Below are 53,841 nucleotides of genomic sequence, written 5' to 3' on the forward strand. Positions count from 1 at the left end.
GCCTATCTCTCGGCCGACTTCGCCAACCCGACCGGCGAGACCGTCGACCGGGCCGGTCGCGAGCGCGTGCTGACGCTCGCCGAAGAGCTCGACATTGCCGTCATCGAAGACGCGGCCTACCAGTCGCTGCGCTATGACGGCGAGCCGGTGCCGCCGATCCTGGCGCTCGAAATCGCCAAAAAGGGCGACATCAACAACACCCGCACGATCTATTGCGGCTCGTTCTCGAAGACGCTCGCTCCCGGCCTTCGCGTCGGCTGGGTCTGCGCCTCGGAAAAGGTGATCCGCAAGCTCGTGCTCTTGAAGCAGGCCGCCGATCTGCATTCCTCGACCATCAACCAGATGGCGATCTGCACCGTTGCCGAGCGCGGCTTCGATGAGCAGGTGGCGAAGATCCACCAGGTCTACAAGCAGCGCCGCAACGCCATGCTCGCAGCGCTTGAAAAGTACATGCCCGAGGGCGTGTCCTGGACGAAGCCGGAAGGCGGGATGTTCGTCTGGGTGACGCTGCCAAAGGGCATGGACGGCGCCGCACTGCTTGCAAAATCGATCGAGACCGCCAAGGTCGCCTTCGTTCCCGGTCGCGCCTTCTTTGCCGATGGCTCGGGCGAAAACACCCTGCGCGTTTCCTTCTCCTGCGCCAACGATCAGATGATCGACGAGGGCATCCGCCGGCTCGGCGACCTCATCCGTGGCGAAGTTGCGGCTCTGGCGGCTTAAGGCTTCGTCAGACCTTCCTCATTTTGAGAAACGCGCTTGCTCCTGCGGGCGCGTTTTTCTTTTGGCTGGTAAAACCTTCGTGTTTTAGTCAAGATGACGCATTGATCGAAGCGGGGCCTTCCGATAGTTGGAACGTGACATGACCGGGCCACCCCCGGCCACGTAAGCGTTAACGTCACTCAACGCGTATGATCGAACGGCCAGAAGCGGCTTCGATCTGCGCGACTGTGTCCTGCGGATCGAGCTTTTCTAGGCCCTCCAAAGGATGCAAATGGACAATTCTCCCAACTATTCCCATCTCCCGACGCCGCGCATCGAGCGTGTTCGCCATGAGCTGAAGCGCCGCTCGCTCGTCGTTTCCGGCATCGAGCGGGTGACGCCGGGCATGCTCCGGATCACGCTTTCCGGTGAGGATCTCGCCGACTTCGTCAGCCTCGGGGCGGATGACCACATCAAGATCTTCGTGCCCGGCGCAAACGGCACCGAAGAGCGCCGGGACTATACGCCACGGCGCTACGACACAGATGCGCGCGTTCTGGCGCTCGATTTCGCGTTGCACGAGGCTGGCCCCGTGACCGCCTGGGCAATGGCGGCCTCCGTGGGGGACAAGCTCGAGATCGGCGGGCCGCGCGGTTCGGCGGTCGTGTCTGGAGATTTCACGCGATGGCTGCTGATCGGCGACGAGACGGCGCTGCCGGCGATCGGGCGGCGGATCGAGGAGACGCCGGCGGGGCATCAGATCACCAGCGTCGCCGCCGTCACCGGGCTGGACGAGCGGCAGAAATTCCGCACCAAGGCGGCGCTCACCACCCATTGGGCCTATCGCCCGCTCGATCAAGCGCACGATCCGTCAGCGCTGCTTGCTGTCGTGCGTCAAGTGGCGCTCGAGCCCGGCACCTTCGTCTGGATCGCGGCCGAAGCCGCAGTCACCCGGGCGATCCGCACCCATCTCGTCGAGGAGCGCGGCTTGCCGCTCAGCTGGCTGAAAGCCTCCGGCTACTGGGTGAAGGGCAAGGCCGACAGCACCGAGAAGTTCGAATAGACATCACGTTTTCCGGTGCCTTTGCTCGGGCATCACGACGGGAACGCTCGGCCGGCGGATCAAAAGATCCGCGCAGGCCCTGCTGCGGTTACCTCAGGCGCGCCTCTCTTGAGGGGCGCTCGCCGCCCTCATGCCGGCGGAACAAGGCCGGGAAAACACGTCGTGGGCTCGGGTGCGCAATTGCCTTGTCGTGGAGAGTCAGGTCATTTCGCATCTTTGGGCGACGTCGATCCGATCACGCGGATCGACTGGTGCCATCAATGGTTCAATTCGAGGGCAGGGCAGGCTTGGACCTCATCGACGATCAAGCGCAATCCGATCAACCGACGCCGCGCATGTATGCCTGGGCGCGCAATTCAGCGGCCTATCGGCTGGCGCGGCAGATGCTGACGGAAAAGCAGCTCTTCGACGCCATCTCGCGCAAGGCGCGGGAGAAGTTCGAGGATATCAGCGTGAACCAGGTGGAGCTGCTGGCGGCTGCGGCCGTGACCTTTGCCTATGACAATGGCGCGCTCAACGACAAAGCTTATGCCGAGATCAAGACCCGCTCGGCCATGCGCGGCGGCAAGTCGAAGCGGGCGATCGCCCAGAAGCTGTCGGAAAAGGGCGTCGCGCGGGACGCCGTCGCTGCGGCGGTGGCGGAAGCCGACGATCTCTATGCGGCCGTCGTCTTGGCGCGAAAGCGCGCCTTCGGGCCGTTCCGCAAGGCGGCGCTCGACGAGAAGCGTACGGCCAAGGAGCTCTCCGCCTTTGCCCGGGGCGGCTTCAGCTTCGAACTGGGCAAGCGGGTCTTTGCGATGTCGGTCGACGAGGCCGAGGAGATTTTGTTTGCAGGCCGCTCGCTCTGACCCAAGGGGGCAGGTCGTGTTGTCTGATTGCTCTTCCTGTTCGCCTGGGTCACGCCTCAGGCGATCGGCAAGGACCTTGCCGCCGCGGGGGCGGGCATGCTGGCGCTCGCCCTGATCTCCGGCATCGTCCAGTACGCGCTTGCCTTCTGGCTCTACCTGATCGGCCTCAAGCGCCTGCCGGCGAGCACGGCTGCGCTGTTCCTGACCCTGACGCCCGTCTTCGGCATCGGGCGTAAAGGCCTCGGCAATTACCCGCGCTTCAGCGCCGGATCGTCCATCGCAGGATTGTAGAACAGCGAAAGCGTCAGGCTGCGGGCGATGCGTTCGGCCGTGGCCATGAACCAGGCCTTGGCCTCGCCGTTCGGGGCGATGTCGTCGAGCGTCGTGGAAAAGAGATCAAGCCATTTCGGAAAGAGATCCGGCGTCATGTTGGCGACGCCGACATGCGCCTGCACCGGCTTGCCGCCATAGGCGCCGTTGCGGAAGGCGACGGCCGACCAGAAGCTCTTCATCTTGTCCATGTGCTCCGGCCAGCGGCCGGAAAGCCTGGCGTCGAAGACGGGGCCGAGATCGGGATGGGCGAGCACGCGGGCGTAGAAGGTCTCGACGAGACGATCGATGAAGGCCGCATCGATGCCGATCGCCTTCATCTCGGCTTCCGCTCGTTCGCGGATTGCTGCGACATGAGCGGCGCGGCCCTGCAAGTCGTTGTCGTCCATCCCGATGTCCCTGTCTCGATGCCCATGTCTCGATGCCCATGTCTCAGGCCCAGGCCCTTATCTTTGGCGTCTTGCATATAGGCATGCGGGGGCGTCGCGCCAGAGGCCGAAGGGGCGATTGCGTCAATCTGTCAGAGGTTACGCTGGGCGAGTTTTGCCAGTGCTGTTCTACCCGGGCTTGCAACGGATTGCCCGCGTCGCGCGTCTCAGTAACGGTTGCGAGCCGGCACGTCGTAACTGTTACGTACTTGGACACCCACCCCCGCACGCGCATCATCCGCCCGGTCCTCGACAGCAGTGCATTTCCGATCGCCTTAACTAGGAGAGTACGATGAGCATGCATGACGATAACAAGGCTGCGCCAGCGATGGCCGAGAATGGGGTAACGGATGTCAGCCGCCGCGACCTCCTTCTCAGTGGAACAATTTTTGCAGCCGCGTCGCTGGTGGCAGGCGCTGCTTCGGTAAGCCCGGCCAAGGCGCAATCCTCTTCTTCCGCGAGCGGCAAGCCGCCAAACATCCTCGTCATCTTCGGCGACGATATCGGCATTCCGCAGATCAGCGCCTACACGATGGGGCTGATGGGCTATCGCACGCCCAACATCGACCGTATCGCCGCCGAAGGCGCGATCTTTACCGACAGCTACGGCCAGAACAGTTGTACGGCGGGCCGCGCCTCCTTCATCCTCGGCCAGGAGCCTTTCCGCACCGGGCTCTTGACGATCGGCATGCCGGGCGACCCGCACGGCATCCAGGACTGGATGCCGACAATCGCCGACGTGTTGAAGACCAAGGGGTATTCGACCGGCCAGTTCGGCAAGAACCACCTCGGCGACCGCGACGAGCATCTGCCGACCGCACACGGCTTCGACGAGTTCTTCGGCAACCTCTACCACCTCAACGCCGAGGAAGAGCCGGAAGGCTATTTCTATCCCAAGGATCCGGAGTTCAAGAAGAAGTTCGGCCCGCGCGGCGTCATCAAGTCGAGCGCCGACGGCAAGATCGAGGACACCGGCGCGCTCAACACCAAGCGCATGGAAACGATCGACGAGGAATTCCTGACGGCTGCCAAGGATTACATCGACCGGCAGGTGAAGGCCGACAAACCGTTCTTCTGCTGGTTCAACTCGACCCGCATGCATGTCTTCACCCACCTGAAGCCGGACTCGCTCGGCAAGACCGGCAAGGGCATCCATGCCGACGGCATGGTGGAGCATGACGGTCACGTCGGCCAGCTCCTGAAACAGCTCGACGATCTCGGCATCGCCGAGAACACCATCGTGCTCTACACCACCGACAACGGCGCGGAACTGGCGCTGTGGCCGGACGGCGCGCAGACGATGTTCCACGGCGAGAAAGGCACGACCTGGGAAGGCGGTTTCCGCATTCCGATGATGGTGCGTTGGCCGGGCGTGGTAAAGCCGGGCACGCAGATCAACGACCCGGTGACGCTGATGGACTGGCTGCCGACCTTTGCGACCGCCGCCGGCATCGCCGACGTCAAGGAAGAGATGAAGAAGGGCTTCAAGGGCACGTCGAAGACCTTCAAGGTGCATCTCGACGGCTACGACCTGACGGGGCTGTTGAAGGGCGAGGCGAAGGAGCCGCCGCGTGACTCGGTCTACTACTTCGATCAGGGCGGCAACCTCAACGCTATCCGCTGGAACGACTGGAAGCTGAGCTTCGCCCAGGCGAGCCACGGCAACATCGCGACGGCCACCCGTGAGGTGCCGAGCTGGGCCGTCATCGCCAACCTGCGCATGGACCCCTACGAGCGCGGCATGGAAGACGGCGGAGGGGCGATCGAGTTCCTCGCCCGCAACATGTGGCTGCTGGTGCCGATCCAGGGCAAGATCAAGGAGTTCTTCGCCGACTTCAACGACTATCCGTACCAGGCCGGCAGCACGCTGAACGCCAGCGGCATCAACTATGGCTGGCTTGCGCAGCAGGCAGCGATGAAGCGGCTGGGCGAACTGGAAAGCCTGGCGCCGCGGTAAAGAGTGGAAAGACTCCGCCGCCGGCGACCGCTGGCGGCGGGACGCAAAGCGCCGGCGGCTTGTAAAAAGGCCGCCACCTCTTGCCGCGGGTCAAGGTCCGGCGGCATCCCTTGCGTAATTCCTTGCGTTCGATCGCAAAAAGGAGCGTGCGATGTGCCTGCGGAATCTGCGTGCCCTTGCCCTACACACGGCGATCCTGGTGGCGTTGCCGACAGTGGCGCCGGCACAATCGGTGCTGACTCAGGCCATACGCACGAGCGAGGCGCAGGAGCCAGCGCTGATCCATGCCGACCAGCAGTCCGCGGCGCAACAGAAGCTCGATACGCTTTATGCCAGGCTGGGCAAGAGGCCGAACATCGTCTGGCTCGTGGTTGATGACATGGGCTATGGCGACCCCGGCGCTTATGGCGGTGGAGCGGCGATCGGCGCTGCGACACCCAACATGGACAGGTTGGCGCGCGAGGGCCTGAGGCTCACCTCGGCCTATTCGCAACCCACCTGCACCCCGACGCGCTCGGCGATCCTGACGGGCCGGTTGCCGGTTCGCACCGGCCTGACGCGACCGATCCTTGCCGGCGACAAGATCACCAAGAACCCTTGGGCCGACGAGATTTCCCTGCCGACGCTGCTTGGTGGGGCAGGGTACAAGACCGTGCTCTCGGGCAAGTGGCATGTGGGCGAAAGCGAAGGCATGCGGCCGCACGAGGTCGGGTTTGATGAATTCTACGGCTTCTACGAGGCCGAGAAGGAAATCACCCAAGGGGTCGACAAGCGGCGTTACCCCGATCTGGTGCTGAACCCCGAGCGGCTGGCGATGCTGAGGAAGACCGGATCGAGCACGGCGCTGGTACAGGCGGTAAAGGGCGGGCCAGTCAGCCAAGTCGAAGAGATCGACAGCATCGAGAAGATGGCCGAAGGCGATCGGATGCTCAAGGAATTCACGGTGAAGAAGATCAAGGAGCTTGCGTCGGGAACGGCGCCGTTCTTCCTCGAACACTGCTTCATGAAAGTGCACGCCGACAATTTCGCCTCCAAGGCCTTCGAGGGCAAGAGCGGAAGCAAGTACCCCTACAAGGACGACGTGGTGGAGGTGGATGCCTATATCGGCGAGATCGTCGACGCGCTCGATCAGGCCGGCGTCCTCGACAATACCTTCATCTTCGTCACCTCCGACAACGGCCCGCAGCTCGATAGCTGGCCGGACAGCGGCTATACGCCGTTTCGCGGCGCCAAGGGATCGGCCTGGGAGGGCGGCATCCGCATCCCGGCGATCGCCTACTGGAAGGGCATGATCAAGCCCGGCCGCGAAAGCGACGAGCTCTTCGACCTGATGGACCTCTTCAACACGTCGCTGAGCCTTGGCGGCATCAGAGACAAGGTGCCGGTCGACCGCTACATCGACGGCATCGACCAGACCTCGTTCCTGCTTGCCGCCGACGGCCGTTCGAACCGCGAGAAGGTGTTCGTCTGGAACGAGCAGAACCTGATGGCGATGCGCATGTACGAGTACAAGATCCACGTGAAGGTGGTGGAAACCAAGGCCCAGTGGCTGAACATCGACATGACGACGGTGAGCGACGTCGGCCTCGCCCCGTGGCTCTTCAATCTCTACATCGATCCGAAGGAGGAATATCCCGTCGGCCACCGGATGAACGCCTTCCTCGCCTCGATGCTGGCCGAGATGAAGGCGCATGCCGCCACCTTCAAAAAATATCCGCCGAAGAACATCGGGCTCGGGCAGTGAGCGATCCGGTCCATAACGGCAGACGTCGTGGATTTTCAGTGGACGCGGCGGGGACTTTCAGGCGCCGCGCCGTCGCAGTGAGGTCCGGTCGCGACTTCGTCTTGCCGCCGTGAGAGGGGCAGTTGAGATAGCGCTTTCGCGATTGCGCCCAGCGACACCACATCCTAGTTTCCCGCCAAATCTGCCGGGAGCTGAACCATGCGAATTCGACCTGCGGTCAAGGACGACCATCCGGCGCTTTGCGCGATCGACAGCGTTGCGGCCGACGATCTGAAGCGACGCGCCGACATTGCCGACTGGATCCAGCAGGGCTGCTGCCATCTGATCGAGATCGAGGGGGAGGCTGCCGCCTATGGCGTGCTGACCCACCACTTCTTTGGCCAGGCCTTCATCGAAATGCTGATGGTGGGGACGTCCTGGCGCCGGCGTGGTCTGGCTGGGACGCTGATCGCCCACTTTCAATCCATGTCGTCGGGCGCGAAACTCTTCAGCTCGACCAACATGTCGAACCGTCCGATGCAGGACCTGTTGGTCAAGGCCGGGTTCCGGCCGAGCGGCTACATCGACAATCTCGACGAGAACGATCCGGAGATCGTGTTCTACAGCCCCCTCAAGCCGAGCGTGACCTGAGGGGGCCGGATAGCGTGGAGCTCAGGCGGCCGCGCCGAGCTCGGCGAGGTGGCCGGCGAGGTCGGTGCCCCGGCCGGCGGCGTTGATCGTGTCGAAATATTCGTGCCAGCCGGATTGGGCGATGCCGGCGACGAGGGCTTCGAGTGCTGTCGCGTCCGGGCAGCGCCAGACGGCGAAGAAGGTCTGCGATGCCGCATGCAGCTTCGACTGGTCGACCTTGCCGAAGGTGATGAGCTCGACGCCGAGCGCCGACAGGCCCGGCATGGCGGAGCCGATCGCGGCCAGGAACTGCTGGCGCCCCTGACGGGGAAGGGCGAGCCACGCCGGCTTGGCGCTGTAAAGTTCGGTCAGGTAGTGAGGCATAGTCTGCTTTCTTGTTGTCAGTCTGAGGTTATGCCATTCCGGGCGCTCTCAAGCGTTTGCGGAACTGGATCTGGTGGGGATGGATCGAAGCGCGCGGCGACAGATGCGCGATGTCGCGGGTCCTGAGCTTTCGGCGGACCAGCGTGCCGCCAGCGCCTGGACCCACTCGGGCCGATCCTTGGCCGCATCGTTCAGCCAGTTGCCGACCGAATCCTGCACGTAAGGCGAGGGATCGGCGTGCAACGGCTCGAGCACGGGCAGCGCGCGTTCGGGTTCTTTCTTGAGCACTGAGAGATGGGCGCACCAGACGCCGCGCGGGCGGATGGATTCCGAGGCGAAACGGCGGATGCGCTCGGATGGATCTGATGTCCACTCTGCCGCCAGCAGGGCGATCGCTTGATCCAGATCGGCCGCGAGATGCGGGCGAACGGCGATCCAGGCCCATTCGCGAACACCGAAATGGCTATCGTCGGCCAGCGGCCGGATCGCGGCCAGCCGCTCGGCGAGGGTCATGTTTACTCTGGCCGCCACCACGAAACAGGCCCAGCCGCGCACCGTGTCCGAGGAATGCTGCTTGAGCGTCTCGAAAGTCGAGGGGCCGAGGCGCTCTCCGATCAGCCGGGCGGCAAGCGGCATGCGCCGGGAGATGCCGGCCGACGCGGCCGATGTCATCTCGGCAAGGGCATCGTCGTCGATGCCGGGCACGATGTTGCCCATCAGCGCTGCGAAGTCGACCGCGAGGCATTCGGTCAAGGTGATGGCTTGCGCTCCGGCGTTCAGCTGCGCCAGGCGCTCGGCGCCAATGCCGCTGGCGCCGCGTTTCTTGGTCTTGCTCTCGCTCACGTCTGTGTTTCCGGCGTGTTCTTGGGCGTGGCGCCGGTCTCCAGATTTTGCCAGATGCGCTTGAGCAGCCGGTGGAACGTCTGGTGTTCATCGGCGCTGAAACCGGCAAACAGCGAGGCGATCCAGGCGCTGTGTTGGCCAAGCAGATCGCGGGCAGTCCTGCGGCCGGTTTCGGTGAGCATTACCGCGATCTTGCGCCGGTCATTAAGGCCAGAGCGGCGCTCGACGAAGCGATCGCGCTCCAGGCCGTCGAGGAGCCCGGTGATGGTGGCGCGCGTCACGCCCGCGCGATCGGCAAGCTCATGCGGCGACAGGCCCTCGGGTTGATCGTTGAGCAGGAAGAGGATAACGAACTTGCCTTCCGACAGCCGGTGGGGCGCCAGCCTTGCAGCGCAATCCCGGTCGATCGCGCCTGACAGCGCCAGCAGTTCGAAGCAGGCGCGCATGTTGCCGGTCTCGGCGACCGCACGACGCTCGGCTTCCTGCAACATGGCCCGGTGTTTTTGTTCCAGCATTGTCATAAGGCGACAGATAATAAGGCGCCTAATTAGAGTCAACGACTTCTTCGTTGTCGGCTGTGGATGGGGCGCAGACTTGCCCTACCGCCCGATCATCCGCTCCTGCATTTCTTCGCCGATGAAGCAATTGTAGCCCTCACCGAACCGGGCTGCGCGCACCGTTTCGGGCGACAGGCGGCTTATCTCCAGGCCGGAGATTTCGATGATCAGCTTGCGCAGGATGGCGCGGGCGAACTCGTCGCTATCCGTCACCTTCACCAGAAAGGCGCCTTCGCCGCCGATCACGCATTGGCGGTAATAGGCGTCGAGATCGGGGATCGCGGCGGAGTCCGAGGCGGCGTGCGTCTTCAGCATGATCGGCAGGCCGTCGATGGTGATGCCGCGGGCAACGGTGGAATTGCGGGCGACAGGGGCGGGGACGCCGGAATTGTTGGGACCGTCGCCCGAGATGTCGATGACGCGGCGGCTGCCCTCAAAGGGGCTGTAGTCGAACAGCCGTCGGGTGAAGGCCAGCGTGTTGGAGATCGAGGTGAAGGCGATCCGCCGGATCGGCTGCCGCCGCAGCAGCTCGGAATATTGCGAGGCCGTGCCGCGGCCGTCGATCAGCGTCCAGGGCGTGACCTGCACCGCCGAGCCGCCCCATTCGACATAGGTGACGGCGATGCGGCCGACGGGACCATTCTCGATCGCCTCGATGAGGGCGGGCTCCAGGAAGGCCACGACATAGCCCTGCCGCTGCAGCCGCTGCTCGTCGAGTTCCATGGAATAGGAAACGTCGACGGCGAGCACCAGCTCGAGATCGACCCGGAGCGGTTCGGCGGAAGCACTCCCGCAGAAAAGGCAGACGTAGGCAAGAAGGATCGATCCGAGCTTCATGGCAGCCGATACCGAAGGCGAGCGGGATATCCATGCTACGCCCAAACCGACCCAGCGCAATGCGGGGTCCGCCGGCGATGGATTGGCCGGCTAGGCCCCCTGCGGTTAGGCAAACCTGCCGGCAGGCTCTGGTCGGGTCAGCGGCGCAGCTTCTGCAAAAGCGGTTCCAGCGCCTCGATCAGCGGTTCGGGCGAAACCGGATCGCCGCCTTCCTCCCAAACATTCTGAAACTCGGCGATTTCAAGCCCGACGACTTCGCTCCCGGCAAGGACCGCACAGGCTGCACGCAGGTCATCGAGCGACAGCCCGTTTTCATGCTGGTAGTCGGTGGGCACGATGCCGGGGTTCAGCACGTCGCAGTCGAGGTGGATATAGACCGGTCGGCCGGCGACGGCTTCGGCAAGCCTTTGCGGGAGATTGGCACCGGGACGAATATGCGGAATGCGCTTCGCCTCGATGAGTTCGGCCTCGAAGGGATCGAGGTCGCGCTGGCCGACGAGCACGATATTTTCGATGGAAAGCCCGCCGCCCAGACCGGACTGCCAGAGGCCGCAGGGCCCGGACAGCGCCAGCCCGCCGAGATAGCCGGTGCTGCTGGCCTCGGGCGTATTGAGGTCGCCATGGGCGTCGAACCAGAAGACGACCGCATTGCCGTGGTGCCTCGCAAGGGCAGGCAGGGTTGCGAGCGAGACGGCACAGCGGCTGGTCGCTGCCAGCGAAAACGATCCCTCGGCGTAGATCACATCGAAGCGATCTCGCATGCGCTTCAGAGCCGGCATCGCGGCTTCGAGCTCGACCGCCCAGTGGCCGTTCAGCGCCGGTTCCGGATCTCCGACCGTGACCGTTTCGAGGCCGAGTTTTCGGGCGAGATGGGCGGCAACGGACTTCGCGCCGGGAATGCCGAGGTCGTTGTGATCGCCGGCGCGACCCTGAAAGCAGGTGAGGGCAATGGGCATCGATGGCGGCTCCAACTCGCGTTTGCAGCGAACGAAGCACAGAGGCCGTCGATTTGGCAAGGCTGGAAGCCGAACGGCGCAATGCGGTTGCGTCCGTTCGGTATTCCTTCATGCCAGCGTCCTTGCTCGGTGTGCCTTCTATCCGAACACCAGCGAGCGGTGCAGTTGCGCGCCGGCCCAGGCGCCGTCGCCGACGGCAAGCGAGACGGAGTGGGGAACGCGGCCGACGTCGCCGCAGGCATAGGCGCCGGGAATGGTGGTTTCCTTGGCGGCCGTCGCCCGGATCTGCAGGCCCATCGGGGTCTCCTCGATCTCGCAGCCGAAGCGCTCGGCGATGTCGCTTGAGGGCGTGGTGCGGGTGGCGACGAAAAGGCCTGCGAAGGGCAGGCGGCGGCCATCCGTCAGCACCACGTCGGCATGGCCTTCGAGCCGCGCGACCGGGGTTTCGTCGATGGTTACGCCGCGCCTGACGAGATCGGCACGGCCTTCGGCGTCGAGGGTGATGGCGCCGTTGGTGAAGAAGGTCACCTTGCCCCATTCCGGAATGAGCTGCGCCTGGTGGATCGACATGGGGCTTGCCGCGATGACGGCGATCTCGCCCTGGTTCAGCTCGTAGCCGTGGCAATAGGGGCAATGGAAGGCGCTCTTGCCCCAGCGCTCGGTCAGCCCCTCGATCTGCGGCAGGCCGTCCTTGACGCCGGTTGCAAAGAGCAGGCGCCGGCCTTCAAAGGAGGCGCCGTCAGCGGTGGTAACGACGAAGGCATCCTGCTTGCCGCTGGCTTTCTCGGCGCGGCCGTCGATCCAGGTGAGCGTGGGGTATTTGGAGAGCTGCGCCCGCGCGGTTGCGGCAATCTCTGACGGGTCGATGCCGTCCTGGCCGAGGAAGCCATGGGAATGGCTGGCAAAACGGTTGCGGCGAATGCCCTCGTCGATGATCGTCACGCGCCGGCGGGCGCGCAGAAGCTGGAGGGCGGCGGCCATGCCGGCATAACTGCCGCCGATGATGATGACGTCCTGTTGCATGGGTCTTCCTTTCGGTTGGGCGCAGGCCAGCCCACCGGTTTCTTGAACCAGTGTCTCGACCCGGGCTTTGGGCAATAGGGTTCCGGCCGGAAACCGCTTATGCGGTCCCGGTGTAATCGGATGTGTCGGGATCGATCACGTCAGGACGGATCGATCGGCTGCTGTCAGTGCGATCGGAGCCGGTGCCGCCGGGCAAAGTCCTCGGCTAGGTCGGCAAGGGTCACGTGGGCGAAGCGGTCGAGCAGCAGCGCCTCGGCCTCCGCAAAGGCGGTATCGAGGGCGGCGTTGACCGCCTGTTCGACGAGGCATTCCGGCATTTCCTGCCGGTTGCCGATGGCAAAGATCGCGGGTTCGCCGAGTGTTTCGTGCAACTGCCTGAGCGTCACGGTCTTGAGATCGGCAGTGATCGCCCAGCCGCCCGCATGGCCGCGGGCGGAGGAAACGATGCCGGCATCGCGCAGGAAACCCATGGTGCGACGAACGACCACCGGATTGGTGCGCATGCACATGGCAAGCTCGTCCGAGGTCAAGGGCTCGCCGCGCTCGGCCATGTGCAGGAGCGCGTGCAGGACGGAGGAAAGGCGGCTGTCTTTTTTCATGTAACTTCAATTATTACGAATCGAAGTACGATGCAAGCGGTACCTCTAGCTCACGCCTAAAAGTGCCAAGCGACAGAGGCTTGCCTGACGAGGTGCCACTCCTGTTGTCAGCGCATTCGGCTAAGATCGCCGGTATGCCCACCACCGCTCTTCGACTGGGGTCTTCGGTCCGCCGGAAGCTTGTACCGTGAAGACAGACGTTATCGTTTCATAGCTGAAATCCGCGACCACCTCAGTTGCAACAACTTCACAACGTTCTCGATCTTCATCGTCAAAAGCTGAGTCTACTAAGAACTCGAGGACGATATTGTCGTTGTTCCAGCCGCACGTTACGGCCGATATCGTCGGCGGGACTGTTCCGAGCAAGGCGCGTTGCACGCTGAGGAGCAGTCGTTTCTCGCGATCTGACGCTGGCATAAGTACCTTGATTGCTGGGGCGGTTCGAATCTATGACGCCAGATGGATGGCCCCAAAGGGATTGTACTTGAACTCGTCCTCGTCATAGGCGTCGACGGGCAGCAATTGGGCGCCGCGGTGCTTCAGCACCGTCTCGACGCCGTCGCTGAAGACTTCGTCGGCAACGGTGTCGATCAACGCGCTCAAGGCCAGTTCGTCGTCGGAGAGGGTTTTCGGCGCGTAGACTTCGGGTATCCCGACCAGATGGAAGCCGATGCTGTAGAGATGTTCGTCGGTGCCGATCGGCCGCTTGGCAAAGGCGAGGCGGCAGGGGCGGGCAAGTGCAGCGCCTGTTTGGCCTTCGGCGTCGCGAGCAAGCTCTTTCCACCTCTCAACGCCGTGGGCGACGCCGGCGCTCTCGCCCTTGGCGGCGACGATGCCGTTATCGAGGGTGTGGGCGACCAGCCGAAGTGCGATGACTGAATGTTTGACCGCATCCTCTGCCGTCATCGGCGGGCCGAGCACATAGATGACCGAGCGATGGTCGCTGACGGCCTCTTCGTCGGCTTCGGTCCAGGCACCCTTCTTGACGCGATCCCGGCAGACCTCGAAGGATATCGGCATGCGGTCATCCGGCGCGTCCTCGGAAAACGTATAGTCGATCTCGAAACCCAGGGCGAAATCGTCGATCGCCGACTGGATCATCTCGCAAAGGTGGGAGAAGGGGCGTTCTCCGCCGAGCAGGCAGAGCACGTGACGTGGTTTGACTTCGGAAAAGCTCATGGTCGCTGTCCCCCGGTGGTTTGGGCGAAGCTGTCGCAGACACCACCACAAGATGCAAGCGGTCAGTGGATGGCTTTCCTAGGCGTGCTCCGGACTTTGCCCCCGGGCCGGCTGCCGTGCCCTCGCGACGATGACGATGCCGATGAGCGAGACGACGAGGCCGGCGGCCATGGCCCAGGAAAGGGGCTCGCCGAACATGATAAAGGCCCAGATCATCGTCACGGGCGGGCTCAAATAGAGGATGGCGGTGACGCGGGCGGGCGAGGATTTTTTCAGCGCCAGATAATAGAGGCTCCAGGCGCCGAAGGTGGCGACGAAAACGAGCCAGAGGATACCGCCGACAAAGCCCGGATCGAGCACCGGCAGAACGCTGCCCTCATGCCAGGCAAAGAGCGCGAAGATCGCTGCCGCCGACAGGCACTGGATCGAGAGGCTTTGATGCACCGGCATGGCGCCCGCCGGGCTGCGCTTCTGCAGCAGGGTCGCCAGCGCCAGCGACAGGGTGCCGAGAACTGGCAGGCCATAGGCCCAGAGCGGAACGTTGCCGATATCGAGCGACCAGCCGGAGGCGATCAAGACACCGGTCAGTCCGATGAAGGAGCCGAGCCATTGGCGGGCGGTCAAGGCCTGGCCGAGGACCGGCCAGGAGAGGATGGCGACGGCAAGCGGCAGCATGTCGGTGATCAGCGCCACGAGGCCAGTGGGCACGCCATAGGAAATCGCCAGCGCAAAGCCCGCGAGATAGCCGGACATGGCAAGCGCGCCGAAGAGCATCTGCGGCACGGCGTCCTGCAACCGGATCTTTGGCCCGACCGTCAGGGCGAAGGGCAGCAGTATGAGACCGGAGACGAGGCTGCGCCAGAAGAGGATCAGGAAGAGCGGCGCGTGATCGATGGCGAAGCGGATGCCGACGAAGCCGGCGCTCCAGGAGATCACCAGCGCGGCCTCGAGCAGGATCAGGATGACGACGGCCCACATCCGGTTTGGCCGGCGGGAAGGCAGCGCAGCGACGTCGCTCATATCAAGGGTTCCGGCTCTAGCGGCTGGGGAGGGCCGCGTCGATGGCGGCGGCGGATCGCGGGCGTTCGGCGCGGCGGCGCCGGGCCGGCATCGGCAGGGTGAGGATGAAGAGCGAGCCGACGATCAGCCCGATGCCCGCCCAGCCCTCGGCCGGCAGGCGCTCGCCGACGATGACGACGGCAAGCACGGCGGCGATGACCGGTTCAAGCAGCGACAGCGTGGTCGCCATGGTGGCCGACACGCGGGCGAGGCCATAGGCGAAGAGCACGTAAGCGACCAGCACCGGCACCAGCGCCATGTAGATACCGACGGCGACATTGGTCGACGACGCTAAAAGCGGCGCGCCGGTGAAGGCGAGCACCGGCAACAGCAGAGTGCCGCCGACACCGAAGATCGAGCCCATGGCGGCACGCGGCGGAATGCCCGCCTGCATCAGCCGCCGCGCCACCCAGGAATAGAGCGCGTAGAGCAGGCCGGAGACCAGGCCGAGCAGGATGCCGTAGAGGACCGCCGTCGCGTCGGCAGCACCGGCGCCGCCGTGGCTTTCCGAAAAGGTGAGAAGCACGGCGCCGCCAAGGCCGGCGGCGGCACCCAGCAACCAGCGAGTGGTGAGCTTCTGACCGTCGAAGATGCGCTCGATCAGCGAAGCGGCGAGTGGCGCCGAGCCGATGGAGATGACGGTGCCGATGGCGACGCCGGCGAGATGCATGGAAGAGTAGAAGGCAAGCGGATAGATCGCGACCGAGAGCGAGCCGAGGATCAGCATCGGCCACTGCGCGGCGATCTTCGCCCTGCTTTTGACGATCGAATGCAGCGCCGTCAGCGCCAAGAGCAGGCCGCCAAGGCCCATGGCGACGGCGCCGATGCCAAGCGGGCTGACCCCTGAAGCAAAGGTGGCGGTGGTGCCGGTCGTGCCCCAGAGCGCGGAGGCGGTGAGCACGCAGGCAAAGCCGACGAGAGAAGCGGAATTTCGGGAGGTCATAGCTGGTCCATGATCGAGATGGCGATCCGGCGCGCGGTCTTCAGCCGTGCGTCATGTCCGTCGAGTCCGGCACGCGACATCGCGCCTTCGAGCAGGAAGGAGAGGTGCTCCGCCGTCTCGTCGATGGCGGCACCCGCGTCGGGCTTCATCTCGGCGAGATATTGCTTGAAGAGCGTTTCCACCTCGTCCTTCTGCGAGGCGACGATGTCGCGGGCGGGATCGCCGACCGAAAGCTCGGCTGCGGCATTCAGGAGCCCGCAGCCGCGGAAACCCCAGGAATAGGCCATTTCAGCGTGGTCGACATAGCTGTCGAAGATCGCCAGCACACGATCTCTCGGCGTTGCCGCATGAGCCAGGCGCTCGCGGTAAAGCTCCTGCCATTCCCGGTGGCGCGCCTCGATATAGGCGTTCACCAGATCGGTCTTGGACGAGAAGTTGTTGTAGAGGCTCATCTTGGCGACGCCCGCATGCGCGGTGATCGCATCGATGCCCGTGGCACCGACCCCATCCCGGTAGAACAGTTCGGCTGCCGCCTTCAAAAGCCGCTCGCGCGCCGGCGCCTTGTCGCTCATCGCTTTCTCCAATCTATTAGGTAGACCGATCTACCTATTTTGGTCCGATGTCAAGTGACGCGGTGTTTTTCAAAGGGGATGAGGATGCGGTGATGCGCCGGCCGATCGCCGCCGTTTGTGTTTGCGGCTGTAACCGTAACGTACTTCCGCGCGTCGCACGCAACGGGTCTACTGCTCGGCATGCATTCGCACTAAATTTCGCATTGGTGGCCCGCAATGGAGTTTGCGAGGCAGCGGCGGTCGAGAGATTTCAAGGCCGCCGGCCGCGGCGTATGAGGGAGATTCGGCATGCTGCGATTTATACTCACAGGCGTGGTGCTTCTGGCCGGCGCGACGAACGTCGCGGCGCAGGATATGTTGCCGGCCGAACTCCGGGACCGCGCGATCGCCCGCCGGGCGACGGAGGCGGTGATCTGGGGCATGCCGGCGGTCAATGCCGACCTGATGCTGCAGACGATGCTTTCGACGACGAAGGCCAAGGTCAACGAAGTCGTCTACTGGTCTCGCCCGGTCAACTGGAAGAACCAGACGCTGACGCCGAACCCGGATTCGATCTATTTCATGTCCTTCTGGAACGTGAAGGACGGGCCCATCGTCATCGAGATCCCACCGGCCGAGGGCGGATCGATTGCCGGCAACATCGTCAACGCCTGGCAGATGCCGCTCGAAGATGCCGGCCCGCATGGCGCCGACGAGGGCAAGGGCGGCAAGTACCTGATCCTGCCGCCGGATTACATGGGCGAGGTGCCGGAGGGCTTCATTCCGCTTCGCTCGGACACCTTCACCGGATTTGCGCTGCTGCGTTCCAACCTGAAGAGCCATGCCGACGCCGATATCGAAAAGTCGGTCGCCTATGGCAAGAAGATCAAGATCTACCCGATGCCGGTGACCGACAAGCCGCCGGAAACGGTCTTTACCGACGCCTATGACGTGCTGTTCGACAGCACCATCCGCTTCGACGCCAGCTTCTTCGACAATCTGAACCGGGTCGTCCAGACCGAGCCGTGGCTCGAGCGCGACCGGGTGATGATCGACCAGCTGAAGACGCTCGGCATCGAGAAGGGCAAGCCCTTCCAGCCAAGCGCCGAAACCAAGGCGCTGCTCGACAAGGCGGCGGCCGAAGCCAGAGCCGAGCTTTCGGCGCGCTATGACGCCGGCTTTCCTGTCATCAACGAGGGCATCCGCTGGTTCCCCGCCGGGCTGCCGGACATGGTGAAGGCCGCCTCGGAGGCCTATGCCGATCCCGGTCTCTATCCGGTCGATGCCCGAGGCGTGACCTATACGCTCGGCTTCACCGGCATCAAGCGGCTGGGCACGGCGCAGTTCTACCTGATGGCCAACAAGGACAAGGACGGCAATCCGTTCGACGGCGGCGCTAACTACCGCCTCGTCGTGCCGAAGGATGCGCCGGTCGAGCAGTACTGGTCGGTGACCGCCTACGACCGCGAGACCCATGCGCTGATCCGCAACATGGACAAGGCGAGCGTCGCCTCGATCGGCGAGGGGGTGAAGAAAAATGCCGACGGCTCGGTCGACGTCTATTTCGGCGCCAAGGCGCCTGCGGGCAAGGAGGCGAACTTCGTGCCCGTCGACCCCGCCCGCAAGTTCGAACTGCTTTTCAGGCTCTACGGCCCGGAAAAGCCGCTGTTCGAGAAAAGCTGGAAGCTGCCCGACGTGGAGAAGATGCCGTAGCGCTTGCAAATGCCGTACTTGCAAAGTGACGGTGTTGACGCATTCCGGCGGAGCCATAGCTATGCATGCAGCCGCGGGCGGAAGGAGCCACCATGTGCGGACGCGTCTATCTGAAGACCAATCTGGAGGGGTTGCTGCGCGCCTTCGGCTTTGCCGAGCGTGGCGGCGTCGAGACGATCGCCAACCAGTTTCCGCGCTATAACGGAGCGCCGACGCTCACCTATCCGATCATCATCCGCGACGTGATCCGCGATCCCGATCTCTTCGGTCCGGTCTTCGTCTCGGCCCGCTGGGGCCTGATCCCGAGCTGGACCAAGGACCCGAAAGCGGGCAGGCCGCTCGTCAACGTGCGTTCCGACACGATCGCCAGCAAGTTCCGCTCGTCCTACCAGCGCCGGCGCTGCCTGGTGCCGATCGACGGTTTCTTCGAATGGAAGGACATTCACGGGACCGGCAAGGACAAGCAGCCCTATGCAATCGCCATGAAAACGGGCGAGCCGTTCTGCCTTGCCGGCATCTGGGAGAGCTGGCGGAACCCCGATACCGACGAGGATATCCGCACCTTTGCGATCGTTACCACCGACGCCAACGCGATGATGACCGACATCCACGACCGCATGCCTGTCATCCTGCATCCCGACGATTACGAGCGCTGGCTTTCGCCGGAGCCGGAAGCCCCTGACCTGATGAAGCCGTTTCCGCCTGAGCTCATGACGATGTGGAAGATCGGCAGCAAGGTCGGCTCGCCGAAGAACGATACGCCGGATATCTTGGATCCGGTGGATTGAAGGGGAAGCATGCTGAAAAACGAAGGACCCGGCTACGTGCCGCATCTGATCGTAGCCGGACCCGCAGTATTGTTGATCTGGGAAATCTATTGGTTCATCCGCGATGGGGAACATCCCGAGTTTGCGATGTCATCGAAGGAAAAACTAGTCTCCGGGTATCCGTTCTTTATCCTCATTATTTCTGTCCTATTGGTCGCCTTCTTCGTTGCATTGTGCGAAGGCAAATTCTGATGTCTCGAACCGCTGCCCTGCAGCTTTGCTGTGGCGACACCAATCCCTTGATTGTGGCGCCAATTGAAGGCGATCCTTCGCATGATGCGAGAGGTGTGGCCCCCGAACGAGCCGGATCGCCCGATGAGTAAGCAAGCTCAAATCTCGACAACCTCTCCGCGACCTGATCTAGATGCTTGGGTTCCAGACAGAGCGAATGGCAGGGAGTTCGGGTTTTGGTTGATGCCAGGATATGACAAATCCATCCGGCAAAGCGATGTTGAAGGCCTTCGCAGCCACATTCGCAGTCCTGATCGCTGCCGTGTACATCTACGGCGAAACGCTGCAATCACACGAAAGTCCGGAAGATCAGGCCAAGGCTCGTTTGAGAAAGCACCTCGCGGAACGTGGGGAAGTCGACCGGATGCGCTACGTGACTTGCTCCCGACACGATGAACCGGAGCACAATCCGCTTCCGAATGTGTCCTACTATGTGCTGTGTGTGATCGAGCAGCCTAAGTCTGCGGGGGCAGTTGCCATCGAAGTGGCCTTCGGCCAACGCGATCAGGTGGAGTTTTGGGACCTGTCGCGCTGAAGATGACGGTAAGCGCTGCGGTGAGACCCTGGTCTTGCGGCGCAAGGCAGGTCCGAACACCGGTTCGAACGTCAGCGACCGATAGCCACAAATTTCGAAGGAAGGCCAGCTCTTGATCTATCTTCTCCGCCATGGCGAAACCGTCTGGAACACGCTCGGTCGGTTCCAGGGGCAGCTGGATTCGCCGCTGACGAGGCTTGGCGCCGAGCAGGCAGATGCTGTCGCCAACCTCCTTCGCGCCGAGATTGGTGATGAGGTGCCGTCGTTCGAGATGCATGTCAGCCCGCTCGGACGGACCCGCGAAACCGCCGAAAGGGTGCAGCGGGTGCTGCCGCTTGCGAGCCGCGAGGATGCGCGGTTGATGGAGGTTTCGGTCGGCTGCTGGGATGGCATGACCAAGTTCGAGATCGACATGGAGTATCCGGGCAAACTCGATGGTTCCGATGTCTTCGACTGGTATTTCCGTTCGCCGGATGGGGAGAGTTTCGATGCCGCCTGTGCGCGGGCGGAAAGCTGGCTTGCGGATATCCGGCGGCCGACGGTCGCGATTTCCCATGGGCTGTTCGGCCGGTTGCTGCGCGGCGTCTATGCCGGCCTCTCCAGGCGGGAAATGCTGGAGTTGCCGGTGCCGCAGGATGGATTTTATCGTCTCGGCGATGGGGCGTTCAGCCTCGTCACCGGCGTATCGACTGGCCAGCAACTGGCGTCCGCTACCGAGTGAAAACACCAGCGCGGCACCTCGTGTCGGCTCCCGGGCCTTTCCAGTGGCCGCCGCCGTGGATCGACGTTTCTTCGCGGTTGGAGGGCTATCGGCCAAAGGCAGGCGCGGACTGCGCAAGCATCACGTTTGCATCGCCTGCTCCAGAGCGCTCAGCAACGCCCGCGTATCCGCCGGCTTGCCGACATTGACTGCCCCCGCCAGAACCTCTCCGCCGACCTGCTCCGGCTTTTCATAGGCGCTGGCAAGCACGAAGGGCACGCTCTGCGCCCGAAGCGCCTCCGCCACCGGCGTCACGGTGCCGTCTTTCAGGGTAACGTCCAGAATGGCCACCGCCGGCTCGGCGCTTCGCAAGAGCTGCAGTGCCTGCTTTACCGTCGCGGCGGGTCCCAAGACATGCCAGCCGTGCCTTTCCAGCAGCAGCTCGAGGTCCATGGCGATCAGGAACTCATCCTCGACGAGAAGCACGGACTTGGACATGAAACCAGTCTCTGTCTTTGGAGACCGGTGACAGGGGCGTATCGATCTCTACTGCCAAACCCTTTGGTGCATAGTTCAGTTCCACGCGCGCGCCCAATTCGCTTCTCACGGAGAATTCGATAAGCCTGGTGCCGAAACCCGACCTGCTCGGGGGGCGTGACCGGCGGACCGCCGCTTTCCTGCAAGGCCAGCAGAAGACGCCTCTTAATGGCCTTCTCGATCTTCAAGCGGATGGCGTGCCTGCCGTTCCTACAGGTCCCGCGCGAAAATCTGGCCGGTGAGATCCTTGCCGAAGCTGTGGTGTTGTTCTTCCTCGATCAGCGCGAAGCCGGCCTTCTCGTAGATGTGGCGGGCGGCGTCGAGGCCGGCATTGGTCCACAGGATCATGCGGTGGTAGCCCAGAAGGCGGGCGTGGCGCATGCATTCCTCGACCAGCCGACGGCCGATGCCGAGGCCCCGGGCGGTGGGCTCGACATAGAGCAGGCGCAGCTTCGCCGTCGTTTCATCGTGGCGGACGAGAAATACCGAGCCGACGACCTTGCCGTCTTTTTCGGCGATCCAGCATCGATCCGACTTCGGATCGTAGTCGTGCATGTATTTGACGACGATCTCGGCGACCAGCGCTTCGAACGCGGTGGTCCAGCCATATTCCTGCGCATAGAGCGCGCCCTGCCGGTGGATCACCCAGCCCATGTCGCCCGGCTGCGGATCGCGCAGGATGAAGCCCGGCGTGCGCTCCTCGGCAAGCAGGCTTTCGATCTCGCCCATGGCGCCCACCAGCTGCTTCTGTTCCGGCACCGAAAGCTTTTCCAGCATGGCGACGACTTCGCGCTGTGATGCATCCTCCAGGGGCTGGAAGATCGCGCGCCCCGCGTCCGTCAGCTCGAGTTGTGTGACCCGGCCGTCGGCCGGCGAACGGGTCTTTTCGATCAGCCCCTTCTTCTCGAAGCCGGTAATGACGCGGCTGAGATATCCCGCATCGAGGCCGAGTTCGCGGCAGAGGTCGCTCCCCGTCAGACCGGAGCGATGCGCCAACTCATAGAGAATCCGGACTTCGGTCAGCGAGAAGGCGCTGGCGAGCAGATGCTCGTGCAGCAGGCCCATCAGTCGGGTGTAAAAGCGGTTGAAGCGCCGCACCGTCTGGGCGCGGTCATCGATTTGCTGCGGAGACATGGGATGCCTTTATGAATTTGCCTTGATCAGATAATTAGTTGCCTAAGGCAAGTATTGTCAAGCAGGAATGCGCCAAGGCCTGCGGGACCGCCCGCTGCCGAGCGCCGGCGCATGTGCGCCCCCTTTTGGTTTTTGCATTTGCTAATTTAGGTAGGAGATCGTTTCAGGCTGCGATATTATCGGATCGGATATCTCTTAGGTCCGGAAATCCGGAACGGGCCGCTTTTCAACGTGTTTGGCAAGCCCATGGAGCAGAGATTAGCCGCAGTGCTGGCGGCCGATATGGCCGGCTACTCCAGGCTGATGGAGGCCGACGAAGCGGGCACGCTTGCGCGGCTCCGCACCCACCGCATCGAGCTCATCGATCCCGCGATCGCCAAAAACAAGGGGCGGCTGATCAAGACCACCGGCGACGGGCTGCTGGTGGAATTCCAGAGCGTGACCGATGCGGTCAAATGCGCGGTCGAGATCCAGCAGCGCATGAAGAGGCGGAACTCCGATGTGCCGGAGGACCGGCGGATCGAATTCCGCATCGGCATCAATCTCGGCGACATCATCTTCGAGGACGACGACATCTTCGGCGACGGCGTCAACATCGCCGCGCGCGCCGAGCAGTTGGCCGAGGTCGGTGGCATCTGCGTGACAGCGGCGGTGGCGACACAAGTGGCTGACCGGCTGGAATTGCCGATCGAAGATCTCGGAGAGAAGACGCTGAAGAACATCAGCCGGCCGGTGCGCCTCTACCGCGTCGGACTCGAGGGTCTGGACCTTCCGGCCTCGACGGGGGGGAGCGAAGCGAAAAAGGGCGTCTGCAAACCGACGATCGTTGTCTTGCCCTTCGACAATATGAGCGGCGATCCCGACCAGGAGTTCTTCGCCGACGGGCTGACCGAGGACATCATTACCGAGCTTTCGCGAAGGCATGAGCTCTTCGTCATCTCGCGCAACTCCTCCTTTGTCTACAAGAACCAGTCGGTCAACGTGCGCGAGGTGGCTGCCAGCCTCGGGGCGCAATATCTGGTGGAAGGCAGCGTGCGCAAGATCGGCGAGCGGGTGCGCGTCACCGTCCAGTTGATCGACGCGGTCAACGACGCACACATCTGGGCCGACAAATACGACCGGCAGCTCGATGACATCTTCGCCATTCAGGACGAGGTGACGGCGGCGATCGCCGCGACCGTGCCCGGTCGGCTGGAGGCAGCCCAGCGCGACCAGCTTTCGCGCACCAAGCCGGCCAACATGGCGGCCTACGAATGTGCGCTTGCCGCCAAGGTGCTGCATCACCGCAGCAGTGCCGACGACAACAGGCAGGCGCAGGCGTTGATCGACCGTGCCGTTTCGCTCGATCCCGGCTATGCCCACGCGCATGCCTGGCGGGCCTGCATCCTCGGGCAATCCTGGGTCTACGGCTGGTGTGCCGACAAGGAGGCGACCTGGGCCGAGGTCAATGCCGAGCTCGAACGGGCGCTTGCGCTCGACGACAACGACGCCGACGTGCATCGCATCCTTGCCGCCGTCAACGTCAACACCAACGAACTGACGACGGCGCGCTATCACCAGGAGCGGGCGCTGTTCCTCAACCCCAATTACGACCTCGTCGTGGTGCAGCAGGGCGAACTCTTGACCTGGCTCGGCCGGCCGGAGGAGGGAGCGGAATGGATCCTGAAGGCGATGCGCCTCAACCCGCACCACCCGGAACGCTTCTGGAGCCACCTCGGCAAGGCGCATTTCGCCGCGCGCCGATATGGCGAGGCGATCGAGGCCTTCATGCACCTGACCTCGATGGACGAGACCCAGCACGCCTTCGTCGCCGCCTGCCACGGCTGGCGCGGTGATGCGATTGCGGCGGGCGCGCATATCGGCAAGGTCAAGGCGCTGGCGCCGAGCTTCGAGATCGAGACCTTTCTGGCGACCATGCACTATGCGCAGGAGGAGGACCTGCAGCATCTGCGCGAGGGGCTGGTGAAGGCGGGGGCGGGGTGAAAAGCGGGCCCGCGCGCTCAAGGCCTGCGCGTGGACGCGAGCACGGATCCGGAGGCGAGGAGGATGCGTTTCCGCCCCTGACAACGCAATTGCGGAGCCTGCTGCACCGTCGGGAGAGGTGGCTATGGAAGCAGTTCGCGCAGAACGGCGGCTGGTGGCCATTCTTGCCGTCGACGTTGTCGGCTACTCGCGGCTGATGGAGGCCGACGAGGCCCGTACGCTCGCAGCCATCAAGGCGTGGCGTTGCGACATCTTCGATCCCCTCATGCAGGACTACCACGGCCGCATCGTCAAACTGATGGGCGACGGTGCGATCGTCGAATTCGGCTCCGTCGTCGATGCCGTCGCCTGTGCGGTCGCGTCGCAAAACAGGGTTGCGGCGCGCCAGGCGGATATCCCGCGCGAGCATCGGCTGCTGCTGCGCATGGGCATCAACCTCGGCGATGTCGTCGTCGAGGGGGATGATCTGCTCGGCGACGGCGTCAACGTCGCAGCCCGCCTCGAGCAGATGTGCGAGCCAGGGGGCCTGTTCGTCTCCGGCACCGCCTTCGACCACCTGCAGGGCAAGTTCGAACTGCCGCTGGAGTTCATTGGCGAGCATCACGTGAAGAACATCCAGCGGCCCGTCCGCGTCTACCGGGTGCAGTTCGACGGAGATCTCAAGAGTCGGCGTTTCACCTTCGAGACCCTTCGCGGCTGGCGCATTGCGGCTGCGCTGGCCGTGATCGTTGCGACCGGCCTTGCCGCGACGTGGCTGGTGCAGAGGCGCGAGAGCGTCGAGCCCGCGTCCGTTGCGCGGAGCGCCTTGCCGCTGCCGCAGACGCCCTCGATCGCGGTGCTGCCTTTCGAAAATCTCAGCTCCGATTCAGCGCAAAGCTACTTCGCCGACGGCATGACCGACGACCTGATCACCGAACTGTCGAAACTGTCGGGCATCTTCGTCATCGCGCGCAACTCGACCTTTGCCTACAAGGGCAAGCCCACCAAGGCGCAGCAGGTGGGGGCGGAACTGGGCGTCCACTATATCCTTGAGGGCAGCGTCCGTCGGGAGGGAAACCAGGTTAGGGTCAATGCCCAATTGATCGACGCGATCGACGGGCACCACCTGTGGGCCGAGCGCTATGATGGGGAAATGAGCGGCGTGTTCGGGCTGCAGGACAAGGTGATCGGACAGATCGTCTCGACGCTCTCCGTGAAGCTGACGAGTGCCGAAAAGAACGTGGCGGCGGTGCCGGAAACGACGAACCCGAAGGCCTACGATACCCTGTTGCGCGGCTGGGAGCATCTTCGCCGCGACAGCGAAGCGGAAACGGTCGCAGCTTCCGCATTTTTCCAGAAGGCGATCGTGCTCGACCCGCACTATAGCCGCGCCTACGCGTCGCTGGCGGCGGCAAACTGGCGGGCGAGCATCCTCTCCTGGGATTATTCCCGCAGGGAGGCCGCGTCCAGGAACCTCGCCAGAAATCTCGCAAAGGCGATGGAGAGGCCGACGCCGCTTGCCTATGCCGTCTCGGCGCAGGTGCTCGCGCAGCAGGGGCGTTACGACGAAGCCTTCGCCGCCATCGACCGAGCGATGACGCTAGCACCCAACGATCCCGACAACCATGTCGGCATGGCGCGGATCCTCAACGCGACGGGACGCGCGACGGAGGCGGAACAGGAGGCGCGCCTGGCGATGCGGTTCGATCCTCACCCGACGCGGGCAACGCTGCGCATGCTCGCCGTCTCGCTGTTTTCTCAAGGCAAATACGACGAGGCCGCCGCCACCTACGAGCGGGTGCTCGAGAAAAGCTCCGAACTCTTGGGGGATTACGCCACGCTGACTTCGAGCTACGGACATCTCGGCCGCACGGGCGACATTCAGAGGCTGGTCGACCAGTACAACAAACTGGCGACGTCCTCGCTGGGAGATCCGCTCACCGTCCAGGAAAGCGCCTATGACTGGTATGGCAGCGCCTTCAGCTACCACCGGCCCTATATCGCGCGGTTGCAGGAGGGACTTCGCAAGGCCGGATTGCCGGAAGGGGCCGGCACGGACCTTGCCTTCGACGACTATGCCAAGTTCATGACGCTGACGAAGGGCGAGCTCAGCGTCGAGCGAACGATAAAGGTCGACGTTGCGGAAGTGAAAGCGCTGCTTGCGCGCGGCGTCACCTTCATCGATGTGCGGGCGCCGCTCACCTATGACATTGGCCATCTCCCCAAGGCCGTCAATCTGTCGCTGCTGACCGCGCTATCGAAGGAAAGCCTCGCCAAGGTGGTGGGAAAGGCAGACGAGGTCGCCTTCTATTGTCAGGGCCGAAACTGCACCCATGCCGCCTATGCGTCGGCCAAGGCGATCGCCTGGGGCTACACCCGCGTCTACTATTTCGCCGGCGGATTTCTGGAGTGGGATGACGAGGGCTACCCGCTCGTGATCGAGGTCGGCAAGTAGTTCGGGCAGGGATGTCCCCGATCCATTGCTACCGTGGCCCGATGCTGATGAAGATCGACTTCCGGTCGCTGTCCGAGCTGGGGCGCCACTGGCGCGGCATCGGCGTGACGCTCTTCATCAACGGGGCGATCAAGCCATTCTCTATGGCCCTGCTGGCATGGTTGTTCATCGGCTGGCTCTTCCGCCCGTTGCCGCCGCCATCGGCCTGTTCGGCATCCAGTCGGGCGCCGCGCTCGCGACCGTCGTCGGGGTGCTCATCGAGGTGCCGGTGATGCTGTCGGTCGTCTGGATCGTGAACAGGTCCAGGGACTGGTACGAGGCAGCGCCGGCGGTGGCCCGGAATTCCGTCTCGAAAGGCGCATGAGCGATGGAGGCGCGTGTCGCGCTCGATGGACAGCCCTTGATACATGCGCCAATGATGACGGATGGACGAAATCGTCATCCAGGCGCACAAGCATTGCGCCAACCATCGAGCGGAAATCGAAGCGAGCCCGTCCTGCGGATGCTTCTATTGTTGCGAGATCTTTCCGGCGGCCGAGATCAACGAATGGATCGACGATGACGCAACGGCGATCTGTCCCCGTTGCGGCATCGATTCCGTCATCGGCAGTGGCTCAGGCTTTCCCGTGACGACGGTCGAATTCCTGGCGCGGATGAGACGCTATTGGTTTTGAGCGTCGCGCCGTCCGCCCTGAAGCGGGGGCGCAACGCCACGTAGACTTCAGCCTGTCGCCATCAAGGCCCAGCTCGTTTGCCGGGCATCGATGGCGGCTCCTTGCCGCGATCTTGGTCGGATCAGGCCTCAGGCTCGTGGCAGACAGCCTCGATGTTGTGGCCATCCGGATCGAAAACGAAGGCGGCGTAATAGTTGGCGTGGTAGCGCGGGCGCAGGCCCGGTGCGCCGTTGTCCCTGCCGCCGGCCGCAAGGGCTGCGCGGTAGAAGGCGTCGACCTGCTCACGGGTCGTGGCCATGAAGGCGAGGTGAAGGTGCGCCGGCGTTTCCTCGGTCTGGTAGAGGCACAGCGACGACTTGCCGTCCGTGCTCATCTCCACGCCATGCGCGCCGTGATCGACCACCGAAACGCCGAGCGGCTCGAGCGCCTTCAGGTAGAAGTCGAGGCTTGCCGCATAGTCGCGGACACCGAATTTGACGTGGTCGAACATCGCGTTCTCCTGTGTGCGGGTTTGACGTGCGCTGGCGAGGCGGCGCATTTGCGGCCGGGATTGGGCTGATACCCCGATGGCCTGTTGCAGGCAACCGTAGGTCCTTGGGGGCGCATCGGTATGCGCTCGGGGCCTAGCCTCTTGCCGCGCGGCGCGTCACACGGCGCAGACCTCCCGCACGCATCCCCTTAGCCACCTGTGCGCCGGATCGGCGTCGAGGCGGGGGTGCCAGAGCAACGAAATGGTGATTTCGGGCAGGCTTACGGGCAGGGCGAAGGTGACGAGGTTTTCGCGCAGGCTTCCGGTGTAGCGCTCGGGCACGCTGGCGACGAGGTCGGTGGCGCGGACAAGCACCAGGGCCTCGGAGAAGCTGCCGACGGAAGCGGTGATCTTGCGGCTAAGGCCGAGGGCCTCGAGGGCAGTGTCGATCGGGCCGACGTCGTTGCCGCGGCGCGAGACATGGATGTGGTGGCCTTCGGCGTAGCGGGCGGGCGTCACTTCGCCGGATGTCAGCGGATGGCCCGGGCGGACCACGGCGACGAAACGGTCGTGGAAGAGGGCCTGGGCGCGAAGCTCCGGGCCCGTCATGTCGCCGACAACGGCAGTTTCGAGATCGACGGTTCCTTCGCGAAGCGGGCTGCTTTCCCGGTCGAGCTTCTGCACGAAGCGCAGGCGTACACCAGGTGCTTCGCTTGCCACACGGGCAATCAGCGCGGCGCCGAAATTCTCGACGAAACCCTCGCGGTTCCTGAGCGTGAAGGTGCGGGAAAGCGTCTTCAGGTCCAGGCTCTCGGCCGGGCGAAGGCAGGCTTCGGCCGCTTCGACGATCGGGCCGGTGAGCGTGCGCAGCTCCAGCGCCCTCGGCGTCGGAACGAGGCCGCGGCCGGCGCGCACCAGCAGCGGATCGCCGGTCGCCTCGCGCAGCCTTGCCAGCGCCCGGCTCATGGCCGAGGGGCTGAGCCGCAGGCGCCTGGCGGCGCGGGCGACGCTGCCTTCCGCAAGCAGCACGTCGAGGGTCACGAGCAGGTTGAGATCCGGTCTGGTCATGCCCATCCATAACACAGTTGGCTCATGATGTGGCGTCAAACGCACGAATGAAGTGCAAATGCTGCGTCTTCCGCCACATGAAGCCGAGGTCTAATTTTTCGGAGAACTGACCTTGGAGGGTTTTTCGATGATCCCATGCCCACTGATGCCCGCCCCGATTTCCCTGTCTGATCGGAAGTCGTTGCCGCATATTTTGAATCATGAAAGCGTGCTATCGCCTTGTTTCCCCGCGATTTCCCGTGCTGCAAAAGATCGGCGCGAAACCTCGCGCGCGGGAGGTGGTCGATGAGCGCGACGAAGACTGCAAACGCTCCCGCCACGGCCTCGGTTCGCTGCGTGCTCACCAGCCTGTCGCTGTCGATGCTGCTCTCCTCGCTTGGCACCAGCAGCGCCAATGTGGCGCTTCCGGCGCTGGCGGACGCTTTTGGTGTCTCGTTCCAGGCGGTGCAATGGATGGTGCTTGCCTATCTGCTTGCCATCACCACGCTGATCGTCAGCGTCGGGCGGCTTGGCGATATCGTCGGCCGGCGGCGGCTGCTGCTTGCCGGCATCGCGCTCTTTATCGCAGCCTCGGTGCTTTGCGGCCTGACGCCCGCTTTCCCGCTGCTCGTCGCGGCGCGAGCGATGCAGGGCATCGGGGCTGCGATCATGATGGCGCTGACCATGGCTTTTGTCGGCGAGACGGTGGCGAAGGAGAAGACCGGCAGCGCCATGGGCTTGCTCGGCACCATGTCGGCCATCGGCACAGCGCTCGGGCCGTCGCTCGGCGGCGCGCTGATTGCCGGGCCCGGTTGGCGGGCGATCTTTCTCGTCAACGTGCCGTTGGGGCTTCTGGCGCTCGTGCTCGCCCATCGGTATCTGCCGGCGGACAAGGGGTATGAGGGCAGGGAACGCCCACGCTTCGACGTCGCCGGCACCTTGCTGCTTACGCTTTCGCTGGGCGCCTATGCATTGGCGATGACGGTGGGCCGCGGCAGTTTCGGCATGCTCAATGTCGCGCTGCTTTCGGCCGCCGTTTTGGGTCTTGCACTGTTCCTGCGGGTCGAGACCAAGGTAGCCTCGCCGCTGATCCGGCCGGCGATGTTGCGCGATCCGGTTTTCAGCCGCGGGCTTTCGACCAATGCGCTGGTCTCGACCGTGATGATGGCGACGCTGGTGGTCGGGCCGTTTTATCTGTCGCGCGGGCTGGGGCTGGATGCGGCGATGGTCGGGCTCGTCCTGTCGGTCGGTCCCGTCATCTCGGCCTTTGGTGGCGTGGTCGCCGGCCGTATCGTCGATCGCCTGGGCGCGGGCTTCGTAGTCACGATCGGTCTTGCCGCGATGGTTGCGGGCTGCGCGGCGCTTGTGCTGCTGCCGGGGCTTTTTGGCGTTGCCGGTTATGTCGCGGCGATCGCGCTTTTGACGCCCGGCTACCAGCTGTTTCAGGCTGCCAACAACACCGCGGTCATGGCGGAGGTGAGCGCGGACCGGCGCGGCGTCGTTTCCGGCCTGCTCAACCTTTCGCGCAATCTCGGCCTCGTCACCGGCGCATCGGTCATGGGCGCGGTCTTTGCCTCAGCCGTGGCGGCAAGCGACATGGCCGGGGCGGCGCCAGCCTTGGTCGCCAGGGGCATGCAGGTGACCTTTGCGGTGGCTGGGCTGTTGACCGTGACCGCGCTGGCGATTGCCGTTGCGGGCAGGGCGTTCAGGCGCGCACAACGGGCCGTCGCCGCGGAGCCAGCTGGAGAGCGTTGATCCCGCAAGAGACGGACCGCACCGACACGCCGCCGCTCAGCGATCGGCACCCGACCGATTGCGCCACGCCTCTGACGCGAGGCTGTAGCTCTGGTGGAGGATCTCTTCGCCCCTCGAGCGGGAGGCCTTCCGCATGGTTTTCTCAGGGCGAAAGCCGAGCTTGAGCAGGACCTTGCCGGAGGCCGGATTGTCGGCCGCGTGGCCTGATTTCAGCCTCGCGAGCCCGACCTGCTCGAAGGCGAAGGACACCACTGCCTGCGCCGCCTCGAAGGCATAGCCCTGGCCCCAGCTTGGCTTCTCCAGCCAGTAGCCGAGTTCGCCTTCTTCGCCGTCGATCTCGTCGAGATCGACCAGGCCGATCATGTGGCCTTTGCGCTCGATGGCAAATCGAAAGGCCGTGCCGGCGATCCATTCCTGCCGGTGCACACCGAACCAGCCGGTCATGTCGTCGGGATCGGGTGGAAACTGCGCCATGCGTAGCATCCTCGTGACGTCCCAATCCGACTGGATCTCAAAGGCGCGCTGCGCATCGGCGGGCGTTGTCGGGCGCAGCGCGAGTCGATCGGTCGTCAGCGTTACCGCGGGGCGATTTCCAGTGTTCGCCGCGGATGGGCGCATTGTCAGAGGTTTCCCCATCGATCCGCACTGATCGTCAGACACTACCGCGTTCAGGCGGTCGGCAAACGCTCGAGCCGGGCGCGAAGCGTTTCGAAATCCGGCACGAACCAGATCGAATCACCCTTGTTCGTTTCGCGCACGAAATCGGTCAGCGCCTTGCTGGCTTCGAGCCTGGTGCTGATATCGCCGACGATGGCGAGTCGCATGCGGTAGTTGACGAATTTCTGGAACACCTCGCCGGCGACGCGGGTCGAAAGATCGAGGAAATGGGTACCCAGCCGTTCGACCGGGACTGCCAGCAAGTCGGCCTCATGCGCCCAGCCGTCGCCAAGAAAATCATTGGCGTCGCCCGGTGCCGCAAGCAGAGGGCCATCGACAGCGCATTGCAGCACGCGCGCGGTTCCGATTTCGATCAGCTGTGTCATGCGCCAAGAAGTAGGCTGCAAAGCCCAGGGTTGCAAGGGCTGTTGCCTCGGGTTCTGCCGTCGGGGCAGGTTGCGCTCGCCGCCGGCAGGATTGGTCCCGTATCCGCATGTCCGGCTGGTTCGGCCGAGCGGCCATAAGGCGATGTATTTCTAGAAATATATCGATATTCGCAAAAACTGATTGGCGTCCGCAAGTTATGCCGGAACGACGCGTGAGAATTTCTCGGGAATTCCGGTGCCAGTTTTCTGTCAATTTGACACAGATCAATGACCCCTTCTGTTCGGCATTTACTCTGAGGCACGGTGAAAAGCTGTCATCGGCCGGTCACGGGATTGATTTTTATTTCCGGTGGCGCATCTTACCTTGGATTGTGTTGGGGGACGCAGGAATGCCGGAAGTCGTTCAGGCACAGCCGATCGAAAAGCCGCCGCGCTCGCGACGCGCGGAGCTGATTACCTTCTTCGTGCTCGCCTTCGGCATCTGGCCGATCGTCGCCGTCGGCATTGTCGGCGGCTATGGTTTCCTCGTCTGGATGCTGCAGATCATCTTTGGCCCGCCGGGCCCGCCCGGGCATTGAGGTCGAGCCATGAAGGTCGAACCTCTCTCACGCCGTGAATTTTTTACCGGCCGCGCTGCCGCAAAGCCCGTCCGCATCCGCCCGCCGGGCGTTTCGGAACTCAGCCTTGCCGCCTGCACCGGTTGCGGCGCCTGTGCGGAGCGATGTCCCACCGCCATAATCCGTCTTTCTGACGGTCTTCCCTTCGTCGACTTTTCGGGCGGCGAATGCACCTTCTGTGGTGCCTGCGAGGAAGCCTGTCCCGAGCCGGTATTCACCGAGAAGGCCGTGCGCCGTTTCCCGCATGTCGCCGCGGTCACCGATACCTGTCTCGCGCGCCGTTACATTGCCTGCCAGTCCTGCGGCGAAAGCTGTCCGGAGCAGGCGATCCGTTTTCGCCCGCGTATCGGCGGGCCGTTTCTGCCTGAGATCAACGAAGACCGATGCACCGGCTGCGGCGCCTGCCTCAGTGGCTGCCCGGTGAGTGCGATTGCAGTGAAGGCATTGGAAGTGGAGGTGGCGCATGTCTGAGGCCGCAGCGGCAAAGGCGGGTACGCCCTATCACATTTCGAGCGCCGTGGTCGCCACGATGCCGCAGAGCACCGAAGCGATCCTGGCGACGCTCGCGGGAATGGAAAACGTCGAAATCCATGGCCATGGCGGCGGCAAGATCGTCGTCGTCATCGAAGGCAGAAGCACGGGCGCGCTCGGCGAACGGCTGACTCAGATCTCGCTGCTCGACGGGGTGATCTCGGCCAACATGGTTTTCGAGCATGTGGAAATGGAAGAGGAAGGGCAGGAGCCATGAGCGGAGAACTGACGCGGCGTGACATTCTGAAGGCCCATGCGGCCGGCATCGCCGCCGCCACGGCCGGCATTGCGCTGCCTGCCGCCGCACAGCCGGTGCCGGGCGGCGTCAACGCGCTGGAAATCAAGTGGTCCAAGGCGCCGTGTCGCTTCTGCGGCACGGGCTGCGGCGTGATGGTGGGCGTGAAGGAAGGCCAGGTTGTCGCCACCCACGGCGACATGCAGGCCGAGGTCAACCGCGGTCTCAACTGCATCAAAGGCTATTTCCTTTCCAAGATCATGTACGGCAACGACCGCCTGACGACGCCGCTCTTGAGGAAGCGCGGCGGCACTTACGCCAAGGATGGCGAGTTCGAGCCCGTCAGCTGGGACGAGGCCTTCAACGTCATGGCCGAGCAGGCAAAGAAGGTGCTGAAGGAGAAAGGCCCGACGGCCGTCGGCATGTTCGGCTCTGGCCAATGGACGATCTTCGAGGGCTATGCGGCGACCAAGCTGATGCGGGCGGGCTTCCGTTCCAACAATCTCGATCCCAATGCCCGCCACTGCATGGCGTCCGCCGCCGTCGCCTTCATGCGCACCTTCGGCATGGACGAGCCGATGGGCTGCTACGACGACTTCGAGAACGCCGATGCCTTCGTGCTCTGGGGCTCGAACATGGCGGAGATGCACCCGATCCTCTGGACCCGTGTCGCCGACCGGCGTCTCGGCCAGCCGCATGTGCGCGTCGCGGTACTTTCGACCTTCACCCATCGCAGCATGGACCTGGCCGATATCCCGATCGTCTTCAAGCCAGGCACCGACCTCGTCATCCTCAACTACATCGCCAACCACATCATCACGACCGGCAAGGTCAACGAGGACTTCGTCAACAAGCACACGAAGTTTGCTCGCGGGGTCACCGACATTGGCTATGGTCTCCGGCCCGACAACCCGGTCGAGGTGAATGCCGCAAACTCCAAGGACCCCGGCAAGACCGAGCCGATGGATTTCGAGGCGTTCAAGGAGTTCGTTTCCGAATATACGCTGAAGAAGACCGCCGAGATGACCGGCGTCGATCCGGAGTTCCTGGAGCAGCTGGCCGAGCTTTATGCCGACCCGAGCCGCAAGGTCATGTCGCTCTGGACCATGGGCTTCAACCAGCATGTGCGCGGTGTGTGGGCCAACCAGATGGTCTACAATCTGCATCTTCTGACCGGAAAGATCTCCGAGCCCGGCAACAGCCCGTTCTCGCTGACCGGGCAGCCGTCTGCCTGCGGCACGGCGCGCGAGGTCGGCACCTTCGCCCATCGCCTGCCTGCCGACATGGTGGTGACCAATCCCGAGCACCGCAAGCACGCCGAAGAAATCTGGCGCATTCCGCACGGTATCATTCCGGAAAAGCCCGGCTACCACGCCGTGCAGCAGGACCGGATGCTGAAGGACGGCAAGCTCAATTTCTACTGGGTGCAGGTCAACAACAACGTCCAGGCGGGGCCGAACACCGCCAACGAGACCTGGCAGGGCTATCGCAACCCGGACAATTTCATCGTCGTTTCCGATGCCTATCCGACGATCACGGCGATGAGCGCCGACCTGATCTTGCCCGCCGCCATGTGGGTGGAGAAGGAAGGGGCCTACGGCAATGCCGAGCGGCGCACCCATGTCTGGCACCAACTGGTGCAAGCGGGCGGCGAAGCGCGCTCGGACCTCTGGCAGATGGTGGAGTTTTCCAAGCGCTTCACCACCGACGAGGTGTGGCCGAAGGAGATCCTCGACGCCAGCCCCGAATATCGCGGCAAGACGCTGTTCGAGGTTCTGTTCAAGAACGGCGAAGTCGATCGTTTCCCGCTGACCGATGTCAGCGCCGAATACGACAACAACGAAGCCAAGGATTTCGGCTTCTACATCCAGAAGGGGCTGTTCGAGGAATATGCCACTTTCGGACGCGGCCATGGTCATGATCTGGCGCCCTACGACACCTATCACGAGGTGCGCGGGCTGCGCTGGCCTGTGGTCAACGGCCAGGAGACGCGCTGGCGCTACCGCGAGGGCTTCGACCCCTATGTGAAGCCGGGCGAGGGCGTGAAGTTCTATGGCAACAAGGACGGCAAGGCGATCATCCTTGCGGTGCCCTACGAGCCGCCGGCCGAATCCCCCGACGACGAATACGATACCTGGCTGGTGACCGGCCGCGTGCTGGAACACTGGCACTCGGGCTCGATGACCATGCGGGTGCCGGAACTCTACAAGGCGTTTCCGGGCGCGCGCGTCTTCATGAACGCGGAGGATGCCCGCAAGCGCGGCATCAACCAGGGCATGGAAGTGCGCATCGTCTCGCGCCGCGGCGAGATCCGCTCGCGCGTCGACATCCGCGGCCGCAACCGCATGCCGCCCGGCGTCGTCTTCGTTCCCTGGTTCGACGCCAGCCAGCTGATCAACAAGGTTACCCTCGACGCCACCGATCCCATCTCCAAACAGACGGATTTCAAAAAATGCGCGGTCAAGATTCTTCCCGTCACCCTCTAGGGTGGTCACGGCTGGTTCGGGCCGTTGCCAAACGGCCCGCATGGATGGCCCTTGCGGCTGGCCTTCTGATGTTCGTCACGACGGCGGCCGTCGCCCAAGTGGCGGAAAAACTGGTGCCGCAGCTCGAAGGGCCGACGCCGCAGATGGCGACGGAAGCGGCGGCACCGCTGCCGAAATGGGTGGTCGATGACAAGCGCAAGATGCGCGCCTATCCCGACCAGCCTCCGGTCATTCCGCATTCGATCGAGGGCTATGAGCTTTCGGTCAATGCCAACCGATGCCTGTCCTGTCACAAGCGCGAGTTCACGCAGGATTCGGGTGCGCCGATGATCAGCGTCACCCACTACATGACGCGCGATGGGCAGATGATCGCCGACGTTTCGCCCCGGCGTTACTTCTGCACCGCCTGCCACGTGCCGCAGGCCGATACCAGCCCGCTGGTGCCGAGCAATTTCAAGGACATGAGCGAACTGGGCTTCAAGCCGGCCGGAAGCGAGTGACGACATGATCGCATGGATCAGGAAAATCATCCTTTGGGCCTGGGGCATCATGAAGACGCCGGCCGGCACGCTCGGTCTTGGCTTCCTCACGCTCGGCGGCTTCATCGGCGGCGTCATGTTCTGGGGTGCATTCAACACGGCGCTGGAACTCACCAACACCGAAAAGTTCTGCACCTCGTGCCATGAGATGCACGACAACGTCTATCAGGAGCTGACGCGCACCATCCACTTCTCCAACCGCTCGGGCGTGCGCGCCAGTTGCCCGGATTGCCACGTGCCGCACGAATGGACCGACAAGATCGCCCGCAAGATGCAGGCTTCGAAGGAAGTCTGGGGCAAGATCTTCGGCACGATCAATACCAGGCCGAAATTCCTCGAGAAGCGGCTGGAACTGGCGCAGCACGAATGGGCGCGCATGAAGGCCAATGACAGCCTTGAATGCCGCAACTGCCATTCCTCCGTCGCCATGGACCTGCAGAAGCAGACGCAGCGGGCGGCCGAGATCCACACCCGCTATCTGCTCTCGGGCAAGGCCACCTGCATCGATTGCCATAAGGGCATCGCCCACGAGCTGCCCAACATGGAAGGCATCGATCCAGGCTGGAAGATGCCGCCGGAACTGGAGGGCAAGAAGATGGCCAATCAGACGCCGATCGATGATCTCCGGCAGGCGATGGCGGATCTGCATATGCAGGCGCAGTAAGACGCGCCGGCCCACCTGAGCCGCATTGAATTCTCCAGGGCCATGCCGGTGCGGTGTGGCCCTCTTTTTTACGGTTCTTGGGCAGTGCGTCCTTCATTCCTGTGCTTGTCACAGGAATTCAGCCGCGTCGCGTCGGCGGCGCGAGGGACCTGGTTCCCAAGAGGCGTCGTGCCAAGACCGTACTTCCCACCGTGCCGACGCACGGCTGCTGGATCTCTGTGACGAGCACAGAGATGAGGGTGGGTGGGGGCCGGCCTCGTGCCAAGCCGCCAGATGAGGGGAGTGGCTTGGGGGTTCTTGAGCCAACGGCGCACGTTCGGATCTGCGGCGATGGACTTGTCGAGCAGCGCTTTTCTCTCTTCATTTCTGCCAGTTCTTTTTTTCTGAAAAATATTCGACACCGCTGTCGGCGCCGACATTTCCCGTTCGTCATTTAGGCAGGGAGGCAATCTGGCTTCCTCCACCGGAGCGGGATAGGAAAAAAATCCGCGCGGGTCTTTCGCCCGCAGCCTGCTCTCACTATTTGGGTTTCACCACGCCGGCACCCCCAGAGGTCACGAGGACCGGGACTGGCGTGACAGAGGAGAATGGACAATGCGCGTAGTGGTTTTTGTAAAGGCGACCAAGGACAGCGAAGCGGGCAACATGCCCTCGACCGAGCTGCTGGAAGCCATGGGCAAGTACAACGAGGAACTGGTCAATGCCGGCATCATGCAGGCGGGCGAGGGGCTGCATCCCTCGTCGCGTGGCGCCCGCGTCGCCTTCGACGGCGCCGACCGCATGGTCATCGATGGCCCCTTTGCCGAGACCAAGGAACTGGTCGCCGGCTTCTGGATCTGGACCGTCAAGGACATGGCCGAGGCAATCGCCTGGGTGAAGCGCTGCCCGAACCCGATGCCGGGCCCGAGCGAAATCGAAATCCGCCCGGTCTTCGAGATGGAAGATTTCGGCGACTTGGTGACGCCGGAGATCGCCGCCCAGGACGAGCGGCTGCGCGAGAAGATCGCCAACCAGTAAGGGCTGTTAGCCGAACCTTGGGGTGGCCTTACCCATCTCCTCAGGTTTAACCCGAGAGCTAACTCTGCTTGCCCCTCACCCTAACCCTCTCCCCGCAGGCGGGGAGAGGGGACGAGCCCGGATCGCAGCGTTTTCGAACGCGGTCGCAACGAGCGTCAAATGCGTTTGGTCCCAGGCAGACCAATTAGACCGGGGTGTAAACTGGACCGCCATAAAGCTGTGGCGCCTGTTGCCACGGGAGGGAGTGCCACGCATGTCCTTCTTCCCGCCAAGCGGGGCGAAGGTTGCCGGCAGGCCGGATGAGGGGCAAGCCGCTCACCGCGGGCTGTGAGACAGCCGCTGATGTGGCGCGGTCAGAGTGTGGCGCGGCGCGCGCGGGACGAAGGCCGTCCGCGGGATGAACGGCTGCCACAGTGTCCGAATCGTGTCGACGTTTGCAGGACGTCTGCTCCGCTTCCCGTAGAGATTGTATTAACCGTGTTCGTTTACCTTATTTCCGGGGTTTGAACCGGAGTGGGGCAATGGTCAGGACGAGCAGTTTCGTCATTTTTCTTCTTTCAAGTGTTTCGATTGCGGCTGCTGCCGATATCGACGGTCCGCTGGTGGGGCCGCAGGATGCCTATGAAGTGCCGGTGGAGCAGGCGTCGGGCGGCATCGTCGGCTACGTCGAGACGTCCTACGGCGCGGCCGTGGACTCGCCCGGCGATATCGATGCGGATGCATGGGACTTGCGCGGTGCGGTGAACTTCGACGCCGGCGCCGGCTTCAACCTGCAGGTCGATCTCGGCTACACGCGCGCCTCCTTTGAGGATATCGACACGAACAGCTATGACGGCGCGCTGCACGGCTACTACCGCAATGATCTCTTTGCGGCAGGCGTCTTCGTGCAAGGCGCACGCCTCGACCCGGGCATCGGCCTCGACCTCAACGATTACATGGGTGGCGTCGAAGCGGCCTACTTCCTTGATACCTGGACGCTGCATGGCGCGATCGGCTATGGCCAGGCGAGTGTGGAAGACTTCGACGACATCGATGCCGATCATTACATGGGCTCGCTCGGCGCGCGCATCTACGCGACCGACAACCTGCGCTTCGACGTCGACGGCTCGCTGCATCGCATGAGCGAAAACGACCTGGATTACGACCTGCGCAGCGTCAAGCTGACGGCCAACTACCGGCTGGACGCTTTCCCCGTCACGCTCTTTGCCGGCTACAAATACACCAACGAAGAGCTTTCAGGGCTGAGCGATTCGGTTTCCGGCGACACCAGCACCCTTTTCGGTGGCCTGCGCTTCTCCTACGGTTCGACGACGCTCAAGGAAGAAGAGCGCCTCGGCCCGGTCTGGTCCAGCAATCGCCTGGCGTTCTGATCGGCTTGGCAGGCGGCAGCATTTTGCGCCGCTGCCAGCCAGGTACAATCATCAAGCAAGAGCATGGTGGCACCGCGCGTCTGAAGAGGCGCGCGGTGTTCTTATGTTATCGCAGGCTCCGGAGATAATTGGCCCGATCGAACGGGTTCGCGCCCAACCGGGGCCGGGAAGGCTGCGTGCCTGCGATCGGCGCGTAGTGATCGAAGCTGTTTTCGAGCACGCCGGCGCCGCTGGTGAGCCCCGGCAACTGCCGCTGGACGCCCTGGACGTTGGCCGATGCGATCGTTCCGGCAAGCCGGGCGACGCCGCCTTCGATGATCGAATCCGTCGTCGACGCGCCTGACTTGGCGAGCAGCGTGTGAATGGCCGTCAGGACGGACGCGGGCGCTTCAAGGCGGAAGCTGTCGATCGGCTCGCAGACGACCGTTCCGGCCGAAGACAACGCCTCGGCGAGCACCAGCGGCGTCAGCCGGCGAAAATCGACGGCGGTGCTGGCCGGCGAGGTCTGGCGCGCCGCTGTCATGGCGACGTGGCAATCGATCACCTGCCAGCCGAAGAGCCCGGCCTTCAGCGTCTCGGCGACGGCCTCTTCGACCGCCCGGTAGAAGCTTGCGGGCATCTGGCCGACATCAACCTCCAGGGCAAAACTGTTGCCCGCTGCCGCCGGCCGCGGTTCGATCCTGAGGCCGACGGTCGCAAGGAAGGGGTTCGGCTCGCGGAAGATGATCTCGATGCCGGTTCCGTTGCCAAGGGGCCGTTCGACGCAGATGACCGTGCTTTCCTCGAAATGCGCCTCCAGCCCGAAATCGGCCGACAGGGTGGCCTCGATCACCTCCTTCTGCACCTCGCCATAGAGCGAAACGAACATCTCGCTGGCATCGTCGCTGGTGCGCAGGTTGATGAACGGGTCCTGTTCGGCCAGTTGCTGAAGGGCAAGCCACAGCGCCGTGTTGTCCGAAGGGCGCCTCGGCCGCACGAGGGTTTCGAGCGTCGGCGGGGCGAAGTGAAACGTCGCGGCACGCCTTCCGTCGACGCCGACCCAATCACCGATGCGGGCATGGGCAAGCCCGCCCACCTTGGCGATGCGGCCGGCTGTCACCTGGTCCACCTTTTCCAGCCGACCCTGGTCGAAGAGCTGGATGCTGGTCACCTTCGCCGCGCCGCCGGAAAGGACGAGATAGTCGCGCGTGGCGACGGTGCCGGACGTCAGGTTGAGAAAGGCGAGCTTTTCACCGCCCCAGCCGCGCTCGATCTTGAAGATCCGGCCTTCGACCGGCGCATCCGGGGCGGGTGCCTTCGCCGGCAACAGCGTCTCGATCGCGGTGATCAGGCCCGGCACGCCGACGCCGGTCATGGCGATGCCGCAATAGACCGGGTGCAGAAGGCCTTCGGCAAGCTGCGTCGCCAAGGCCTTCCGCAGCCGCTCGACAGTCAGACGCTGCGGTGCCAGCACATAATCGTCGAGCAAGGCTTCATCATTGGCGGCAAGCGCCTCCGAAAGTGCCGAAAAATGCGGTTCCTGCGCAAAGTCGATCGGCTCGGCTCTCGCGTGTCGGCTGCCGGCCTCGACCGCCGCCGACATGATGACGGGGCGGACCGAGAGTTGGCTGGCGATCTCTTCGACCACTTCGGCGGGACGCGCCCCCAGGCGATCGATCTTGTTGACGAAGAACAGGAAGGGGACGCCGAGGCGGCGCAGGGCGCGCACCAGCACGCGGGTCTGCGCCTGCACGCCTTCCACCGCCGAGACGACCACGACGGCGGCATCGAGCGATTGCAGCACGCGCTCGACCTCGGCGATGAAGTCCGGATGCCCGGGGGTGTCGATGAGGTTTACGACCAGATCGCCAAGCCTGAACGACACGACGGAGGCGGCAATGGTGATGCCACGCTGCCGTTCGAGTTCAAGGCTGTCGGTCTGGGTATTGCCGCTATCGACGCTGCCGAGCCTGTCGATCGCGCCGGTGTCAAAAAGGAGTCTTTCCGTAAGGCTAGTCTTGCCTGCATCCACGTGGGCGAGGATGCCCAGATTCAATGTGCGCATATCCCATCAGCTTCTCAAAAATTCGGATCTGGGTTTCTTGAGAAGTGACTCGGCGCATCGGGGCCTCCAGACTTGAGCTTCTTGCGGATCGCGCAACCCACGGCAGGCGAGGGTGCTCGTGAAATCTAAGGACGCCACAGGAAGGGCGTCAAGCGCCGCCTGACAACTCCGACGCGGTGTTGCAGATTTGCTGGTGTGGCCGGGGCCACCGAAAAATGGCGATGCTCCCGCTTCGGGCGGTCACGCGAGGACAGGCCGAACACAATGTCTGGTCGTACTTATTAGTATATGCTAACTTCCTCCCGCCAAAGAAAAAGGGGGAGGCAAACATGGACATGACCCGTCGCGCCGTCGCTTTGGGCGGCGCCGGCCTGCTTGCATCAGCATCGTTCTTACCTGCGAACGCGCTGGAATCGCCGCTTTTCGATCCGGTCGAGGCTGCCGATGATTTCTGGCTGGCGGTGGAAGCCTATATCTACGGCTACCCACTGGTGACGACGGAAATGACCCGCCGGGTGGTGACCAATGTGGCCAAGCCCGAAGGCAGCAAGGGGCCGATGGGCCACGTCATCAAGCTGCGTGAATATCCGAACGCATCCTTCAAGGATGTCACCGCGCCGAATGCCGATACGCTGTACACGACAGCCTTCGTCGATGTGGGCAAGGAGCCGTGGGTGCTGTCGATCCCCGACATGAAGGATCGCTTCTTCCTGTTTCCGATGCTCGACGGCTGGACGACGGTGTTTCAGGTGCCAGGCAAGCGCACGACCGGCGGCGGGGCGCAGGCCTATGCCATTACCGGGCCGGGCTGGCAGGGAAGCCTTCCCGACGGCGTGACCGAATACAAATCGTCAACCGGCATCGTCTGGATCCTCGGGCGCATCTATTGCGATGGCACGCCGGAGGACTATGCGGCGGTGCATGCACTTCAGGACGAGTGCAAGCTTTGTCCGCTCAGCGCCTATGGCAAGGACTGGACGCCGCCGGTCGGCAAGGTCGATCCGTCGATCGACATGAAGACGGCGGTGCGCGAGCAGGTCAATCGCATGGATGCGGTCGAATATTTCACGCTTCTTTGCGAGTTGATGAAGACCAACCCGCCGACGGCGGCGGATGGCGAGGCGATCGCCAAATTTGCCGAAATCGGCATCGTGCCGGGCCAGGACTTCGACAAGAGCAAGCTCGATGCCGCCTTCGTCTCGCGCATCCCCGTCATGGCGTTCCATCGCATCATGCTGCACTTCAAGTTCAGCGATGGTGACATCCAGAACGTCAACGGCTGGGGCTTCACCACCAAGACCGGCATCTACGGCACCAACTATCTGCAGCGGGCGCTGATCACGGCGATCGGGCTTGGCGCCAATCGTCCGCAGGATGCGATCTATCCGACGTCGCTGAAGTCCAGGGACGGCCTGGTTTCCCGCGCCTATCACGGCTCCAACAAATACGTCGTCACCTTCCCCAAGGGGCAATTGCCGCCGGTGCGCGGCTTCTGGTCGATCACCATGTACGACGAGAACTATTTCTTCGTCGACAATCCGCTCAACCGCTATTCGATCAGCGCCCGCGTCAGCCCCAAGGCCAATGCCGACGGTTCGACGCAGATCTACATCCAGAATGAATCACCCGGCAAGGACAAGGAAAACAACTGGTTGCCGGCACCGAAGGGCAAGTTCATCCTGATGATGCGGCTCTATTGGCCCGACGACAGCCCGCCTTCCATTCTCGACGGGTCGTGGCTCATCCCGCCGGTGAAGAAGGCGGGATGACAGGGGCGAAAGAGTCCCTGCGTCTTCGCGTGAAGGCGCAGGGCGTGGCGATCAGGCTGCGGCTCAGCGCTTCGGCAGCACGAGATCGCCGACCGTATAGATGTGAAACTCGCTGCGGGAGACTTCGTCCAGCTTGCGGAACTTCTCCGCGAACACCGGATCGGAGAAGAACTCATCGACATTTCCGGTGCCCTGGATCGCCTCGACATTGACGACGGTCTCGCCGTCGGTGCTCTTCGACAGCGTGCTCCACAGAAAACCTTCCTTCCGTTCGGCAACGTAGTGCACGACGTCCTGGATGACGGCGAAGGCTTCTTCCTGCTTGCCGGGATGGGCGTGGATGACGTTGACGACGAAGGTCGTCGGAACGGGGGACGCCGAGAAAGTGGGGGTAGGGATCGTTGTCATGCTTCTCTCCATTTAAACGCCGCGGCGTATCGACCGCGACGGCATCTGGATATCGGGAGAGAAATAGCGGATAAACGAGCGCGTATTCTCATCACTTCGGAAAATAATTCCGTAATCGGGGCGCGATGGACAAGCTCGGAACGCTCAGCATTTTCATTCAGGTGGCAGAGGCGGGCAGCTTCGTGGCCGCCGGGCATCGCCTAGGGCTTTCAGGTTCGGCCGTCGGCAAGGCGATCGCGCGGCTCGAAGACGAGATGGGCGTGCGCCTCTTCAACCGGTCGACGAGAAGCATGGCGCTGACCGAGGACGGCAGCTTCTTTCTCGACACCTGCCGCCGCATCCAGTCCGAATTCGAAACGGCCCAGGCGCAACTGTCACGCTCGCATGCGACGCCGCGCGGGCAATTGCGCGTCAGCCTGCCGCTCGCCGGCATGCTGCTGATGCCGACCATATCGGACTTCATGCGCGCCTATCCGCTGATCAATCTTGATCTCGATTTCACCGATCGGCTGGTCGATGTGATCGAGGAGGGCTTCGATGCGGTCATCCGCACCGGCGACGTGAAGGATACACGCCTGATGAGCCGCAAGCTCGGGACGTTCCGGCACCGGATCGTCGCTTCGCCGGAATATCTCGCGGCTCATGGGCGGCCGGAGGTGCCGGAGGACCTGCTTGGGCACCGCTGCCTTCATCACCGCTACGCCAATTCCGGCCGCCTTGAACCCTGGCCGATCGTTCGTGACGGGCGTGAGGTGAAGCTGGACCTGCCTGTGACCACGGTGGCGAGTACGCTCGACCCCTTGATCTTTCTTGCGGAGCGCTCCTTCGGCATCACCTGCCTGCCGCCCTTTGCCGTGTCGCCTGAACTGGCGGAAGGCAAGCTGGTCTCGCTGCTGGAAGATTACCTTCGCGAAACCGGCACGTTCCGCGTGCTTTGGCCGACCAATCGCTATCTTTCGCCAAAGGTGCGTGCCTTCGTCGATTTCATGGCGGAGAACCTGTTTGCCGCGTGACGGCCGGGCGGCACGGAACGTTCCCCCGGCGTCGATCCAGCCGTTGCTAAAGTGCTGCAAATGTCCGAAGCTTCGCTGACGCCATCGGGTCATGCGAGCCGGAGCAGATGCGCACCATGACAGACGCCTCTTCCATTCAGCCTGCCGCCAGCCATGATGCCCGCATCTGCCGGGGATGCTGGGACCAGATGCATGTGCCGATCCCGATCCGCGGGCCCTTGGCGCTGCCGTTCCGTGCCTTCGGTATTACCCGCAGCAAGATGAACCCGAACATCTGTACGATCTGCGAGCGCTCCTTCCGTTACGTAAAGAAGCAGAGTCACGTTGCGGCAAGTGCCACAATCCTGTTTGCCGACATCCGCGGGTTCACACATCTTTCGGAGCGGATCGAGCGGGTGCGCTTGAGCCAGATCGTCAGCCTGTTCCAGGATCGTTGCGCCCAGGCGATCTGGGCGCATGACGGCATCGTCAACAAGCAGATGGGCGACGGGCTGATGGCGATCTTCAACTTTCCGATCATCCGGAAAGACCATGCGCAAGCGGCGATCATGGCAGCACGCGATATCCAGCGTCTCTGCGCCGATGCACTCGGCCGCCTCGACCTCGACGACCTCGGCGAACGGCCGCTCGGCGTGGGCGTCGGCATTCATTCGGGCGAGGTCGAGATCGGCGAGTTCTCGACATTCCGCAGCGATTTCACCGCGATCGGCGGCACGGTCAACCTGGCCTCTAGGCTCGAATCCCAGGCCGAGGCGGGCGAGATTATCGTCTCGACCGAAACGGCGGGCCAGGCCGGGGAGCTGGCGTCAGGAGCGGCGACGCGGCTGCTGACGCTAAAGGGCATCGATCAGCCGGTCGCGGCGCGGGTCATCGCAAAGCAGAGCTGAGGCTCATTTGATCTTCCTGACGTCGCTGGCGATGAGGCCCCATTTCCAGCCGCGTCCGCTGATCGCCACCCGATCACGGGGCCAAAGACTGTCTCGAAGTTCGGACGAGTACCCGCAGAGCTGATCTGCCTGAAACGGCGGCTCGATGAGTTCGATGGAGTTCCAGCATTTTTTGGAACGGGCCATCGAGGCGACGGTGTAGATGCGCTCGACGTGGTTGCCCGCGACCAATGCGCCGGCCATCGGAACGCCCATCGTTACGATGATGTACCCCATCGCGAAGCCGAGGAACGGCACTATGGCGACAAACAAGGCTGTCTTTGGATCGGCGTAGGCATAATTCATGGAGTCCGGGCTGGTCGCGACCGCCAACAGGATCAGCGCGGAGCCACAGGCGCCGCCGATCAGAGCGGCTGTCCGGGTCAACTCCATCCATTCAGGTGAGGGGATATAGAGGTATCCGACAAACGCGCCAAGCATAGGGAGTGCAAAGAGCAAGAAGCAGGTTACGACGACATAACGCAGAAGCTTGGTGAAGAGTGGCTCTTTCGCAGGCTCAGGTGCGTCCATGGGATGTTCCGGATATGGGGCAGGTCGGTGGGCGGCAACCGTGCGATTGCGGACCAAGACGTCCCTCACCATCCGGCATCTCAAGACATAAGCTGTTTTCGATTGTGCATCAATATCGTCGCAACGTTCGGTTATTGTCGATCCGGGGAAGCGCGACCGAGCGAGGCAGGGCGAACTGCCCGCCGGGCGCGATGTGGCTTCCGTCCACGGATCGCCTACCTACATCGCACCTTCGTCGGTCAACGACATCACCTCGGCGACCTTGCCGCGGGAGACGAGGCAGCGCCACTTGGCGCGCTCGGGGCCGACGCCGATGATGACTTGCGTGTTGGCCTGCGACATCTCTGAGCTCAGCGTCGCAATGTCGGGGTTGTTGGTCTGCTTGACGACGGCCTGTTCGCAGGCGCGCTCGTCGGTCGGGTTTCCGCCGCGAAGCGCCGCTGCGGTCGCCTCCGATGTCGAGGGACGTGGAGGCGACGACGAGGATGACTGGGAGCAGGCCGACAGGCTGAGGAGAGCGAGAAGTGACGCGGTCGCGTAAGTCAAATGTCGCATGGACGTTCTCTCTCCATCTGGCGGCGGCGTGCGGATCAACGCCTGATTGCTTCAATTTTTCATGAAGGCGGCCGAGGCTCAATCGATCCGTCTGACACTGCCCGCAAACACGCCCCATCGCCAGCCCCGCCCCGTGATTGAAACGCGCGAGCCAGGGCCGAGCGGGCCTGCCAATTCCTTAGCAAGACCACAGAACCTGTTAGCCAGCACGGGGAGTTCGGCGACCGTGATACTGCTCGAGCATCTGAAGTCCGATTCACTCGACTTGACTGTGAAGGTGTGTTCGATACCGCTGCCGATGGCGAGAGCAACGAGCATCGGTCCGCCGAGCACCACGACCCTGTACCCGAGCCAGAAGCCAATAAATGGCGCGGCAAAAGTGAGCAAAACTGTCTTTGCACCCAGGCGCTGAAAGCGACCCGCAGCCCCCAGCGTGATCAACCATAAGAAATAGACTGCCGCGAGAATGCCGATCACGATAGCCGCCGACCCGCTCCAGTCAATCCAACTGGCTGTGGGGACGTAGGGATGTCCGAACAGTTCCGGCAAGACCGGCGAGACAGCAACGCCGACAAAGGAGAGGAAGAGGCAGCCCGACATTTTGGAACCCCGTGACGGCTTCGCTTGCTCGAGCATATTCATCTACTTTCTTGGAACCGATCTACTTTGATTGCAGCCGTTGTGCAGGCTGGAGCCGCCAGACTGTTTCTTGCCTTGGGGTTGCCATCTCGTGGTGGTGCGAGCTCCTACGCCCAAAGGTCGCGCACGCAGCGGCCGTCGGATGGTAGGTCTTCGAAGGTGACCAGGCCATCGAAATGGTCGATGGGAAGGTTTGCGACCCGGTCCAGCGCCGCCAGCCTGAGATTGACGGCGATGCGCCGGCGGCCCCGTTCGTCAAGGTGCAGGCTGCGCCAGGCGACAACGCCGGCGCAGGTGGGGCAGAACAGGATTTCGAGCGTCGGGTCCTTCTCGTCGGCGCGGGTATAGGCGGTGAGTTCGCCGCTGACTGCGATGCGCTCGCCTTCGTAGTCATAGGCCCAGAGCGTGCCGTAGCGGTGGCAGAGCGTGCAGTTGCAGGCGGTGATCGGGCCGGGGTCGCCTTTGAGCGTCCACTTCGCATTGCCGCAGTGACATGAGCCGTCAAGCATGAGCCGCTCCCGCTATTGTACCGAGGCGGCATAGTGCCCCGATGGCGGGATGTCCGCAATCGGGGCCGGATATCAATCTCGCTCGCGCTTGTGCGCCAAGACAGCGTCGATGAAGGGAGCCTTCGAGGCGAGGTACTCGCCGATGCCATGCTGGTTCGTGGCTTCGAGGTGCAGCTTCAGCGCCTGATAGCGGGCGCTGAGGTCCGGATCCTGCCGCAGAAGATCGCGAAACCGCAGCATTCTTGCAATCTGCCAATGTCCTGACCGGCACACATGGACCTTGTGGGTTCGAACGCCATTGACGTCGCGCCGATAGAAGTGGTGGTCCTGCGAAAGGTCCGTGCGGCGAACATATCCAAGCGATTTCATACGCTCCGTCACATCGCCCACGTCGCGATGCTCGGACACCTCGACCAGAAGGTCGATTTCCGGCTTCGCGGCGAGACCGGGGACGGCGGTGCTGCCGACATGGTGGATCGTGAGGAGCGCATTTGCGAATACGCTGCGGATGCGCTGCTGCTCGGAGAGAAACAGATCGGGCCATCGCGGATCATAGACTGAAATCTGGCTGGTCAGCGGCACGGCGGCTTGCTCCGGGTTCTTGACGGTGGTGTCATGGTAGCACCCGGAACGAATTCATGGACCTTCCCCCGCCTGGACGGAGGAAGGTTGTTTGGTCGGATCGTGCCACCGCCTAGTTGCGGTCGAGCCGCATGACCTTTTCATCGCCGAGGACCATGCCGGTCTCGCGGAAACCGAAGCGGTGGTAGAGGGCGTGGGCGCGGGTGTTTTCCGGGTAGACGCCGAGATAGATGTCGCCGCATTCAGGGATCTTGGCCATGTGGTCCAGGAGGGCTGCGAGCGCCTTGGCGCCATAGCCCTTGCCCTGGTGGCGGGCATCGATCATCAGTCGGTAGATCCAGTGGTTGCCGTCATCGGGGTCGAGCGCATACATGGCGAAACCCACCGGCGCCCCTTCGGCCATCACGGCAAAACCGACGCATTCGGGGCGTTCGCCGAGTTCTTCGAGAGATTCGTCGTTGCTGGCGATGAAATCCATCTGGTTTTCGTGAACGTCGAGCCTTCGGATGACATCGGCATCGACGGTATCGACGGGCAGGAGTGTAATCGTCATTCGGTCCTCGTGGTCGACGCTGTGGCCTGGGCGGCAGTCTCTGTCTAATCCCGTCTGCGGTCACCTTCTCCCCGCGGGGCGAGCGGGGAGAAGGGACCTTGCAGCGCTCTCGGCGTCCACATCCTGCGCCTGGGCGCGAGCGGTTCCCTCTGCGGGGCGGGCAGGGGAACCGAAGGGTAGGCGGAGCCGGGCCGCTGCCGTTCCCTTTCCCGATCAGCGGGCGAGGGAGTTGGGGGCAAGGAACCGGAGGGACGGGGACACGCGTCCAGCCTGGCAAAGCGTCAATAACAATATGATTTATACGTTTTCAGTTTCTGCCGTACCGGCCGGGCCGCTCGAGGCGCCGAAATCCGGAAAGCGAGCCCTTCTCCAACGGGCGCATTACCGCAACATTGCGATGGCAAGAAAGAAACGGCCTTCGCGCTAGCCGCTCAGGTTTCTTCGATGATGCGTGGCTCTGCTTTGCCCGTCCATTCAAAGGTGATGGTGTGGCCCTGGCGGACGTTCTGGATGACCGAGGGGCGGAAGACGGCGAGGCACGTGCCCTCGGGATCACGGGCCGACGGATAGATCAGGCCGTTGCCGCCTTCGGCAAGAATGGTGGCGGCGAGCGCCTGGCCGGCGGGGTAGGCGACGGCGGTGTCGGGGGAGAGATAGGCGGCGTCCACTTCGCCGCGCACGTCATGGAAGCGGCAGGTGAAGCCGGCGATCAGTTCGCGGTAGCGACCGATGTCGTGAAAGCTGCCGGCCTCGCGAAGCGCCCGGGTGCGGTGATAGACGATTTCCGCCTGGCAGGTCTGGAGTGCGCGCGGGCCGAAGGCACAGTACCAGGCGCCGCGCTCATCGCCGTTGAAGCGGTTGCCTGGAGGCCGGGCATGGCAGAAGGCGGCATTGATCAGCGACCAGCCGTAGCCGAAGGTCTCGTTCAGGAGTTCGGCAGGATCGACGCCGATGGGCAGAGCGAGCGGGCTCAGCCGCGCCGAGGTCATCGCCTCCAGCCGGTTGAGGATCTCGATCTCGTCGTCATCGTCGGCGAGCGGCTTGACCGCGGGCTCGTCGATATAGGCGGTCGAGATCAGCCGGACGGTTGCCGGCTCGTTGAAGTCGATTTCCGGCAGCGCGATCATAGGCCGCCGCGCAACCCGTCGAGATAGCGCCTGACCTTCATCATCACGGGAATGCCGCCCTCGATCATCAGGTCGACCGGCGAGCGGCCGGAAAACAGCGGGCCGGTGTTGACCGCCTTCGGCCATTGATAGGTAAGCGGCCCGTTGAAGAACAGCCGCAGGCCCTTGAAGATGCCGACGATCAGGCTCGCGCGCATGCGCTTGTCCTGGTCGAGCCTGCCCTTGAAGTCGCCGGCCTTCATGCGGTTCCAGGTGGCGATCGGCACGTCGAAGAGCTGGGCCGCCTCCCTATTGGTGAGGTTCCAGAGGTCGCAGGCTTTCACCACCGCCTTTACGATCACAGCTTCTTCCTGCCGGGCGGGTGCGAAAGCCGGTTGCGCCAGCGCCATGAATGTCTCCTATGCGGTGACTGAGTGTATCATATGATATGAAATGGCGATGTTGGGCGGAAAGTCAAGGGTTAGCCGGCTGATGCCTGTTTGCACTGCCGAGCGAACGCGCCCGGCTCTGCCCCTCACCCTAACGCTCTGCCCGCCACGCGGGGAGAGGGGACATGGAAGACGGGGGCACCGTCACTCGGCGGCTGATCTCACAAACCTAAGCTAGGCCAGGTTTCTGTGGGGGGAGCGGGTGACCACGTCTCCTTCTCGCTGTCGTGACGGGGAGAAGGTCCCGGCAGGGGGTGAGGGGCAGCGCTTCTGCTGCAAAGGGGCCATCCTCACCCCGGTCGAGGCTCTCGGCGCTTGGATCGCCCTTCACCTGACGTGGCGCAGAGGTCGCCGCGCGCGTTGCGTCGCCATCCGTTGAGATGGCGCGGTCTCCATCACGGCAATTCGATTTTACTCGGTTGGCGGCGGCCGATAGGCTTTTCGGCACAGTTGATGGGAGAGAGAGCCATGAAGCGCGCATTAGCAGCAATCGCATTCGCCTTGGCCTGTTCCGGCGCGGCCTATGCGCAGGACACCAGCATGAGTTTCTTCGTCACCAGCGTGAACCCCGGAAAGGGCGGCGATCTGGGCGGCCTCACCGGGGCGGACGCCTATTGCGATACGCTCGCCAAGGCAGCGGGGGCGACGGGCAAGAGCTGGAAGGCCTATCTTTCCACCGACGCTGAGAACGCCAAGGACCGGATCGGCGCAGGCCCCTGGTACAACGCCAAGGGCGAGAAGATCGCCGATGATGTCGCATCGCTCCACAGCGACAAGAACAACCTGACGAAGCAGACGGCGCTCAATGAAAAGGGCGAGGTGATCAACGGGCGCGGCGATACGCCCAACCGCCACGACATTCTGACGGGCTCGAAAGCCGATGGCACGGCGGCACCGGACACCTGCGGCAACTGGACGATGGGCGGCGCCGACGGCGCGGCGATCGTCGGCCACAGCGACCGCACGGGATTGAACGATTCCGCCGAGGCCAAATCCTGGAACTCTTCGCACGCAACGCGGGGCGGCTGCACCGTCGAGGCCTTCAAGGGCACCGGCGGCGAGGGGCTGTTCTATTGCTTCGCTGCGAAATAGGTCGTGTTGAAAAAGTAGTTTTCGGCCCGTGGTCGCGCGGTTGGCGAGCTACGACTACTTTTCTGCGTCCCCCAGAAAAGGATCGATGCTGACTTGGTGGAGCCTTTTACGCGCTTCCACAGAGGCCTGCCTGACGTCGGGATTTTCTTCTACCGCTCTTCCATACCAATATTTTGCGGCATGCAGGTCGCCAAGGTTCTCGTAGCACTCCCCCAGTCGCTCGCCGAGATATCCGGCATCCAGCGACTGGTCGCCATCTGCCATGAAAAGATAAATCTTGATGGCGTCCGCTGCATTCCCGCTTGCGATCAATTCTTTTGCTCGGCGCTCTAAATGATTGAAGTCATACACGACTTTGTCTCCAGCAACGCAACTTGGGTGCGGTTTTCCTAAAAAGCACTGTTGAAACATGCCCGAGCCGGTTTGCGAAGCCACTCTGTCAACACGGCCTAGGGCGCTTTCAGCTTATCGTAACGCGCAAGGGACACGCCTTGGTTTCATCCTAACGGCCCGGACACTCGGCCCGGGTCGCAGGTCCGTTCCCACGTGCGTCAGACATGCGGCCCGAGCAGCGACAGGTCGGCCTCGCCGAGCCGGTCCTTGGCGGTCCAGAGCTGATGCCAGTAAGGGTAGATCACCGGCGGCAGGCTGACGGCGTCGAGCAGTTCCTTCTCCTCATCGGTGAGCTTCAGGTTTGCGGCAGCGAGATTGTCGCTGAACTGCGCCTCGGTGCGGCCGCCGATGATGACGGATGTGACGCCCTTGCGGCCGATCAGCCAGGCGAGCGCAACTTGCGCCGGCGACACGCCGCGCTCGGCGGCGATGGCAACGAGCATGTCGACGATCTTCCAGAGCCGCTCCTCGTCGCGGATCGGCGGCTCCTTCCAGCCGGCAAGCTGGCGGGTGCCTTCCGGTGTCTCGTTTCGCCGGTGCTTGCCGGAGAGAAGTCCGCCGGCAAGCGGGCTCCAGACGAGCACGCCGAGCCCCTGGTCGATGGCGATCGGCATCAGCTCGTATTCAGCCTCGCGGGCCTCGAGCGTGTAGTGGATTTGCTGGCTGATGAAGCGCTGGCGGCCTTCAAGCGCGCTGACGCCGAGCGCCTTCATGATGTGCCAGCCGGAATAGTTGGAGCAGCCGATATAGCGGACCTTGCCGCTGCGAACGAGGCTGTCGAGCGCCTCCATCGTTTCTTCGAGCGGTGTTAGGCCGTCCCATTCATGCACCTGGTAGAGATCTATGACGTCGGTGTTCAGCCGCTTCAGGCTCGCCTCGCAAGCGGCAATCAGGTGCTGGCGCGAGAGCCCGCCGTCGTTCGGCCCCGGCCCCATCGAAAAGCGCGCCTTGGTGGCGACGAGCACACCGGCTTTGCGCTGGCCGCCGAGGACCTCGCCGATGATCTCCTCGCAATGGCCGGTCGAATAGATGTCGGCCGTGTCGATCAGGTTGACGCCGGCATCGAGGCAGAGGTCGACATAGCGGCGCGCCTCCTTCAGCCCGACATTGCCGACCTCGGCGAACTTGCCGCGGCCGCCGATCGTCATTGTGCCCATGGTGATGACAGAGATTTTCAGGCCGGAACGGCCGAGCAGCCGGTATTCCATGGTCTCTGGTCCTTTGCTGGTGGGGAAACGGGAACGCAAGCTCCACCGGATGAAAGCCGAAGGCGACAGCGGCGGTCAAGTGGCGGTCAAAGAGGCCGCGTCCGCGGCGCGGGCCCAGTGTGTAGGCCTGCAACACTCTGCAATCGGATGTTGCGGTGGTTGCAGCTCCGGTTTCTTAGGGCTGGCTTGAACACGGCAAAATGCTATCGTTTCGTCGAGAGATTAAGGGGAATCACTCGATGAGCGTTGTAAAGCGTCTGTTGTCCGCATCGGCAACCGTTGCGGGTCTGTGGTGCGTTGCGGCGCCCTTGACGGCGAATGCGGCCGAAAACGGTGCCGGCTTCTATCTGCTCGGCGCACGTGGCCCGATGGCCGGCCTTTTGGCGCCGCCCGGAACCTATTTCCAGAACGACACCTACTTCTATGTGGGCGAGCTCAAGGGCAACAAGCAGCTTCCGCTCGGTGGCGAGATCGTCGGCGAGGTCGATGCGACGCTGATCGGCATCTTCGGCACCGGCCTCTGGGTGATGCCCGAAGAAGTGCTCGGCGGCAATCTCGGCTTCACCGCGATCGTGCCCTTCGGGGGGCCGGATATCGACGCTACGCTTTCGGCGCCAAGGGCCGGTCGCTCGGCCTCGGTCAGCGATTCTGTCTTCACTATCGGCGACCCCGTGTTGGGCGCGGTTCTCGGCTGGCACGAGGGCGATTTCCACTGGACGGCGAACGCCTCGGTCAACGTGCCGATCGGCGACTACCAGAAGGGGCAGCTCGCCAATCTCTCGTTCAACCGCTGGGCTGGCGACTTCACGCTCGCCGGCACTTGGTTCAACCCGGAAACGGGCTTCGACATCTCGGGCGCCGCGGGCTTCACCTTCAACGGCGAGAACCCGGCGACGGACTACCGCACAGGTACG

At 63.4% G+C, this 53,841-nt stretch carries 60 protein-coding genes and 1 pseudogene (1 of these 61 running past the window's edge); 31 read left to right on the forward strand and 30 right to left on the reverse strand.

The window, feature by feature from the left end; all coding sequences use genetic code 11:
* The 4 genes from ASE71_RS37035 to ASE71_RS21045 all read left to right on the forward strand — a co-directional run.
* Positions 1-720: PLP-dependent aminotransferase family protein (locus ASE71_RS37035; RefSeq protein WP_244497379.1), on the forward strand; the 720-nt coding region annotated here is incomplete at its 5' end.
* A gap of 271 nt (positions 721-991) precedes the next feature.
* A complete protein-coding gene (locus ASE71_RS21035; protein WP_034792990.1) occupies positions 992-1,762 on the forward strand; it encodes a siderophore-interacting protein in 771 nt (256 codons plus the stop codon).
* 260 nt (positions 1,763-2,022) lie between these two features.
* Positions 2,023-2,610, forward strand: a complete 588-nt coding sequence (gene recX, locus ASE71_RS21040) for a recombination regulator RecX (RefSeq protein WP_060516044.1) — start codon at positions 2,023-2,025, stop codon at positions 2,608-2,610.
* A gap of 27 nt (positions 2,611-2,637) precedes the next feature.
* The gene (locus tag ASE71_RS21045; RefSeq protein WP_060516045.1) at positions 2,638-2,901 is read left to right on the forward strand and encodes an EamA family transporter; all 264 of its coding nucleotides are present in this window, start codon (positions 2,638-2,640) and stop codon (positions 2,899-2,901) included.
* On the opposite strand, the gene ASE71_RS21050 is transcribed toward ASE71_RS21045, so the two are convergent.
* A complete protein-coding gene (locus tag ASE71_RS21050) occupies positions 2,859-3,329 on the reverse strand; it encodes a group III truncated hemoglobin (RefSeq protein WP_060516046.1) in 471 nt (156 codons plus the stop codon). The two genes, ASE71_RS21045 and ASE71_RS21050, sit on opposite strands and share 43 nt — an antisense overlap.
* A 331-nt stretch (positions 3,330-3,660) precedes the next feature.
* Between ASE71_RS21050 and ASE71_RS21055 the strand changes: the two genes are divergently transcribed.
* The 3 genes from ASE71_RS21055 to ASE71_RS21065 all read left to right on the forward strand — a co-directional run bounded on the left by ASE71_RS21055 (position 3,661) and on the right by ASE71_RS21065 (position 7,699).
* Positions 3,661-5,325, forward strand: coding sequence for an arylsulfatase (locus tag ASE71_RS21055; RefSeq protein ID WP_034793006.1), 1,665 nt, complete (start codon positions 3,661-3,663; stop codon positions 5,323-5,325).
* A gap of 151 nt (positions 5,326-5,476) precedes the next feature.
* Positions 5,477-7,069, forward strand: coding sequence for an arylsulfatase (locus ASE71_RS21060; protein ID WP_082566232.1), 1,593 nt, complete (start codon positions 5,477-5,479; stop codon positions 7,067-7,069).
* 198 nt (positions 7,070-7,267) lie between these two features.
* On the forward strand, positions 7,268-7,699 hold the full coding sequence (locus tag ASE71_RS21065) for a GNAT family N-acetyltransferase (protein WP_060516047.1): 432 nt from the start codon (positions 7,268-7,270) through the stop codon (positions 7,697-7,699).
* 21 nt (positions 7,700-7,720) lie between these two features.
* On the opposite strand, the gene ASE71_RS21070 is transcribed toward ASE71_RS21065, so the two are convergent.
* From ASE71_RS21070 to ASE71_RS21120, 11 genes are all read right to left on the reverse strand, one after another.
* On the reverse strand, positions 7,721-8,062 hold the full coding sequence (locus ASE71_RS21070) for a DUF6616 family protein (protein ID WP_034793040.1): 342 nt from the start codon (positions 8,060-8,062) through the stop codon (positions 7,721-7,723).
* A gap of 48 nt (positions 8,063-8,110) precedes the next feature.
* Complete coding sequence (locus ASE71_RS21075) at positions 8,111-8,905, reverse strand: DNA alkylation repair protein (RefSeq protein ID WP_060516048.1); 795 nt, start codon at positions 8,903-8,905, stop codon at positions 8,111-8,113.
* Complete coding sequence (locus ASE71_RS21080; RefSeq protein ID WP_060516049.1) at positions 8,902-9,426, reverse strand: MarR family winged helix-turn-helix transcriptional regulator; 525 nt, start codon at positions 9,424-9,426, stop codon at positions 8,902-8,904. The genes ASE71_RS21075 and ASE71_RS21080 overlap by 4 nt, the downstream gene beginning before the upstream one ends.
* 78 nt (positions 9,427-9,504) lie before the next feature.
* A complete protein-coding gene (locus tag ASE71_RS21085) occupies positions 9,505-10,299 on the reverse strand; it encodes a DUF1194 domain-containing protein (RefSeq protein ID WP_060516050.1) in 795 nt (264 codons plus the stop codon).
* A gap of 137 nt (positions 10,300-10,436) precedes the next feature.
* Entirely contained in the window at positions 10,437-11,255 is an 819-nt protein-coding gene (locus ASE71_RS21090; protein WP_060516051.1) for an arginase family protein, read from the reverse strand.
* A gap of 138 nt (positions 11,256-11,393) precedes the next feature.
* Positions 11,394-12,278, reverse strand: coding sequence for an NAD(P)/FAD-dependent oxidoreductase (locus ASE71_RS21095; protein ID WP_060516052.1), 885 nt, complete (start codon positions 12,276-12,278; stop codon positions 11,394-11,396).
* Between the two features lie 164 nt (positions 12,279-12,442).
* Complete coding sequence (locus tag ASE71_RS21100) at positions 12,443-12,877, reverse strand: RrF2 family transcriptional regulator (RefSeq protein ID WP_034793085.1); 435 nt, start codon at positions 12,875-12,877, stop codon at positions 12,443-12,445.
* Between the two features lie 447 nt (positions 12,878-13,324).
* The gene (locus ASE71_RS21105; RefSeq protein WP_051659265.1) at positions 13,325-14,056 is read right to left on the reverse strand and encodes a hypothetical protein; all 732 of its coding nucleotides are present in this window, start codon (positions 14,054-14,056) and stop codon (positions 13,325-13,327) included.
* A 78-nt stretch (positions 14,057-14,134) separates the two neighbouring features.
* Entirely contained in the window at positions 14,135-15,076 is a 942-nt protein-coding gene (locus ASE71_RS21110; protein ID WP_060516053.1) for a DMT family transporter, read from the reverse strand.
* A gap of 16 nt (positions 15,077-15,092) precedes the next feature.
* Positions 15,093-16,058 (reverse strand): DMT family transporter, encoded by a 966-nt coding sequence (locus ASE71_RS21115; RefSeq protein ID WP_060516054.1) that lies wholly within the window; start codon positions 16,056-16,058, stop codon positions 15,093-15,095.
* Positions 16,055-16,630: a TetR/AcrR family transcriptional regulator gene (locus ASE71_RS21120; protein WP_060516055.1), complete on the reverse strand. Its 576-nt coding sequence runs from the start codon at positions 16,628-16,630 to the stop codon at positions 16,055-16,057. Before ASE71_RS21120 ends, ASE71_RS21115 begins: the two co-directional genes overlap by 4 nt.
* A 288-nt stretch (positions 16,631-16,918) precedes the next feature.
* Here ASE71_RS21120 and ASE71_RS21125 point away from each other — a divergent pair, with 288 nt between their 5' ends.
* From ASE71_RS21125 to ASE71_RS21145, 5 genes are all read left to right on the forward strand, one after another.
* On the forward strand, positions 16,919-18,322 hold the full coding sequence (locus tag ASE71_RS21125) for a DUF1254 domain-containing protein (protein ID WP_060516056.1): 1,404 nt from the start codon (positions 16,919-16,921) through the stop codon (positions 18,320-18,322).
* A gap of 92 nt (positions 18,323-18,414) precedes the next feature.
* Positions 18,415-19,110: an SOS response-associated peptidase gene (locus ASE71_RS21130; RefSeq protein ID WP_060516057.1), complete on the forward strand. Its 696-nt coding sequence runs from the start codon at positions 18,415-18,417 to the stop codon at positions 19,108-19,110.
* Positions 19,111-19,119: 9 nt separating this feature from the next.
* Positions 19,120-19,341: a hypothetical protein gene (locus ASE71_RS21135; protein WP_060516058.1), complete on the forward strand. Its 222-nt coding sequence runs from the start codon at positions 19,120-19,122 to the stop codon at positions 19,339-19,341.
* Between the two features lie 232 nt (positions 19,342-19,573).
* Positions 19,574-19,915 (forward strand): hypothetical protein, encoded by a 342-nt coding sequence (locus ASE71_RS21140; protein ID WP_060516059.1) that lies wholly within the window; start codon positions 19,574-19,576, stop codon positions 19,913-19,915.
* A gap of 112 nt (positions 19,916-20,027) precedes the next feature.
* A complete protein-coding gene (locus ASE71_RS21145) occupies positions 20,028-20,636 on the forward strand; it encodes a histidine phosphatase family protein (protein WP_060516060.1) in 609 nt (202 codons plus the stop codon).
* A gap of 120 nt (positions 20,637-20,756) precedes the next feature.
* Here the strand turns inward: ASE71_RS21145 and ASE71_RS21150 are convergent, their stop codons facing one another.
* Both ASE71_RS21150 and ASE71_RS21155 read right to left on the reverse strand, forming a co-directional pair.
* A complete protein-coding gene (locus ASE71_RS21150) occupies positions 20,757-21,113 on the reverse strand; it encodes a response regulator (RefSeq protein WP_060516061.1) in 357 nt (118 codons plus the stop codon).
* Positions 21,114-21,362: 249 nt separating this feature from the next.
* On the reverse strand, positions 21,363-22,286 hold the full coding sequence (locus ASE71_RS21155) for a bifunctional helix-turn-helix transcriptional regulator/GNAT family N-acetyltransferase (RefSeq protein WP_060516062.1): 924 nt from the start codon (positions 22,284-22,286) through the stop codon (positions 21,363-21,365).
* Positions 22,287-22,532: 246 nt separating this feature from the next.
* Between ASE71_RS21155 and ASE71_RS21160 the strand changes: the two genes are divergently transcribed.
* From ASE71_RS21160 to ASE71_RS21175, 5 genes and pseudogenes are all read left to right on the forward strand, one after another.
* Positions 22,533-24,269 carry an adenylate/guanylate cyclase domain-containing protein gene (locus ASE71_RS21160; RefSeq protein WP_060516063.1) on the forward strand — a complete coding sequence of 579 codons (1,737 nt, stop codon included), beginning with the start codon at positions 22,533-22,535 and terminating at the stop codon, positions 24,267-24,269.
* 124 nt (positions 24,270-24,393) lie between these two features.
* Positions 24,394-26,703, forward strand: coding sequence for a rhodanese-like domain-containing protein (locus tag ASE71_RS21165; protein WP_060516064.1), 2,310 nt, complete (start codon positions 24,394-24,396; stop codon positions 26,701-26,703).
* A 38-nt stretch (positions 26,704-26,741) separates the two neighbouring features.
* Positions 26,742-26,900 (forward strand): annotated as a pseudogene (locus ASE71_RS37615) (arsenical-resistance protein); the annotation flags it as partial.
* Positions 26,861-27,067, forward strand: a complete 207-nt coding sequence (locus tag ASE71_RS37620) for a hypothetical protein (protein WP_060516065.1) — start codon at positions 26,861-26,863, stop codon at positions 27,065-27,067. The pseudogene ASE71_RS37615 and the gene ASE71_RS37620, both read left to right, overlap by 40 nt.
* A 61-nt stretch (positions 27,068-27,128) precedes the next feature.
* Complete coding sequence (locus tag ASE71_RS21175) at positions 27,129-27,377, forward strand: cytoplasmic protein (RefSeq protein ID WP_244496817.1); 249 nt, start codon at positions 27,129-27,131, stop codon at positions 27,375-27,377.
* A gap of 121 nt (positions 27,378-27,498) precedes the next feature.
* Here the strand turns inward: ASE71_RS21175 and ASE71_RS21180 are convergent, their stop codons facing one another.
* Both ASE71_RS21180 and ASE71_RS21185 read right to left on the reverse strand, forming a co-directional pair.
* Complete coding sequence (locus ASE71_RS21180; protein ID WP_060516066.1) at positions 27,499-27,867, reverse strand: VOC family protein; 369 nt, start codon at positions 27,865-27,867, stop codon at positions 27,499-27,501.
* A 156-nt stretch (positions 27,868-28,023) separates the two neighbouring features.
* Complete coding sequence (locus tag ASE71_RS21185; RefSeq protein WP_060516187.1) at positions 28,024-28,914, reverse strand: LysR family transcriptional regulator; 891 nt, start codon at positions 28,912-28,914, stop codon at positions 28,024-28,026.
* A gap of 285 nt (positions 28,915-29,199) precedes the next feature.
* On the opposite strand from ASE71_RS21185, the gene ASE71_RS21190 reads away from it, so the two are divergent.
* The gene (locus ASE71_RS21190; protein ID WP_060516067.1) at positions 29,200-30,648 is read left to right on the forward strand and encodes an MFS transporter; all 1,449 of its coding nucleotides are present in this window, start codon (positions 29,200-29,202) and stop codon (positions 30,646-30,648) included.
* 36 nt (positions 30,649-30,684) lie between these two features.
* On the opposite strand, the gene ASE71_RS21195 is transcribed toward ASE71_RS21190, so the two are convergent.
* Positions 30,685-31,284, reverse strand: a complete 600-nt coding sequence (locus ASE71_RS21195; protein WP_320410626.1) for a GNAT family N-acetyltransferase — start codon at positions 31,282-31,284, stop codon at positions 30,685-30,687.
* 32 nt (positions 31,285-31,316) lie between these two features.
* Positions 31,317-31,691, reverse strand: a complete 375-nt coding sequence (locus ASE71_RS21200; RefSeq protein WP_060516069.1) for a DUF4180 domain-containing protein — start codon at positions 31,689-31,691, stop codon at positions 31,317-31,319.
* Positions 31,692-32,080: 389 nt separating this feature from the next.
* On the opposite strand from ASE71_RS21200, the gene napE reads away from it, so the two are divergent.
* The 8 genes from napE (at position 32,081) to ASE71_RS21240 (ending at position 39,150) form a co-directional block, all read left to right on the forward strand.
* Positions 32,081-32,269 (forward strand): periplasmic nitrate reductase, NapE protein, encoded by a 189-nt coding sequence (gene napE, locus ASE71_RS21205; RefSeq protein ID WP_034793129.1) that lies wholly within the window; start codon positions 32,081-32,083, stop codon positions 32,267-32,269.
* Between the two features lie 9 nt (positions 32,270-32,278).
* Positions 32,279-32,779, forward strand: a complete 501-nt coding sequence (napF, locus tag ASE71_RS21210) for a ferredoxin-type protein NapF (protein ID WP_034793131.1) — start codon at positions 32,279-32,281, stop codon at positions 32,777-32,779.
* On the forward strand, positions 32,772-33,056 hold the full coding sequence (locus ASE71_RS21215; RefSeq protein ID WP_034793133.1) for a chaperone NapD: 285 nt from the start codon (positions 32,772-32,774) through the stop codon (positions 33,054-33,056). Before napF ends, ASE71_RS21215 begins: the two co-directional genes overlap by 8 nt.
* Entirely contained in the window at positions 33,053-35,560 is a 2,508-nt protein-coding gene (gene napA, locus ASE71_RS21220) for a periplasmic nitrate reductase subunit alpha (protein WP_060516070.1), read from the forward strand. The genes ASE71_RS21215 and napA overlap by 4 nt, the downstream gene beginning before the upstream one ends.
* A gap of 44 nt (positions 35,561-35,604) precedes the next feature.
* Positions 35,605-36,060 (forward strand): nitrate reductase cytochrome c-type subunit, encoded by a 456-nt coding sequence (locus tag ASE71_RS21225; RefSeq protein WP_089043553.1) that lies wholly within the window; start codon positions 35,605-35,607, stop codon positions 36,058-36,060.
* Between the two features lie 4 nt (positions 36,061-36,064).
* Positions 36,065-36,763: a NapC/NirT family cytochrome c gene (locus tag ASE71_RS21230; RefSeq protein WP_034793141.1), complete on the forward strand. Its 699-nt coding sequence runs from the start codon at positions 36,065-36,067 to the stop codon at positions 36,761-36,763.
* Positions 36,764-37,357: 594 nt separating this feature from the next.
* The gene (locus tag ASE71_RS21235; protein ID WP_060516071.1) at positions 37,358-37,780 is read left to right on the forward strand and encodes a YciI family protein; all 423 of its coding nucleotides are present in this window, start codon (positions 37,358-37,360) and stop codon (positions 37,778-37,780) included.
* A 521-nt stretch (positions 37,781-38,301) separates the two neighbouring features.
* Positions 38,302-39,150 carry a hypothetical protein gene (locus tag ASE71_RS21240; protein ID WP_060516072.1) on the forward strand — a complete coding sequence of 283 codons (849 nt, stop codon included), beginning with the start codon at positions 38,302-38,304 and terminating at the stop codon, positions 39,148-39,150.
* 106 nt (positions 39,151-39,256) lie between these two features.
* Here ASE71_RS21240 and ASE71_RS21245 read toward each other — a convergent pair whose 3' ends face one another.
* Positions 39,257-41,194 carry an elongation factor G gene (locus ASE71_RS21245; protein WP_060516073.1) on the reverse strand — a complete coding sequence of 646 codons (1,938 nt, stop codon included), beginning with the start codon at positions 41,192-41,194 and terminating at the stop codon, positions 39,257-39,259.
* A gap of 329 nt (positions 41,195-41,523) precedes the next feature.
* Between ASE71_RS21245 and ASE71_RS21250 the strand changes: the two genes are divergently transcribed.
* A complete protein-coding gene (locus ASE71_RS21250; RefSeq protein ID WP_060516074.1) occupies positions 41,524-42,963 on the forward strand; it encodes a DUF1254 domain-containing protein in 1,440 nt (479 codons plus the stop codon).
* Positions 42,964-43,026: 63 nt separating this feature from the next.
* Here the strand turns inward: ASE71_RS21250 and ASE71_RS21255 are convergent, their stop codons facing one another.
* The gene (locus tag ASE71_RS21255; protein WP_034793159.1) at positions 43,027-43,371 is read right to left on the reverse strand and encodes an antibiotic biosynthesis monooxygenase; all 345 of its coding nucleotides are present in this window, start codon (positions 43,369-43,371) and stop codon (positions 43,027-43,029) included.
* Between the two features lie 125 nt (positions 43,372-43,496).
* Between ASE71_RS21255 and ASE71_RS21260 the strand changes: the two genes are divergently transcribed.
* Both ASE71_RS21260 and ASE71_RS21265 read left to right on the forward strand, forming a co-directional pair.
* A complete protein-coding gene (locus tag ASE71_RS21260) occupies positions 43,497-44,384 on the forward strand; it encodes a LysR family transcriptional regulator (RefSeq protein WP_060516075.1) in 888 nt (295 codons plus the stop codon).
* A 116-nt stretch (positions 44,385-44,500) separates the two neighbouring features.
* The gene (locus ASE71_RS21265; protein ID WP_060516188.1) at positions 44,501-45,271 is read left to right on the forward strand and encodes an adenylate/guanylate cyclase domain-containing protein; all 771 of its coding nucleotides are present in this window, start codon (positions 44,501-44,503) and stop codon (positions 45,269-45,271) included.
* A gap of 3 nt (positions 45,272-45,274) precedes the next feature.
* On the opposite strand, the gene ASE71_RS21270 is transcribed toward ASE71_RS21265, so the two are convergent.
* From ASE71_RS21270 to ASE71_RS37045, 8 genes are all read right to left on the reverse strand, one after another.
* Positions 45,275-45,841 carry a hypothetical protein gene (locus tag ASE71_RS21270; protein WP_060516076.1) on the reverse strand — a complete coding sequence of 189 codons (567 nt, stop codon included), beginning with the start codon at positions 45,839-45,841 and terminating at the stop codon, positions 45,275-45,277.
* 219 nt (positions 45,842-46,060) lie between these two features.
* Positions 46,061-46,396 (reverse strand): hypothetical protein, encoded by a 336-nt coding sequence (locus ASE71_RS21275; RefSeq protein WP_060516077.1) that lies wholly within the window; start codon positions 46,394-46,396, stop codon positions 46,061-46,063.
* Between the two features lie 78 nt (positions 46,397-46,474).
* Entirely contained in the window at positions 46,475-47,038 is a 564-nt protein-coding gene (locus tag ASE71_RS21280) for a hypothetical protein (protein ID WP_060516078.1), read from the reverse strand.
* A 104-nt stretch (positions 47,039-47,142) separates the two neighbouring features.
* Positions 47,143-47,544, reverse strand: coding sequence for a GFA family protein (locus tag ASE71_RS21285; RefSeq protein ID WP_060516079.1), 402 nt, complete (start codon positions 47,542-47,544; stop codon positions 47,143-47,145).
* Positions 47,545-47,616: 72 nt separating this feature from the next.
* Positions 47,617-48,126 (reverse strand): GrpB family protein, encoded by a 510-nt coding sequence (locus ASE71_RS21290; protein ID WP_060516080.1) that lies wholly within the window; start codon positions 48,124-48,126, stop codon positions 47,617-47,619.
* 112 nt (positions 48,127-48,238) lie between these two features.
* Positions 48,239-48,679: a GNAT family N-acetyltransferase gene (locus ASE71_RS21295; RefSeq protein ID WP_060516081.1), complete on the reverse strand. Its 441-nt coding sequence runs from the start codon at positions 48,677-48,679 to the stop codon at positions 48,239-48,241.
* A gap of 431 nt (positions 48,680-49,110) precedes the next feature.
* Positions 49,111-49,806: an RES family NAD+ phosphorylase gene (locus tag ASE71_RS21300; protein WP_060516082.1), complete on the reverse strand. Its 696-nt coding sequence runs from the start codon at positions 49,804-49,806 to the stop codon at positions 49,111-49,113.
* Complete coding sequence (locus ASE71_RS37045; RefSeq protein ID WP_034793180.1) at positions 49,803-50,195, reverse strand: antitoxin Xre-like helix-turn-helix domain-containing protein; 393 nt, start codon at positions 50,193-50,195, stop codon at positions 49,803-49,805. Before ASE71_RS37045 ends, ASE71_RS21300 begins: the two co-directional genes overlap by 4 nt.
* Positions 50,196-50,702: 507 nt before the next feature.
* On the opposite strand from ASE71_RS37045, the gene ASE71_RS21310 reads away from it, so the two are divergent.
* Complete coding sequence (locus ASE71_RS21310; protein WP_060516083.1) at positions 50,703-51,326, forward strand: hypothetical protein; 624 nt, start codon at positions 50,703-50,705, stop codon at positions 51,324-51,326.
* Positions 51,327-51,380: 54 nt separating this feature from the next.
* Here ASE71_RS21310 and ASE71_RS21315 read toward each other — a convergent pair whose 3' ends face one another.
* Together ASE71_RS21315 and ASE71_RS21320 are read right to left on the reverse strand one after the other, a co-directional pair.
* The gene (locus ASE71_RS21315; RefSeq protein WP_244496818.1) at positions 51,381-51,677 is read right to left on the reverse strand and encodes a tetratricopeptide repeat protein; all 297 of its coding nucleotides are present in this window, start codon (positions 51,675-51,677) and stop codon (positions 51,381-51,383) included.
* Positions 51,678-51,877: 200 nt separating this feature from the next.
* Positions 51,878-52,927, reverse strand: a complete 1,050-nt coding sequence (locus tag ASE71_RS21320) for an aldo/keto reductase (RefSeq protein WP_060516085.1) — start codon at positions 52,925-52,927, stop codon at positions 51,878-51,880.
* 239 nt (positions 52,928-53,166) lie between these two features.
* On the opposite strand from ASE71_RS21320, the gene ASE71_RS21325 reads away from it, so the two are divergent.
* A protein-coding gene (locus tag ASE71_RS21325) for a transporter (protein WP_060516086.1) crosses the window boundary here: on the forward strand, positions 53,167-53,841 show its 5' portion. The gene runs 303 nt beyond the window's last position; 675 of the gene's 978 nt are visible here — the first part of the coding sequence; the start codon lies at positions 53,167-53,169; the stop codon falls past the right edge of the window.

The organism is Ensifer sp. Root954, from assembly GCF_001429005.1.
GTDB classification, from domain to species: Bacteria; Pseudomonadota; Alphaproteobacteria; order Rhizobiales; family Rhizobiaceae; genus Ensifer; species Ensifer adhaerens.

What these genes read in the sequence shown, in the direction of transcription:
- ASE71_RS21235 (WP_060516071.1), top strand. Translation starts at nt 37,358, where the DNA reads ATGCGCGTAGTGGTTTTTGTAAAGGCGACCAAGGACAGCGAAGCGGGC.
- napE (WP_034793129.1), top strand. Translation starts at nt 32,081, where the DNA reads ATGCCGGAAGTCGTTCAGGCACAGCCGATCGAAAAGCCGCCGCGCTCG.
- ASE71_RS21200 (WP_060516069.1), bottom strand. Translation starts at nt 31,691, where the DNA reads ATGACACAGCTGATCGAAATCGGAACCGCGCGCGTGCTGCAATGCGCT.
- ASE71_RS21190 (WP_060516067.1), top strand. Translation starts at nt 29,200, where the DNA reads ATGAGCGCGACGAAGACTGCAAACGCTCCCGCCACGGCCTCGGTTCGC.
- recX (WP_060516044.1), top strand. Translation starts at nt 2,023, where the DNA reads ATGGTTCAATTCGAGGGCAGGGCAGGCTTGGACCTCATCGACGATCAA.
- ASE71_RS21160 (WP_060516063.1), top strand. Translation starts at nt 22,533, where the DNA reads ATGGAGCAGAGATTAGCCGCAGTGCTGGCGGCCGATATGGCCGGCTAC.
- ASE71_RS21165 (WP_060516064.1), top strand. Translation starts at nt 24,394, where the DNA reads ATGGAAGCAGTTCGCGCAGAACGGCGGCTGGTGGCCATTCTTGCCGTC.
- ASE71_RS21115 (WP_060516054.1), bottom strand. Translation starts at nt 16,058, where the DNA reads ATGACCTCCCGAAATTCCGCTTCTCTCGTCGGCTTTGCCTGCGTGCTC.
- ASE71_RS21195 (WP_320410626.1), bottom strand. Translation starts at nt 31,284, where the DNA reads ATGGGGAAACCTCTGACAATGCGCCCATCCGCGGCGAACACTGGAAAT.
- ASE71_RS21245 (WP_060516073.1), bottom strand. Translation starts at nt 41,194, where the DNA reads ATGCGCACATTGAATCTGGGCATCCTCGCCCACGTGGATGCAGGCAAG.
- ASE71_RS21110 (WP_060516053.1), bottom strand. Translation starts at nt 15,076, where the DNA reads ATGAGCGACGTCGCTGCGCTGCCTTCCCGCCGGCCAAACCGGATGTGG.
- ASE71_RS21175 (WP_244496817.1), top strand. Translation starts at nt 27,129, where the DNA reads ATGGACGAAATCGTCATCCAGGCGCACAAGCATTGCGCCAACCATCGA.
- ASE71_RS21085 (WP_060516050.1), bottom strand. Translation starts at nt 10,299, where the DNA reads ATGAAGCTCGGATCGATCCTTCTTGCCTACGTCTGCCTTTTCTGCGGG.
- ASE71_RS21260 (WP_060516075.1), top strand. Translation starts at nt 43,497, where the DNA reads ATGGACAAGCTCGGAACGCTCAGCATTTTCATTCAGGTGGCAGAGGCG.
- ASE71_RS21140 (WP_060516059.1), top strand. Translation starts at nt 19,574, where the DNA reads ATGACAAATCCATCCGGCAAAGCGATGTTGAAGGCCTTCGCAGCCACA.
- ASE71_RS21150 (WP_060516061.1), bottom strand. Translation starts at nt 21,113, where the DNA reads ATGTCCAAGTCCGTGCTTCTCGTCGAGGATGAGTTCCTGATCGCCATG.
- ASE71_RS21100 (WP_034793085.1), bottom strand. Translation starts at nt 12,877, where the DNA reads ATGAAAAAAGACAGCCGCCTTTCCTCCGTCCTGCACGCGCTCCTGCAC.
- ASE71_RS21300 (WP_060516082.1), bottom strand. Translation starts at nt 49,806, where the DNA reads ATGATCGCGCTGCCGGAAATCGACTTCAACGAGCCGGCAACCGTCCGG.
- napF (WP_034793131.1), top strand. Translation starts at nt 32,279, where the DNA reads ATGAAGGTCGAACCTCTCTCACGCCGTGAATTTTTTACCGGCCGCGCT.
- ASE71_RS21295 (WP_060516081.1), bottom strand. Translation starts at nt 48,679, where the DNA reads ATGACGATTACACTCCTGCCCGTCGATACCGTCGATGCCGATGTCATC.
- ASE71_RS21250 (WP_060516074.1), top strand. Translation starts at nt 41,524, where the DNA reads ATGGACATGACCCGTCGCGCCGTCGCTTTGGGCGGCGCCGGCCTGCTT.
- ASE71_RS21180 (WP_060516066.1), bottom strand. Translation starts at nt 27,867, where the DNA reads ATGTTCGACCACGTCAAATTCGGTGTCCGCGACTATGCGGCAAGCCTC.
- ASE71_RS21065 (WP_060516047.1), top strand. Translation starts at nt 7,268, where the DNA reads ATGCGAATTCGACCTGCGGTCAAGGACGACCATCCGGCGCTTTGCGCG.
- ASE71_RS21095 (WP_060516052.1), bottom strand. Translation starts at nt 12,278, where the DNA reads ATGCAACAGGACGTCATCATCATCGGCGGCAGTTATGCCGGCATGGCC.
- ASE71_RS21255 (WP_034793159.1), bottom strand. Translation starts at nt 43,371, where the DNA reads ATGACAACGATCCCTACCCCCACTTTCTCGGCGTCCCCCGTTCCGACG.
- napA (WP_060516070.1), top strand. Translation starts at nt 33,053, where the DNA reads ATGAGCGGAGAACTGACGCGGCGTGACATTCTGAAGGCCCATGCGGCC.
- ASE71_RS21120 (WP_060516055.1), bottom strand. Translation starts at nt 16,630, where the DNA reads ATGAGCGACAAGGCGCCGGCGCGCGAGCGGCTTTTGAAGGCGGCAGCC.
- ASE71_RS21080 (WP_060516049.1), bottom strand. Translation starts at nt 9,426, where the DNA reads ATGACAATGCTGGAACAAAAACACCGGGCCATGTTGCAGGAAGCCGAG.
- ASE71_RS21265 (WP_060516188.1), top strand. Translation starts at nt 44,501, where the DNA reads ATGACAGACGCCTCTTCCATTCAGCCTGCCGCCAGCCATGATGCCCGC.
- ASE71_RS21125 (WP_060516056.1), top strand. Translation starts at nt 16,919, where the DNA reads ATGCTGCGATTTATACTCACAGGCGTGGTGCTTCTGGCCGGCGCGACG.
- ASE71_RS21135 (WP_060516058.1), top strand. Translation starts at nt 19,120, where the DNA reads ATGCTGAAAAACGAAGGACCCGGCTACGTGCCGCATCTGATCGTAGCC.
- ASE71_RS21130 (WP_060516057.1), top strand. Translation starts at nt 18,415, where the DNA reads ATGTGCGGACGCGTCTATCTGAAGACCAATCTGGAGGGGTTGCTGCGC.
- ASE71_RS21240 (WP_060516072.1), top strand. Translation starts at nt 38,302, where the DNA reads ATGGTCAGGACGAGCAGTTTCGTCATTTTTCTTCTTTCAAGTGTTTCG.
- ASE71_RS21155 (WP_060516062.1), bottom strand. Translation starts at nt 22,286, where the DNA reads ATGTCTCCGCAGCAAATCGATGACCGCGCCCAGACGGTGCGGCGCTTC.
- ASE71_RS21035 (WP_034792990.1), top strand. Translation starts at nt 992, where the DNA reads ATGGACAATTCTCCCAACTATTCCCATCTCCCGACGCCGCGCATCGAG.
- ASE71_RS21215 (WP_034793133.1), top strand. Translation starts at nt 32,772, where the DNA reads ATGTCTGAGGCCGCAGCGGCAAAGGCGGGTACGCCCTATCACATTTCG.
- ASE71_RS21055 (WP_034793006.1), top strand. Translation starts at nt 3,661, where the DNA reads ATGAGCATGCATGACGATAACAAGGCTGCGCCAGCGATGGCCGAGAAT.
- ASE71_RS37620 (WP_060516065.1), top strand. Translation starts at nt 26,861, where the DNA reads ATGGTTGTTCATCGGCTGGCTCTTCCGCCCGTTGCCGCCGCCATCGGC.
- ASE71_RS21070 (WP_034793040.1), bottom strand. Translation starts at nt 8,062, where the DNA reads ATGCCTCACTACCTGACCGAACTTTACAGCGCCAAGCCGGCGTGGCTC.
- ASE71_RS21285 (WP_060516079.1), bottom strand. Translation starts at nt 47,544, where the DNA reads ATGCTTGACGGCTCATGTCACTGCGGCAATGCGAAGTGGACGCTCAAA.
- ASE71_RS21060 (WP_082566232.1), top strand. Translation starts at nt 5,477, where the DNA reads ATGTGCCTGCGGAATCTGCGTGCCCTTGCCCTACACACGGCGATCCTG.
- ASE71_RS37045 (WP_034793180.1), bottom strand. Translation starts at nt 50,195, where the DNA reads ATGGCGCTGGCGCAACCGGCTTTCGCACCCGCCCGGCAGGAAGAAGCT.
- ASE71_RS21090 (WP_060516051.1), bottom strand. Translation starts at nt 11,255, where the DNA reads ATGCCCATTGCCCTCACCTGCTTTCAGGGTCGCGCCGGCGATCACAAC.
- ASE71_RS21105 (WP_051659265.1), bottom strand. Translation starts at nt 14,056, where the DNA reads ATGAGCTTTTCCGAAGTCAAACCACGTCACGTGCTCTGCCTGCTCGGC.
- ASE71_RS21320 (WP_060516085.1), bottom strand. Translation starts at nt 52,927, where the DNA reads ATGGAATACCGGCTGCTCGGCCGTTCCGGCCTGAAAATCTCTGTCATC.
- ASE71_RS21280 (WP_060516078.1), bottom strand. Translation starts at nt 47,038, where the DNA reads ATGAATATGCTCGAGCAAGCGAAGCCGTCACGGGGTTCCAAAATGTCG.
- ASE71_RS21275 (WP_060516077.1), bottom strand. Translation starts at nt 46,396, where the DNA reads ATGCGACATTTGACTTACGCGACCGCGTCACTTCTCGCTCTCCTCAGC.
- ASE71_RS21185 (WP_060516187.1), bottom strand. Translation starts at nt 28,914, where the DNA reads ATGACCAGACCGGATCTCAACCTGCTCGTGACCCTCGACGTGCTGCTT.
- ASE71_RS21310 (WP_060516083.1), top strand. Translation starts at nt 50,703, where the DNA reads ATGAAGCGCGCATTAGCAGCAATCGCATTCGCCTTGGCCTGTTCCGGC.
- ASE71_RS21225 (WP_089043553.1), top strand. Translation starts at nt 35,605, where the DNA reads ATGGCCCTTGCGGCTGGCCTTCTGATGTTCGTCACGACGGCGGCCGTC.
- ASE71_RS21230 (WP_034793141.1), top strand. Translation starts at nt 36,065, where the DNA reads ATGATCGCATGGATCAGGAAAATCATCCTTTGGGCCTGGGGCATCATG.
- ASE71_RS21270 (WP_060516076.1), bottom strand. Translation starts at nt 45,841, where the DNA reads ATGGACGCACCTGAGCCTGCGAAAGAGCCACTCTTCACCAAGCTTCTG.
- ASE71_RS21050 (WP_060516046.1), bottom strand. Translation starts at nt 3,329, where the DNA reads ATGGACGACAACGACTTGCAGGGCCGCGCCGCTCATGTCGCAGCAATC.